This is a genomic window from Mesorhizobium sp. M0047 (assembly GCF_040323315.1).
Lineage (GTDB): Bacteria > Pseudomonadota > Alphaproteobacteria > Rhizobiales > Rhizobiaceae > Mesorhizobium.
Genome location: NZ_JAMYUW010000007.1, coordinates 57,672 through 112,501 on the forward strand (window position 1 = coordinate 57,672; position 54,830 = coordinate 112,501).

Annotated in this window: 58 protein-coding genes, 1 tRNA gene and 2 pseudogenes (2 of these 61 cut by a window edge); 40 read left to right on the forward strand and 21 right to left on the reverse strand. The window is 62.7% G+C overall.

Features of this window, described 5'->3' with window-relative positions; all coding sequences use genetic code 11:
- A protein-coding gene (locus NKJ89_RS08685) for a GNAT family N-acetyltransferase (RefSeq protein WP_352601613.1) crosses the window boundary here: on the forward strand, positions 1–103 show its final stretch. 440 nt of this gene lie to the left of the window's left edge; 103 of the gene's 543 nt are visible here — the last part of the coding sequence; the start codon falls outside the window, past its left edge; its stop codon occupies positions 101–103.
- Between the two features lie 268 nt (positions 104–371).
- On the opposite strand, the gene NKJ89_RS08690 is transcribed toward NKJ89_RS08685, so the two are convergent.
- Complete coding sequence (locus NKJ89_RS08690) at positions 372–641, reverse strand: DUF6916 family protein (protein ID WP_352601615.1); 270 nt, start codon at positions 639–641, stop codon at positions 372–374.
- Between the two features lie 390 nt (positions 642–1,031).
- Between NKJ89_RS08690 and NKJ89_RS08695 the strand changes: the two genes are divergently transcribed.
- Positions 1,032–1,826, forward strand: a complete 795-nt coding sequence (locus NKJ89_RS08695; RefSeq protein ID WP_023761870.1) for a SapC family protein — start codon at positions 1,032–1,034, stop codon at positions 1,824–1,826.
- Here the strand turns inward: NKJ89_RS08695 and NKJ89_RS08700 are convergent.
- From NKJ89_RS08700 to NKJ89_RS08710, 3 genes are all read right to left on the reverse strand, one after another.
- Positions 1,816–2,151 carry a hypothetical protein gene (locus NKJ89_RS08700; RefSeq protein WP_352601617.1) on the reverse strand — a complete coding sequence of 112 codons (336 nt, stop codon included), beginning with the start codon at positions 2,149–2,151 and terminating at the stop codon, positions 1,816–1,818. The genes NKJ89_RS08695 and NKJ89_RS08700 overlap by 11 nt on opposite strands.
- Complete coding sequence (locus NKJ89_RS08705; protein ID WP_352601619.1) at positions 2,096–2,554, reverse strand: DUF6772 family protein; 459 nt, start codon at positions 2,552–2,554, stop codon at positions 2,096–2,098. The genes NKJ89_RS08700 and NKJ89_RS08705 overlap by 56 nt, the downstream gene beginning before the upstream one ends.
- 267 nt (positions 2,555–2,821) lie before the next feature.
- Positions 2,822–4,579, reverse strand: coding sequence for an adenylate/guanylate cyclase domain-containing protein (locus tag NKJ89_RS08710; protein WP_352601621.1), 1,758 nt, complete (start codon positions 4,577–4,579; stop codon positions 2,822–2,824).
- Between the two features lie 714 nt (positions 4,580–5,293).
- Here NKJ89_RS08710 and NKJ89_RS08715 point away from each other — a divergent pair.
- Positions 5,294–5,968 carry a protein-L-isoaspartate(D-aspartate) O-methyltransferase gene (locus tag NKJ89_RS08715; RefSeq protein ID WP_352601623.1) on the forward strand — a complete coding sequence of 225 codons (675 nt, stop codon included), beginning with the start codon at positions 5,294–5,296 and terminating at the stop codon, positions 5,966–5,968.
- Between the two features lie 361 nt (positions 5,969–6,329).
- On the opposite strand, the gene NKJ89_RS08720 is transcribed toward NKJ89_RS08715, so the two are convergent.
- The 4 genes from NKJ89_RS08720 to NKJ89_RS08735 all read right to left on the reverse strand — a co-directional run bounded on the left by NKJ89_RS08720 (position 6,330) and on the right by NKJ89_RS08735 (position 10,084).
- Positions 6,330–6,406 (reverse strand) — tRNA-Arg (locus NKJ89_RS08720).
- Between the two features lie 141 nt (positions 6,407–6,547).
- Complete coding sequence (locus tag NKJ89_RS08725; RefSeq protein ID WP_352601625.1) at positions 6,548–7,510, reverse strand: DUF5655 domain-containing protein; 963 nt, start codon at positions 7,508–7,510, stop codon at positions 6,548–6,550.
- A gap of 158 nt (positions 7,511–7,668) precedes the next feature.
- Positions 7,669–8,592: a DUF1003 domain-containing protein gene (locus NKJ89_RS08730; protein WP_352601627.1), complete on the reverse strand. Its 924-nt coding sequence runs from the start codon at positions 8,590–8,592 to the stop codon at positions 7,669–7,671.
- A 601-nt stretch (positions 8,593–9,193) separates the two neighbouring features.
- Positions 9,194–10,084 carry a D-alanyl-D-alanine carboxypeptidase family protein gene (locus tag NKJ89_RS08735; RefSeq protein ID WP_352601629.1) on the reverse strand — a complete coding sequence of 297 codons (891 nt, stop codon included), beginning with the start codon at positions 10,082–10,084 and terminating at the stop codon, positions 9,194–9,196.
- 224 nt (positions 10,085–10,308) lie between these two features.
- On the opposite strand from NKJ89_RS08735, the gene NKJ89_RS08740 reads away from it, so the two are divergent.
- The 4 genes from NKJ89_RS08740 to NKJ89_RS08755 all read left to right on the forward strand — a co-directional run bounded on the left by NKJ89_RS08740 (position 10,309) and on the right by NKJ89_RS08755 (position 14,689).
- Entirely contained in the window at positions 10,309–12,123 is a 1,815-nt protein-coding gene (locus tag NKJ89_RS08740) for a methyl-accepting chemotaxis protein (protein WP_352601631.1), read from the forward strand.
- Positions 12,124–12,410: 287 nt separating this feature from the next.
- On the forward strand, positions 12,411–13,511 hold the full coding sequence (locus NKJ89_RS08745; RefSeq protein ID WP_352601633.1) for a hypothetical protein: 1,101 nt from the start codon (positions 12,411–12,413) through the stop codon (positions 13,509–13,511).
- A 130-nt stretch (positions 13,512–13,641) separates the two neighbouring features.
- Positions 13,642–14,262, forward strand: coding sequence for a nucleoside triphosphate hydrolase (locus tag NKJ89_RS08750; RefSeq protein WP_023760232.1), 621 nt, complete (start codon positions 13,642–13,644; stop codon positions 14,260–14,262).
- A gap of 85 nt (positions 14,263–14,347) precedes the next feature.
- A complete protein-coding gene (locus NKJ89_RS08755; RefSeq protein ID WP_023760233.1) occupies positions 14,348–14,689 on the forward strand; it encodes a hypothetical protein in 342 nt (113 codons plus the stop codon).
- 31 nt (positions 14,690–14,720) lie between these two features.
- Here the strand turns inward: NKJ89_RS08755 and NKJ89_RS08760 are convergent, their stop codons facing one another.
- The 3 genes from NKJ89_RS08760 to NKJ89_RS08770 all read right to left on the reverse strand — a co-directional run bounded on the left by NKJ89_RS08760 (position 14,721) and on the right by NKJ89_RS08770 (position 17,063).
- Positions 14,721–15,425 carry a glutathione S-transferase family protein gene (locus tag NKJ89_RS08760; RefSeq protein WP_023760234.1) on the reverse strand — a complete coding sequence of 235 codons (705 nt, stop codon included), beginning with the start codon at positions 15,423–15,425 and terminating at the stop codon, positions 14,721–14,723.
- 169 nt (positions 15,426–15,594) lie between these two features.
- Positions 15,595–16,803, reverse strand: a complete 1,209-nt coding sequence (locus NKJ89_RS08765; protein ID WP_352601635.1) for a beta-ketoacyl-[acyl-carrier-protein] synthase family protein — start codon at positions 16,801–16,803, stop codon at positions 15,595–15,597.
- Between the two features lie 5 nt (positions 16,804–16,808).
- Entirely contained in the window at positions 16,809–17,063 is a 255-nt protein-coding gene (locus NKJ89_RS08770; RefSeq protein WP_023760236.1) for an acyl carrier protein, read from the reverse strand.
- A 214-nt stretch (positions 17,064–17,277) separates the two neighbouring features.
- Between NKJ89_RS08770 and NKJ89_RS08775 the strand changes: the two genes are divergently transcribed.
- The 5 genes from NKJ89_RS08775 to NKJ89_RS08795 are packed head-to-tail and all read left to right on the forward strand — an operon-like array spanning position 17,278 to position 19,640.
- Positions 17,278–18,111, forward strand: coding sequence for an urease accessory protein UreD (locus NKJ89_RS08775; RefSeq protein ID WP_352601637.1), 834 nt, complete (start codon positions 17,278–17,280; stop codon positions 18,109–18,111).
- Between the two features lie 28 nt (positions 18,112–18,139).
- Positions 18,140–18,442: an urease subunit gamma gene (locus NKJ89_RS08780; protein WP_023760238.1), complete on the forward strand. Its 303-nt coding sequence runs from the start codon at positions 18,140–18,142 to the stop codon at positions 18,440–18,442.
- Positions 18,443–18,452: 10 nt separating this feature from the next.
- Positions 18,453–18,707: a DUF1272 domain-containing protein gene (locus NKJ89_RS08785; RefSeq protein ID WP_352601639.1), complete on the forward strand. Its 255-nt coding sequence runs from the start codon at positions 18,453–18,455 to the stop codon at positions 18,705–18,707.
- 31 nt (positions 18,708–18,738) lie between these two features.
- Positions 18,739–19,332 carry a HupE/UreJ family protein gene (locus NKJ89_RS08790; RefSeq protein ID WP_352601641.1) on the forward strand — a complete coding sequence of 198 codons (594 nt, stop codon included), beginning with the start codon at positions 18,739–18,741 and terminating at the stop codon, positions 19,330–19,332.
- A 2-nt stretch (positions 19,333–19,334) separates the two neighbouring features.
- A complete protein-coding gene (locus NKJ89_RS08795; protein ID WP_023760241.1) occupies positions 19,335–19,640 on the forward strand; it encodes an urease subunit beta in 306 nt (101 codons plus the stop codon).
- 20 nt (positions 19,641–19,660) lie between these two features.
- Here the strand turns inward: NKJ89_RS08795 and NKJ89_RS08800 are convergent, their stop codons facing one another.
- Together NKJ89_RS08800 and NKJ89_RS08805 are read right to left on the reverse strand one after the other, a co-directional pair.
- A complete protein-coding gene (locus tag NKJ89_RS08800; protein ID WP_023760242.1) occupies positions 19,661–20,155 on the reverse strand; it encodes a hypothetical protein in 495 nt (164 codons plus the stop codon).
- Positions 20,156–20,281: 126 nt separating this feature from the next.
- Positions 20,282–20,659, reverse strand: coding sequence for a hypothetical protein (locus NKJ89_RS08805; RefSeq protein WP_023760243.1), 378 nt, complete (start codon positions 20,657–20,659; stop codon positions 20,282–20,284).
- A 179-nt stretch (positions 20,660–20,838) separates the two neighbouring features.
- Here NKJ89_RS08805 and ureC point away from each other — a divergent pair, with 179 nt between their 5' ends.
- The 9 genes from ureC to NKJ89_RS08850 all read left to right on the forward strand — a co-directional run bounded on the left by ureC (position 20,839) and on the right by NKJ89_RS08850 (position 27,466).
- Complete coding sequence (gene ureC, locus NKJ89_RS08810) at positions 20,839–22,551, forward strand: urease subunit alpha (RefSeq protein WP_502904115.1); 1,713 nt, start codon at positions 20,839–20,841, stop codon at positions 22,549–22,551.
- 33 nt (positions 22,552–22,584) lie between these two features.
- Complete coding sequence (locus NKJ89_RS08815; protein WP_352601643.1) at positions 22,585–23,019, forward strand: YfbO family protein; 435 nt, start codon at positions 22,585–22,587, stop codon at positions 23,017–23,019.
- Between the two features lie 31 nt (positions 23,020–23,050).
- Positions 23,051–23,644 (forward strand): hypothetical protein, encoded by a 594-nt coding sequence (locus tag NKJ89_RS08820; protein ID WP_023760246.1) that lies wholly within the window; start codon positions 23,051–23,053, stop codon positions 23,642–23,644.
- A gap of 45 nt (positions 23,645–23,689) precedes the next feature.
- On the forward strand, positions 23,690–24,295 hold the full coding sequence (locus NKJ89_RS08825; RefSeq protein WP_023760247.1) for a glutathione S-transferase family protein: 606 nt from the start codon (positions 23,690–23,692) through the stop codon (positions 24,293–24,295).
- Positions 24,292–24,876 (forward strand): urease accessory protein UreE, encoded by a 585-nt coding sequence (gene ureE, locus NKJ89_RS08830; RefSeq protein ID WP_023760248.1) that lies wholly within the window; start codon positions 24,292–24,294, stop codon positions 24,874–24,876. Before NKJ89_RS08825 ends, ureE begins: the two co-directional genes overlap by 4 nt.
- Positions 24,869–25,540: an urease accessory protein UreF gene (locus NKJ89_RS08835; RefSeq protein WP_352601850.1), complete on the forward strand. Its 672-nt coding sequence runs from the start codon at positions 24,869–24,871 to the stop codon at positions 25,538–25,540. Before ureE ends, NKJ89_RS08835 begins: the two co-directional genes overlap by 8 nt.
- Positions 25,537–25,977: a DUF3995 domain-containing protein gene (locus tag NKJ89_RS08840; protein WP_352601645.1), complete on the forward strand. Its 441-nt coding sequence runs from the start codon at positions 25,537–25,539 to the stop codon at positions 25,975–25,977. Before NKJ89_RS08835 ends, NKJ89_RS08840 begins: the two co-directional genes overlap by 4 nt.
- The gene (gene ureG / locus NKJ89_RS08845) at positions 25,974–26,615 is read left to right on the forward strand and encodes an urease accessory protein UreG (RefSeq protein WP_352601647.1); all 642 of its coding nucleotides are present in this window, start codon (positions 25,974–25,976) and stop codon (positions 26,613–26,615) included. The genes NKJ89_RS08840 and ureG overlap by 4 nt, the downstream gene beginning before the upstream one ends.
- An 83-nt stretch (positions 26,616–26,698) precedes the next feature.
- Positions 26,699–27,466: a class II aldolase and adducin N-terminal domain-containing protein gene (locus tag NKJ89_RS08850; protein WP_352601649.1), complete on the forward strand. Its 768-nt coding sequence runs from the start codon at positions 26,699–26,701 to the stop codon at positions 27,464–27,466.
- A 4-nt stretch (positions 27,467–27,470) separates the two neighbouring features.
- On the opposite strand, the gene NKJ89_RS08855 is transcribed toward NKJ89_RS08850, so the two are convergent.
- The gene (locus tag NKJ89_RS08855; RefSeq protein WP_352601651.1) at positions 27,471–28,103 is read right to left on the reverse strand and encodes an HAD family hydrolase; all 633 of its coding nucleotides are present in this window, start codon (positions 28,101–28,103) and stop codon (positions 27,471–27,473) included.
- Between the two features lie 255 nt (positions 28,104–28,358).
- On the opposite strand from NKJ89_RS08855, the gene NKJ89_RS08860 reads away from it, so the two are divergent.
- Entirely contained in the window at positions 28,359–29,318 is a 960-nt protein-coding gene (locus NKJ89_RS08860; RefSeq protein ID WP_023760254.1) for a sugar-binding transcriptional regulator, read from the forward strand.
- Between the two features lie 41 nt (positions 29,319–29,359).
- On the opposite strand, the gene NKJ89_RS08865 is transcribed toward NKJ89_RS08860, so the two are convergent.
- Positions 29,360–29,545, reverse strand: coding sequence for a hypothetical protein (locus tag NKJ89_RS08865; RefSeq protein ID WP_352601653.1), 186 nt, complete (start codon positions 29,543–29,545; stop codon positions 29,360–29,362).
- 110 nt (positions 29,546–29,655) lie between these two features.
- On the opposite strand from NKJ89_RS08865, the gene gcvA reads away from it, so the two are divergent.
- The 9 genes from gcvA (at position 29,656) to NKJ89_RS08910 (ending at position 39,670) form a co-directional block, all read left to right on the forward strand.
- Positions 29,656–30,561: a transcriptional regulator GcvA gene (gcvA, locus tag NKJ89_RS08870; protein ID WP_352601655.1), complete on the forward strand. Its 906-nt coding sequence runs from the start codon at positions 29,656–29,658 to the stop codon at positions 30,559–30,561.
- Between the two features lie 225 nt (positions 30,562–30,786).
- On the forward strand, positions 30,787–32,097 hold the full coding sequence (locus NKJ89_RS08875; protein WP_023760257.1) for an ABC transporter substrate-binding protein: 1,311 nt from the start codon (positions 30,787–30,789) through the stop codon (positions 32,095–32,097).
- A gap of 125 nt (positions 32,098–32,222) precedes the next feature.
- On the forward strand, positions 32,223–33,095 hold the full coding sequence (locus tag NKJ89_RS08880; protein WP_023760258.1) for a carbohydrate ABC transporter permease: 873 nt from the start codon (positions 32,223–32,225) through the stop codon (positions 33,093–33,095).
- 11 nt (positions 33,096–33,106) lie between these two features.
- Positions 33,107–33,931 (forward strand): carbohydrate ABC transporter permease, encoded by an 825-nt coding sequence (locus tag NKJ89_RS08885; protein ID WP_023760259.1) that lies wholly within the window; start codon positions 33,107–33,109, stop codon positions 33,929–33,931.
- A gap of 49 nt (positions 33,932–33,980) precedes the next feature.
- Complete coding sequence (locus NKJ89_RS08890) at positions 33,981–34,979, forward strand: ABC transporter ATP-binding protein (protein ID WP_352601657.1); 999 nt, start codon at positions 33,981–33,983, stop codon at positions 34,977–34,979.
- A gap of 2 nt (positions 34,980–34,981) precedes the next feature.
- The gene (locus NKJ89_RS08895; protein ID WP_023760261.1) at positions 34,982–35,752 is read left to right on the forward strand and encodes an L-iditol 2-dehydrogenase; all 771 of its coding nucleotides are present in this window, start codon (positions 34,982–34,984) and stop codon (positions 35,750–35,752) included.
- A gap of 158 nt (positions 35,753–35,910) precedes the next feature.
- Positions 35,911–37,389, forward strand: a complete 1,479-nt coding sequence (locus tag NKJ89_RS08900; protein ID WP_352601660.1) for a mannitol dehydrogenase family protein — start codon at positions 35,911–35,913, stop codon at positions 37,387–37,389.
- A gap of 14 nt (positions 37,390–37,403) precedes the next feature.
- Positions 37,404–38,087: an HAD family hydrolase gene (locus NKJ89_RS08905; protein WP_023760263.1), complete on the forward strand. Its 684-nt coding sequence runs from the start codon at positions 37,404–37,406 to the stop codon at positions 38,085–38,087.
- A complete protein-coding gene (locus NKJ89_RS08910) occupies positions 38,084–39,670 on the forward strand; it encodes an FGGY-family carbohydrate kinase (RefSeq protein WP_023760264.1) in 1,587 nt (528 codons plus the stop codon). The genes NKJ89_RS08905 and NKJ89_RS08910 overlap by 4 nt, the downstream gene beginning before the upstream one ends.
- Before the next feature lie 10 nt (positions 39,671–39,680).
- Here the strand turns inward: NKJ89_RS08910 and NKJ89_RS08915 are convergent, their stop codons facing one another.
- The 6 genes from NKJ89_RS08915 to NKJ89_RS08940 form a co-directional block, all read right to left on the reverse strand.
- Positions 39,681–40,766 carry an ABC transporter ATP-binding protein gene (locus tag NKJ89_RS08915; protein ID WP_023760265.1) on the reverse strand — a complete coding sequence of 362 codons (1,086 nt, stop codon included), beginning with the start codon at positions 40,764–40,766 and terminating at the stop codon, positions 39,681–39,683.
- Positions 40,767–40,773: 7 nt separating this feature from the next.
- Positions 40,774–41,820, reverse strand: coding sequence for an NAD(P)-dependent alcohol dehydrogenase (locus NKJ89_RS08920; protein ID WP_352601662.1), 1,047 nt, complete (start codon positions 41,818–41,820; stop codon positions 40,774–40,776).
- A gap of 14 nt (positions 41,821–41,834) precedes the next feature.
- Complete coding sequence (locus NKJ89_RS08925; protein ID WP_352601664.1) at positions 41,835–42,647, reverse strand: carbohydrate ABC transporter permease; 813 nt, start codon at positions 42,645–42,647, stop codon at positions 41,835–41,837.
- A gap of 11 nt (positions 42,648–42,658) precedes the next feature.
- A complete protein-coding gene (locus NKJ89_RS08930; RefSeq protein ID WP_352601666.1) occupies positions 42,659–43,525 on the reverse strand; it encodes a carbohydrate ABC transporter permease in 867 nt (288 codons plus the stop codon).
- Positions 43,526–43,684: 159 nt separating this feature from the next.
- Positions 43,685–44,956 (reverse strand): ABC transporter substrate-binding protein, encoded by a 1,272-nt coding sequence (locus NKJ89_RS08935; protein WP_352601668.1) that lies wholly within the window; start codon positions 44,954–44,956, stop codon positions 43,685–43,687.
- Positions 44,957–45,197: 241 nt separating this feature from the next.
- Entirely contained in the window at positions 45,198–46,115 is a 918-nt protein-coding gene (locus tag NKJ89_RS08940; protein ID WP_352601670.1) for an AraC family transcriptional regulator, read from the reverse strand.
- 254 nt (positions 46,116–46,369) lie between these two features.
- On the opposite strand from NKJ89_RS08940, the gene NKJ89_RS08945 reads away from it, so the two are divergent.
- The 9 genes and pseudogenes from NKJ89_RS08945 to NKJ89_RS08980 form a co-directional block, all read left to right on the forward strand.
- Entirely contained in the window at positions 46,370–47,773 is a 1,404-nt protein-coding gene (locus tag NKJ89_RS08945; protein WP_352601672.1) for an MATE family efflux transporter, read from the forward strand.
- Positions 47,774–48,153: 380 nt separating this feature from the next.
- The gene (gene dgoD, locus NKJ89_RS08950) at positions 48,154–49,326 is read left to right on the forward strand and encodes a galactonate dehydratase (RefSeq protein WP_352601674.1); all 1,173 of its coding nucleotides are present in this window, start codon (positions 48,154–48,156) and stop codon (positions 49,324–49,326) included.
- 5 nt (positions 49,327–49,331) lie between these two features.
- Complete coding sequence (locus NKJ89_RS08955; protein WP_023760273.1) at positions 49,332–50,108, forward strand: SDR family oxidoreductase; 777 nt, start codon at positions 49,332–49,334, stop codon at positions 50,106–50,108.
- A gap of 25 nt (positions 50,109–50,133) precedes the next feature.
- Positions 50,134–51,117 carry a substrate-binding domain-containing protein gene (locus tag NKJ89_RS08960; RefSeq protein WP_031260540.1) on the forward strand — a complete coding sequence of 328 codons (984 nt, stop codon included), beginning with the start codon at positions 50,134–50,136 and terminating at the stop codon, positions 51,115–51,117.
- Between the two features lie 130 nt (positions 51,118–51,247).
- Positions 51,248–51,697 (forward strand): annotated as a pseudogene (locus NKJ89_RS35735) (ATP-binding cassette domain-containing protein); the annotation flags it as partial.
- Between the two features lie 318 nt (positions 51,698–52,015).
- Positions 52,016–52,711 (forward strand): annotated as a pseudogene (locus NKJ89_RS35740) (ATP-binding cassette domain-containing protein); the annotation flags it as partial.
- Positions 52,708–53,709: an ABC transporter permease gene (locus tag NKJ89_RS08970; protein WP_352601678.1), complete on the forward strand. Its 1,002-nt coding sequence runs from the start codon at positions 52,708–52,710 to the stop codon at positions 53,707–53,709. The pseudogene NKJ89_RS35740 and the gene NKJ89_RS08970, both read left to right, overlap by 4 nt.
- Positions 53,710–53,711: 2 nt before the next feature.
- Positions 53,712–54,512 (forward strand): FadR/GntR family transcriptional regulator, encoded by an 801-nt coding sequence (locus NKJ89_RS08975; protein WP_352601680.1) that lies wholly within the window; start codon positions 53,712–53,714, stop codon positions 54,510–54,512.
- Positions 54,513–54,830: the 5' end (the start) of an aldose 1-epimerase gene (locus NKJ89_RS08980; protein WP_352601682.1), read on the forward strand. It continues 576 nt past the right edge of the window; only the first 318 of its 894 coding nucleotides appear in the window; the start codon lies at positions 54,513–54,515; the stop codon falls past the right edge of the window.

Genomic DNA, 54,830 nt, shown 5'->3' on the forward strand with positions numbered 1-54,830 from the left:
CAGGCAGCTTTATGTCGCGCTGGGCTTCGCAGTGGTCGAGGACAAGGGCGTCCATGATCTGATGGCCTGTGCGCCGCCGGGGGGCTGGTATGTGACGGGCTGAAGGCATGCGGGGTTGCAGGATAAAAGGTTGGTTCTGCCGCGATCCTTCACACCCCCCTCTGGCCTGCCGGCCATCTCCCCCTCAAGGGGGGAGATCGCAGCTTCGGCGCCGAGTTCTTCCTGCTGCATTCGAGATTGGCGAAAGCGGCTGAGCGCTCAATCTCCCCCCTTGCGGGGGAGATGGCCGGCAGGCCAGAGGGGGGTACTGTCCCGCTGACGTCAAGGTTCAGCGCCGCAGCGCAAGCGTCGCCTCAGAAAGCTAGCGACGCCTAATTGAACACCGCCTCGTAAAGCCGCCCCGCAGCATCGGCCGCCACCGGCACGATGAAGATCTCGTGGGTGCTGCTTGCGCCTGTGAAAAGATAGGTCGCCTGCGGCAGGGCGATTTCGCGCGGGCCCCTGAACATCAGCGAGAAACCGCCGCCCGGGCGCGGGCTGGCGGCGATGGGGTTGACCGCGCTCAGTTCGAGCGGGATCTGCCGGCCGCCGGCTTCGATGGTGAAGGTTTGTCCCTGTTCGAAATCCGATACCGATGCCATGCTATCAGCCTCAATTGTCCGTTGGAGCGGTTCAGCGTTCGGATTGCCGATCAGCTCCCGCTTGTGTTTCTTCGCAATTCCCAAGGAAAAGCGCTATGCGCTTTCCCGGGAAAACCGCTACACACTTTTCCTGAAATTGCTCGAGCGGCGGCACTGTCGCCGCTTCGCCGCAAGCTGTCCAGAGGTGGGCAGGCGGCCGGGCCGGGCCCGCAAGACAATTCGCCGCCGCAAACCCAAAAATACAGCACCGCCTGTCCTTTTATGCGCGCAAGAGACGCTGTAGTACTTTGTTCGCGCGCGGGATTCTTTTCGATCCAAGATCAGCGCAAACAAGAACAGATCCCGGCTTCGGGACCATTGGCGGCCGGATCGGCTTGCGGGAGACGGACGATGGCGGATGCAAAGACGGAAGTGGCCGGCGATGCGATGCCGCTGTTCTATTCCACGCCGGAGGCGCTCAACCCGGTGCGGCACGGCTCGCTTGGCCTGACCGCGCGCAGCGACTTTTCGTTCGCCCGCTCGGCGCACGCCATTCCGGTGGTGGCGTCGGAAATGCCGGCGGCGATGCGCTCCTACCCGATCGTCTTCATCGGTGCCGCCAAGGCGCCGGTGATCATCACCGGCGTGCGCCAGAACGAAAACCTGTTCGTCGATGCCGACGGACGGTGGACCGGGCCGCACTATGTTCCCGCCTATGTCCGCCGCTATCCCTTCATTCTGGCCGACGACCCGAACGCGCCCGGCCGACTCACGCTGTGCGTCGACCGGGCAAGCGAGCGCGTCGTCGACCAGCTCATGGCGCCATTCCGCGACAACAAGATCGCGTCGTTCTTCAGCGGCGCCGAGGCGACCGAGGCGACGAAGCAGGCGCTCGCCTTCTGCGATCAGTTCCAGATCGATTTCAGAGCCACCCGCATCATGATCGACAGGATCGACGCGCATGGCCTGTTCGCGCCGCGCCAGAGCAAAGTGACGCTGGAGGGCGGCGAAGTGCTCAACCTCACCGATTTCCAGGTGATCGACGAGCCGGCCTTCAACAAGCTGAGCGACGAAGCCTTCCTCGACCTCAGAAGGTCAGGCGCGCTCGGCCTGCTCTACTGCCACCTCGCCTCGACCAACAGCTGGACGTCGCTGGTGCACCAGGCATCGCTGCGAACCACGAAATTGCCGCCCGTCAGGCCTTGAGGTGGAGTGTCACCAGCACGAAACATTCCCCACCTTCCTCGAAGCGGGCCGTTACACGCAGCCAGTTGCCGAAATGCGTCAAGCGCGCCATCGCCATGCCGTCGCGTCGGTTGGGCATGCGGAACTCGGTGCCCTCCGGCAACCACCGCATCCCGTCCGGCGAGATTTCGACTCGTGCCATCGGCACGGGACCGCTAGGCTCCTTCAAGGCCCGAACGAAGAAAATCGCCTCGCGCGCCCATCCCGCCTCATAAGGTTCACTGGCGACCTCACCGCTCCATCGCTCGTTGCGCGCGACAATGGCGGTAATGCTCTCGGGCAGCATCAGAAATCCCCCGAAAGAGGAACGCGCGCTTGGCGACGTCGGTCTCGGCGAACACGCAGAAATTGAGCATGCACCAGAGGTTCTTCATGGCCGGAATGTGAATCGACTCGAAACCAGACAAATCGAAGCTGCGGTCGTTGCACCGCAGGGCGAGCGCCCGCATCGACTCCAGGTCGAAGTCGAAACACAGATAGGTCCAGTTCACCTTCGTCGGGATCTCATTGTAGCAGAGGCGCTGCGCGCCGCCGGCAATGTCGATCCAGCCCTCCGGCGAGAGATGGTAGTGGCTGATCGTCTTGTTCTCGGTGCCGAGCGGGATAATGCGTTCCGTTTCACGCTTGTATTGCCATTTTTGCAGATGCTGGCCGTCGAGCGCATTGAGGAAGCGCAGATGCGGCATCACCCTGTCATCGCTGTTGTCCCGGTCTCCGCCTTAGAGATCGAACAGGAAGCCGACCGAACGCACTTCCGTTTCCGACAGCTTCAGTTCGGTGGCCTCCGGCTTGAAGGTCGTGGCAGCGCCAGGAGCGGAAGCTTAGCAGGGGTCACGCCAGCGCCCAATTAGCGCTACGAAGCAGACCTTCAGCCTGGAAGCTGGGCCCGGCTTGCCACGTGGCATATCCAGGAAGCGCGTCCCCCTCCTGAACTAGGCACCGTTTTCGGCTCTATGCTATGCTATACCTGCACGACGAGCCCCTTCCTTGATCGCAGCGAGGGCAAGAGGATTGGTGACAGGATAGGTTCGGATGAAGTTCTCGACGGTGAACCTTGGAAACTCGACGGCAATCCGCCTGGCGATCGACTGCGCCTGCGCCGGCTCTTCGAGCAGCGCGTGGCACAGGGCACGGAACATCAGAGTGACGGGAATATCCGGCGGACTTTGGCACAGCGACGACAGACTGTCGGCATAGCGACCGGCGACGAACCGCGCCCGGGCGAGCTGCGCGTAGTACCAACTCGGAGCCTGCGGATTGAGGCGAAGCGCCCGTTCGGCAAGAGCACAGCCTTCTTCCGGGTTTCCACACACGAGAGCTCGGCTTGAGGCAAGCATCGACAGCACATCGGCGTCATTGGGTGCCAGGGCCAGCGCCCGGTCGTATTCCTCTGCGGCCCCGCTGATATCGCCGTCAAGGGCGCGGAGAGCGCCCATGTAAAGGCGCGTCATCGGATCGGTAGGGTCGAGCGCCAAAGCCGTTTCCACGCATTCTCGCCAGCGCTCGACCGAAGCGGCTGAATCTGGCGTGAAGGCATTGAAGGCATCGACCGCATGTGCCAATCCCAACGTCATCCAGGCCCGCGCGAAGCCGGGGTCAAGTTCCACGGCGCGGGACAGCATGCGTATGGCTTCTGCCCTCGCCTCGGTCGTGAATCTGTCGTGCAGTTCCACCCCGAGTAGATAGCAGTCGTAAGCACCCAGGCTCGAGGGAGGCTTCCGCCGAGCCACCTCGCGCCCGAGATTGGCGAGCTTGCCGAAAGTACCTGCCAGGGCATTGATGACGTTCTGTGTGATGCTGTCCTGCATGAGAAAAAAATCATCGGTCGACTCGTCGAACCGCGCCGACCAAAGGTTGGCTCCGGTCCGGGTGTCCACCAACTGCACCGCGACGCGGACACGCTGTCCGATCGCCTGGAGGGTGCCTTCCAGCAGGTAATCGGCGTTCAGTTCCCGTCCAACCGAGCGTGTGTCGCTCGCCCGTCCCCGATAGGACTGCATGGTCTGGCGCGAAATGACCGCAAGGTCGGGATAGCGCGCCAGGTCGCCGATCATGTCGGCCGACAGGCCGTCTGCCAGCCGCGTCCAGCCGTCGTCGGCGCTCAGGTTTTCGAACGGCAAAACCGCAATTACCGGCGGCTTACTGTCGTCGCCGGAAGAAAGGCCTGGTTTGGCACCGACGATCTTGCCCGCAGTGGCGGGGTCGATCAAGACACGGTACACGCAAACCGGTTCGGCGATACTTTTCATTTTCTGCTCGCCGAGTGAGGCAAAGCCGATCGGCACCTTTCCCCTCACATGGTCGCAGGCGGTGGCGGAAATCGCGATTCCTCCAGGTTCCGCCAGCCCTTGCAGCCGATCGGCGATGTTCACGGCATCGCCGTGGATGTCGTCACCCTCAACGATAACATCGCCCAGATTGATGCCGATGCGGAAATCAAGCCGCCGTTCTGGCCGCGTGAGAACGTTCACCTCCGCCTTCTGTTGCTGGATTTCGACCGCGCAGCGTAGGGCGTCGACCACACTGTGGAACTCGACCAGCATCCCATCTCCCATGGTTTTCACCAGTCGACCATGGTGCGCAGTGATCCTTGGCTCGAATACTTCGTTCAGGTCGGTTCGGAAAAGTGCACGCGTACCCTCGTCGTCGATCTGGCTCAAGCGGCCATAGCCGACAACATCGGCAATCAGGACGGCTGCGAGATGACGTTCCATCCCCCATTCCTTCGCGGATTGTTACCCGCTTTCCAAGCTTACAGCAGGTCGCAGGTTGATGCCATTGCCGCCGCCCCTGAAAGACAGCTTTTCGGGTCTGTGTATCTTGCTGCATGAGAGCCCGAATGTCGGACAGGGTCATGATCTTCGATCACATGGCATGTCCGCTTCCGAGCCAGGATTCCACGCCGTGAACGACCGGTTAGGTGAGTTCACGTCGATTCATGTGAGCGCCTGAATGTCCGCTTCCCACATTCCAAGCGTCGAAGCCACAGGTCCGCTTTGGCTCCGCCAACGGACCGTCCACTTTCCTCTGACGGCCTGGCAGCAGCCCGGTCTGCCCATGGCGATCAACGATGCAGCCCTAGCCACTGTCGTGCGTTCCCCACGGAGACTGGCACTATTGTCGGGACAGCCCTTATGCTCCGCGCTGTTTGCCAGGGGAGATCTTCTGCACGACAGAAGAACCGGCTTTACTCTCAGCGACAAGAAACTTGCACCACATTCGCCAATCGGCCTGTGACATGTGGATTTAGTCGTCGGCGTCGAAGAACTCGATGTCCGCGCCGAGAATCTCGGCGGCGGCACTGGCCTCTGCGGAGCGTCAGCCTTCCTGCTTCGACCACTTCGAGCGCACACCGAGGATCGCCTTTCGATTCGCGACAGTGGTAGACTGTACCTGGCAGCAGACTGGTTGGAGAAAGCCCCACCGTCATGAAACCGATGACCGAAGAGCACCTTGCGATTTTACGCAGGCACATGGTCGAGATGATTGCGATCCATGCCGACCTTGCAAGCGAAGAACTCGGCAAAGCAACGCTCGATGAGCGGGTGATGGCATCGATGCGGCGGGTCCCGCGGCATCTCTTCGTGCCAGCCCCGGTCGCGCCTTATGCCTACCAGGACATGCCGCTGCCGATCGGCTTCGACAAGACCGTCTCGCAGCCCTTCATTGTCGCTCTGATGACCGATCTCCTTGCTCCCCAACCGCACCAGGCAGTGCTCGAGATCGGAACTGGCCTGGGCTACCAAGCCGCAATCCTCGCGGAACTCGCCGGACAAGTTTGGAGCGTCGAAATCATCGAGGAATTCGCAAGCCATGCCGAGACTCTGCTGCAGGGCCTTGGCTTCTCGAATGTCGCCATTCGTGTCGGAGACGGGTCTCGCGGTTGGCTCGAGCACGCCCCATTCGACAAGATCCTGGTTAGCGTAGCGGCTGAGCGGACGCCGCCGGCTTTGCTGGAGCAGCTCAAGCCAGGGGGACGTCTGGTTCTGCCTTTGGTGTCTGAAGACGTACAGTTTCTGACTGTTATCGACAAGGATGTGGCAGGGCAACTCAAGACTCGGAAGCTCATCCCCGTTCGGTTCAGCCGGCTCGAAACCGTCTAATGAGGACCGCGCAACTGGCGCAAGCGCGCTTTCCGACCGTCAACCGGATATCAGCCTTTCGCATTTCTTCGCCCGTGGTGAACGCCAAGAAACGATCCGTCTCGGCCAGCGGCGACAGGCAGCTGATTGGGCGCCAGGGTGTGACATGGCGGGTCAATTGCAAACTTTCTGGTTACCGGCCCTGTGGCAAAGAACGCTCGACCATTTTCGGAGGGGTGCTTTGCCATTTGCCGGTGACGCTGTGATTGCTGCGCGGCGGAAGCCGAACGCGCTAAAGCGAAATGGTCTACTGATACCGAGTAGGCGTTGAGACACTCGCCAAAACCATTCTCACCTAACTACCTGATATTTATGTTGAAACTGGCGCACCCGACAGGATTCGAACCTGTGACCTCTGCCTTCGGAGGGCAGCGCTCTATCCAGCTGAGCTACGGGTGCTTCCCGGAATCCGGAAAACGTACCAGCCGGTGAACCGGCAAGTCACGGCTTCTTAGCGGAAGCCGCGGCGGGCTTCAACGGGCAAGTGAGTTGTGCGAAATCAAAAACGCTGGTGCACCGAATCAAAGACGAGGGCGCCAATCACGATCCTTCATACGCTCTCAGGAACAACGACTGCGCCTTCTGGAAGTCAGCCATTGACCTGATTGAAACTTGTAGATTACCGGTTCCGTAGTGGCCAATTTTCGTTACATCACGGGTAAAGCCCTCCTCAAGCTCGATTGTCCGTGGGTCTAGCTTGACGTAGACAACGGCAACCTTCGGCTGTGGATAGACCTCAAGGCAGGCGAAGTTCTTTATGCGCTTGAACGCCGTATACAGCTTTAGTTCCTTGACCTGAACGTCGTCTCCAAGGCCGATGAGAAAGTCGCGAATGGCATCATGGAGATCGCGCAAAGCCGGGCTCGCTTGCGATAGGCGGTACGCCATACGGTATGTGGCATAAGGGTCTTCCGGATCTTCGTTCGAGGTGGCCACAGTGGTCTCGCCAGGAGTACTCTTTATGTCGGGTACGGCTGAAAATGTGTTTACCTTGGCCAGTTTCGGTGCGTGAACGAGTTCCAACATGAGCATAGATTCACCAAACTGCCGGTATCTTATCAACTCGATGTTCCGGGCGATCTGCTTTACGGCATGCTGGTCATAGCGGGTGAAATCCCCGGCGACGCAGAGCAGCCTTGGGGCCGAGAAATCGACATTCTTCGCAGCTTCAGGACCAAGCTTTTCCATGGCCAACCATTGAAATTCCTTTCGATGGTCGAGAAGCCAATCAAGGTAAAATAGACCTTGATTGATGACGTTCTCGTTCACCGCGCGCTTATACTCAATGATAACGGGACAATTGTCTTCATCGAGCCCCAACGTGTCGATGCGCCCGCCGTGGACCGGTCCCGTTGAGTGTTCCGTCGCTAGGAATCGAACACCTAACAGGGCTTCAAGGTTCGCCTCAAAGATATGTTGAAGCGATTTTTCGACCTGTATGGCAGAGCCGGCTAGTTCGTGAATCTGCCCTTGGGTGAATTGAAATAGTTTAATATCGCTCAAAAAAGTACCCGCCCAATAATTACTTGAAACAGACTGTCTTGAATTTCCAGCTCAATGTCCAGTTGTGGCAACCGCTAGCGAAACATTAGAGTCCCCTGTCGTCGACCGCTGGCCGTCATGCCTGACCGGCCGTCCTCGACCTCGCACCGCGCCCATCCTCACTGCGCCGCCTCGCTCTTCACCGCCCTCTTTCTCCGCACCGCCCGCTTCGGCTTCCTGGCACCCGTCAGTTCGTGCATCGCGTCCAGCTGCATCTGCTGCATTTCGGCCAGGCGGGTCCATTGGCGCGAGATGAGGTAGTCGAGTTTTTCGTGCAGATGGCGCACTTCGAGCTCGGCCTTGAGGTTGACGCGGTAGTCGTTGAAGGAGCGCAGGCGGTCCTTGGATTCCTGCCGCCTCTGGCTCATCATGATGATCGGCGCCTGGACGGCGGCAATGCAGGAGAGCAGCAGGTTCAAGAGGATGAAGGGGTAGGGATCGAAGGCGCCCGCCATGCCGGCGAACAGGTTGATGCCGATCCACACCAGAAGCACGCTGGCAAACGAGATCAGGAACCACCAGCTGCCGCCGAAGGAAGCCATGTTGTCGGAGACGCGGTCGGCGAACGTCCGGTGCTCCTCGAACTCTTCCTCCGAGTTTTCGGAAATCGTGTCCTGCCTGGCGATCGATTCGACCACCTGGCGGTCGAGTTCGGAGAATTCGCCGTGTTCCTGCTGGAGCAGCTCCTCCATGTAGCGCATGCGGTAGCGGCCGAGCTCGGCGCGGGTGATGCGGGCGCCGGCCGGCAGGTCCGGATGATCGGATCGAATGCGGTCGGCGAGGCTCGGGCGCAGCGTGTCGATGCGCACCAGATCGCGCTTGCGGAATTTGCGGCCTGATATCGCCGATGGTTTTTTCTTCGGCTTGCCGCGGTGGGCGCCCGGAACGGACGGCTCCGAATCTGGCACGTCGGGCGTTTCGAGGTGCTCGTCCGAAGTCTGGTCGGCCTCGAGCTCCCCTGTGGTCGGCGCCTCGAAATATTCGCCGCCGCTGTCGTTCTGATTGTCTGGCGGCTGCTCGGGTGTTTTCGGGACGGTGCTCATGGTGGGGGCTCCTGCTGCGGTGCTGGGCGGGACGATAAACAGAGGTGGCGGCGCATAGCCAGCGCGGGGCACGGATTTCGCGGGCCGGACAAGTGGTTTTGATCGATCGGAGGGGTCGGTGTGGCTGGCTGCGGCCCGCTCTTCGCGGCCTCAGGGCGGGTGGGGACATTCGAGATTGGCCGAAGCCTCACCAACTTCGTCATCCACGGGCGAAGCGGACGCGTAGACCCGTGGATGACGAAGCGATCAGGGTTTGCGCTGATCGCCTACCTTGCTCGAACGGCATTGCGAACCAGGGCGTACATGGCTGCGGGAGGGTGACGGCAACAAAAAACCGCCTTGCGGCGGGTCACTGGCGCGACTCAGCACCATGCTTGGATATGTAGCATAGTTGCCCTCACCGGGCAATGCGCCACGCGCAGCCGAGCGCGATGCTTGCTACCGGCAGCTCGCCCTTCGCAGGCTCCCTGCCCTTCGGGCGTTCAGCCCCTTCAAAAGGTCCACTGGACCTTTCGATCCGCCCGAAGGCGGACCGGGGCTTCACCGTTCGTCGTTCAAAAAGCCAAGCAATTGGCTTTTTGTCCGCTGCGCGGACCACTCCTCACTGCTCGGCGAACATCAGCCTGGTCTTGGTGTCGGCCATCGCGGGCGACAGACTGCGCTGGATTAGCGCTTCGACATGATCGTTGCGCTGGCGGGCGCTGTCGGCGCCCATCACCACCACGATCAGATTGCGGCCGTCGGCATTGTAGGAGGTGACGATGTTGAAGCCCGAGGCCCTGATGTAGCCGGTCTTGATGCCGTCGACGCCGTGCACGCGGCCGAGCATGTCGTTGTGGCCGCGCACCAACCTGCCGCGGAACATGAAGTCGCTTTCGGAGAAATAGTGGAACTGCTGGGGAAACCGCCGATGCAGCGCCATGCCGAGCACCGCCATGTCGCGCGCGGTCGTCATCTGGCCATTGTCGGGCAGGCCGGACGCGTTGCGGAAACTGGTGCTGGTCATGCCGAGCTGGCGCGCCTTGGACGTCATCATGGCGGCGAATTGATCCTCCGAGCCGCCGAGATATTCGCCGACGGCGACCGCCACGTCGTTGGCCGATTTAACGACGATGGCGCGGATCGCGGAATCGACGTCGATGGTCTCGCCGCGCCGGAAGCGCATCTTGGTCGGCGGCTGCGAGGCGGCATGGTCCGAAACCGGGATCTGCGTTTCCTTGGTGAGGCGGCCGGCGTCCAGCGCCTCGAACAGCAGGTAAAGCGTCATCATCTTGGTCAGCGAGGCCGGATAGCGCTGCGCCGTCGAGTTGACCTCGAACAGCTGCTTGCCGGTCCCGGCGTCGACGACGATGGCGGCATATTTCTGCGGCGGCGCCGGTACCGCCAATACGGCGTCCGGCGGCGTCACGGTCGTGCAGCCGCCGAGCAGCAGCAACAGGCTAAGGACCGCAAAAACGCGCTGGATGAGCGGAAGGGGACGCTGGTGGGGCAAGGGCAAGTCTGTTCGGTCAAGCTGTTGCTGAGATAAGGCGAAGCTAACGTAACGCGTCAGCTGCGTCCATTTGGTTAATGGAGGTTAGCCCCAGGATTGTCGAGGCCGCGCAGGACCTGGTTCCTCCGAAAAGCGCCCCGAAACGGCCTGCTCCCCGTGTCTTTCCTTGCCAAAACCACGTTTCCTGTGGGAAGTCGTGGTATCTGGCGGCTTGGGGGCTTGGCATGATTGACATCGGGGCCGGGGGCGCGGCGCCCTCGCTTATCAGGGCATCGCTCAGCCGCACCGGCAAATGGGCCGGCAGCGTCGCCTTTATCGGAGGTGCGGCTTCCGATATCCTCAATCCGCTGGCGCCGTTCGCCGCCTATATCGCGCTGGTCGCCTCGGTGGCTGCCGTCATCATCGCCATTGCCATCGTGCTCAGACTGGTGCTGGCGGCCAAGGCGCTGCCCGCCTTGATCTTCGCCACCAGCGCTGCCGCCGTCGCCGGCGGCGTCTACGGCCTGCAACAGCAGACCAACGCCCAGAACGGGGTGATTGCCAGCCTGGTGCCGGCCATCGCCGGGCTGCAGCAGTCGCTGGGCGTCGTTTCGGCCAAGGTGGCCAAGATCGAGCAGACGGTCACGCAGTCGCAGAAGACGGTCGAAGCGGTCAAGCAGTCGACCGACACGGTGGTGAAGAAGACCGACGAGATCGCCAACGCCCAGCAGCAGCAGGCGCAGCAGACGGCGCAGGTGCAGAAGACCACTGATGAGGTGAAGAAGCAGACCAAGACGCTGGCCGCCGGCCAGGCGCAGCAGCAGGCCCAGGCCGAGAAGCTGCAGGCGACGACGCAGCAGATCGCCGCCTCGATCGACACCATCGCCAAGGGCTTTGCCGCCCTTGCCGCGCAAGGTGGGGCGATCGCCGAGCCGAAGCGGCCGGACGAGTTCTACCACAATGCGCGCGTCTACGAGCTTTCCGGCGACATGCTCAATGCGCGGCGCTCGTATCTCGCCTTTGCCGGCTTCGATGTCGACGCCATCGACCCCTATACGCGCTTTGCCACGCTGCTTCGGGTCCAGGACGGCAAGGCCGGCGCCCGCGAGGTGTTCGGCGCGCTTGCCGACAAGGGCAAGGCGCTGTCGATCAAACTGGTGCATATATTGCAATTCGACGACGCCCAGCGCCTCGACAAGCTCAACGCCTTCCTCACGGCCAATGCGGATTTCGCGCCGGCCTATTTCCTATTGGCGCAGGAGTTCTCGGAAGACCGCCTCGGCGCCCAGACGCTGGCCGACAAGCGCAACGAGGCCAAGGCGCTGACCAAATTCGTTTCCTACGAAAAGGATGGCGGGCTGCTCAAATATTTCGTCGACCAGACGCAGTTGGCCGACTGGCTGGACCGCAGCCGCAGCCGGCTGGCAGCCCTCGGCGACGTGCTCGACCCTGCCCGCTTCGTGCCTTCGCTGACGCCGATGCGCTCCAACCAGGGCTGGTCGATGACCATCTCGCTGCCGGAGCCGGCGACCGCCATCTCCTGGCGCATGGGCGACAGCGGTCCGTTCACCGACACCGGTTTTCTGGCGATGAACGACCAGACCACGGGCAAGCCGATGGCCAATCCGAGCTTCGAGATGCCCGACAGCACCGCGGCCGGGACCATCGCCATCAAGTATCTCGACATCAGGGGCCGCGAAACCGGCCCGTTCGACATCCGTTTCGACCCGGACACAGCGCTGCAGCAAGGCAACAAGCAGATCCTCGACCAGTTCTGGACGTCGTGGATCGCCTTCGATGCCGGCGGCAACCACGGCCTGGTCTATTTCACCCAGATGCTGTCCTACCGCTGCGCCATCAAGGAGGTGCACTACAGCCTGAACGGTGCCGCGCTCGACAAGTCGCTCGAGATACCGCCTTGCGACAAGAAAGACCCTTACGCCATCCCTTACGACGCCAAGGGCTATTTCAAGGTCGCCGACAGCGTGAAGTCGATGTCGGTGCAGGTCACCTACACCGACGACACCAAGTCGCCGGTGCGGGAGTACAAGCGGCAGTAGAGGGGGCGGTGCCATTCCCCTCTCCGTCTCGGCTTCTCCGAGCCACCTCTCCCCACTTTCGTGGGGCGAGGAACCGCCAACTTCGAAAGGCCAGTCTTGCAGAACTTGGGTTCCTCGCCCCCGCAAAGCGGGGGAGAGGTGCCTCGCGCAGCGAGGCGGAGCGGGAGCAGCGCCGACGTTCGGCGATCAGTCGCCACCCTCCTATTGATACGAAATGCCCGACATCAAGCTTGCGCAACCGGCGCCGAAGGGGTTCTGTTTGCGCCTTCAGAATCGGTGAGAGCGCAATGACCGTCAGCACCATCAAGGCCAGGGATATTTCGGTTTCGCTCGACCTCACCGTCGGCCACATCGCCGACATGGTCGTCGAGGGCGGCGGGCGGCAATTAAGGCCGCTGCACCGCGCACCTTGGGTCGACGCTGGCGAGACGCTGCCGGATGATCTGCCGAAAGGCACCGTTCGGCTGTCCGGCGATTTTCTCTGCGCGCCATTTTCACGCAGCGATGTAGAGGAGGCGCCGCTGCATGGCTGGCCGGCCAACAGCGCCTGGGACGTCGTCGAGAGTGCCGCAACGGAAGATGGCTGGCGTGCGGTCTATCGCTTGCGGCACAAGGTGATGGGCGCTTCAGTCGACAAGACCCTGACGCTGCGCGACGGCCATCCCTTCCTCTACCAGGAGCATGCGTTTTCCGGCGGCCATGGCGCGATCTCGGTCGCCCATCACCCGATGACGACGATGACGGGCGGCGGCAGGCTGGCCTTTTCGCCGAAGCGGTTCGCCGCGACGCCGGACGATCCGCTGGAGCCGGATCCAGCACGCGGCCGCTTCATGCTGGCTTACCCGGGTCGATCCGCCGATCTCACCCATTTTCCCGCCGCCGGCGGCGGCACGTTCGACCTGACGGAATATCGTATGGGCGACCGCCGCGAGGATTTCCTGACGCTGGTCGAGGCCGATCATGGCGGGCCGGGCTGGACCGCCCTGGCGCGTGAGGCCGAACAGGACCTGGTGCTGGTGCTGAAGAACCCCTCCGAGCTGCCGATCACCATGCTGTGGTTCAGCAATGGCGGACGCGACTACGCGCCCTGGAGCGGCCGCCACCGCGGCGTGCTCGGCATCGAGGACGGCCGCACGGCGATAGGCCATGCCGCCTCTATCGGCGACAACTGGCTGACGCGCGAAGGCGTGGCGACCGCCTTTGCGCTTGGCGCAGGCCGCAGCGTTTCCTTTCGCCATGTGATCGGCGCCATGCCGCTGTCCGGCGGCGGGCCGCCGCAGGAGGTCACGACCAAGGATGGCCGACTGCGGCTGGCAGCCGGCAGCTCGTCCTGGGAGGTTCCTTTCGACAGCGATTTCCTGCGCATTGGGCGAACGGCGGCAGCTTGAGCGGATGGCTTCCTGTTTGTTCTCAAGGAACGTTGGCGCACAAATTCCGATTTGAAATTTCCGCTTGCTGCCGACAAGATGCCGCGATTGTGGTTATCCTGGCGATCATGCAGGCCAGAGAGAGGCTCCAATGTCCGAAATCGCCCATCTCGCCGCCACCATCTTCAAGCGTGCCGGCAAGGCAAGCCGCTTCATCGTCGCCATTGCCGGGCCGCCTGGCGCCGGCAAGTCGACGCTGTCGGCGAGGCTGCGTGAGCTGTTGCCCGAAGGCACTTCGGAGGTCGTGCCGATGGACGGCTTCCACTATGACGACGCCGTGCTCGAGCAGCGCGGCCTGCGCGCGCGAAAGGGTGCGCCGGAAACCTTTGACTTTGCCGGTTTTGAGGCCCTGCTGAAGCGCATCCGGGCCGGCGAACCCGATATCGCCATACCGGTCTTCGACCGGAGCCTTGAACTGTCGCGCGCCGCCGCCTCGATCGTCGCCACCGAGACCAAGTTCATCCTGGTCGAGGGCAATTACCTGCTGCTCGACGAGGAACCGTGGTCGCGGCTGGCGCCGCTGTTCGATTTCTCGATCTTCGTCGACGTGCCGCGTGACGAGCTCGAGCGCCGCCTGCTGGAGCGCTGGCATGGGCACGGCCGCTCCGATGAGGATGCGCGCGCCTGGATCGCTTCAAACGACATGCCCAACATCGACCGGGTTATCGCTCGCCGCCGCGCTGCCGACCTGGTGATCGGCCTTTCCGCTTGATTCTACGGATTGCGCAAGGGGAACCTTAAGACTTTCAGGCCGTTATCGCGGACAAGGCAATTCTGCCAAGAAGGGAGTCCGTCCGATGGCACAGAAGGCAAGAAAGCCCGCGCCCTCCAAGGGCAAGGCAACCCAATCCAAGGCAGGCGCCGGCCCGGCAACCACGGCGCGTTCCAAGGATACCAAGCCGGCCTTCGGCAAGGCAGCGCCGAAGAAAGTGGTGCCGGCGGCCGCGAAAGCCGCGCCGAAAACCGCAAAGCCCAAGAAACCAGCAGGCGCTGACGGTTCTATTTCGAGCAGCGCATTGCGTACGGTCAAGGCTGCGGCCAATGTGGCTGCAGGCGCCGTCGTCGCCGCCGCCAGGAGTACTGCATCGCTTGCAGCATCCGTGGTGGGCAAGGGCGATTCGAAAGCCAAGGCGAAGTAGAGCCTTCTCAAAGCTCGCAGGTTTGGGGGGGTCAGGCTCTGGCCGGGATGGTCAGGCCCTTCTGCACGGCAGGCCGCGCCAGGCCGCGTTCCAGCCACGCCGCCACATTGGTGAAATCGTCGAAACCGACGAGGTCGCGCGCTTCGTAGAAGCCGATCAGGTTTCGTACCCAGCCGAGCAGCGAGATATCGGCAATAGTGTAGTCATTGCTCATGATCCATTTGCGGCCCTTCAGCCTGCTATCGAGGACGCCGAGCAGCCGCCGCGATTCATCGCGATAGCGCTCCAGCGGGCGCTTGTCGGCGATCTCGCGGCCGGCGAATTTGTGGAAGAAACCGACCTGGCCGAACATCGGCCCGACCGAGGCCATCTGGAAGAACACCCACTGGATGGTCTCGTAGCGGCGCGCCGCGTCCACGGGCATGAGCAGGCCGGTCTTTTCGGCGAGGTAGAGCAGGATGGCGCCGGATTCGAACAGGCCGATCGGCTTGCCGTCCGGACCGTTCGGGTCGATGATCGCCGGTATCTTGCCATTGGGATTGAGCGACAGGAATTCCGGCGTCCAGCTTTCGTTCTTGCTGATGTTGACCAGATGCGGCTCGTAGGGCAGGCCGATTTCTTCCAGGGCGATCGATATCTTCACGCCGTTCGGCGTTGTCGCCGAGTAGAGCTGGATCCGGTCCGGGTGTTTGGCTGGCCAGCGCGTTGCGATCGGGAAGGCGGACAGGTCGGCCATGGGAAACTGAAGGGGATTTGCGCCGAGCGGCACGATTTGGCGGGGGCGGCCAAGAATTAGATGCGCCAAACGTCACGATCAATATGGCGGTGAACGTTTCATCGTGCACGGACGGTCAACTCTGGGACGACCGGGATCGCCCCGGGTAGCTGTAACGGCCGATGCAGGATCAGACGGCCTTGAAGGCCAGCACCGCATTGGTGCCGCCAAACGCGAAGCCGTTGCTGATCGCGGTGCGCACCTTGCGCTCGCGCGCCACATTCGGCGTGACGTCGAGATCGCAATCGGGATCGGCCTCGCGAAAATTGGCCGTCGGCGGCACGATGCCTTCGCGGATCGCCATCACGCAGGCAATCAACTCGAGCGCGCCCGATGCGCCGAGGCAATGGGCATGCATCGACTTGGTCGACGACATCGAGAGCTTGTAGGCATGCTCGCCGAAGACGCGCTTGATCGCCGCCGTCTCGATCTGGTCGTTGGCCTTGGTGCCGGTGCCGTGGGCATTGAGGTAGTCGACATCCTCGGGATTGAACCCGGCGTCGGCCAGGCAGGCGCGCATGGCGGCCGTCGGCCCTTCGATGGTCGGCGCGACAATGTCGGACGCGTCGGCGGAAAGACCGGCGCCGGCAATCTCGGCAAGAATCGTGGCGCCGCGCGCCATGGCGTGTTCGTAGCTCTCCAGCACCGCCATGCCGGCACCTTCGCCAAGCGACAGGCCCTGGCGATCGGCCGAAAATGGCCGGCAGGTGTCCGGTGCCAGCACCCGCAGCGCCTCCCAGCCCTTCAGGACGCCCCAGACCAGCGGCGCATCGGTGCCGCCGGCAACCATCACGTCGGCGCGGCCAAGCCTGATCTGGTCGACGGCCGAGGTAATGGCGTGATTGGACGACGAGCAGGCCGACGTGACGCCGAAGACCGGCCCGCGCAGGCCGAGATTCATGCTGACATGACCGGAGGCGGCACTTGGCATCACCTTTGGCACGGTGAAGATGCCGGCGCGATTCCTGCCCTCGATCAGGATGGCGCGATAGTTCTCCTCGATCGCTTCCCAGCCGCAGACGCCGACACCGACGACGGTGCCCATCCGATAGGTGGTGGCCTCATTCGAAACCAGTCCGGACTGCTGCATGGCTTCCCTGGCCGCGATCGTCGCCAGCAGGCTGAAGCGGTCCATCGATACGGTCTGCTTGCGGTCGATGCCGTGATCGGGAAGCGTCTTGATTTCGCAGCCGACCTTGACCTTCAAATTATGCAGTTGCGGACTTGTGATCTGGCCTATGGCCGAGCGGCCGGCGCGCATCTCGTTCCAGATCGCAGGCGCGCTGGTGCCGAGCCCGCAAATGCCGCCCATGCCGGTAATGACGACGCGCTGCCGCATTCAGTTCAGGCTTTTTTCGCGATCAGCGCGCGGACAGCTTCGACCATATCGCCGACATTCTTCAGATTGCTCCAGGCGTCGACCGTGTTCATCTCGATCTCGATGCCATACTCTTCCTCAAGATCGAAGATGATCTCGGTCAGCTCGAGCGAATGGATACCAAGCGAGGTCAATTCGGTGTTGGTGGTGATTTCCTCGCCACCCGGCTCGGCATGAGCCTTGATCTTCGCGATGATATCCGTTGCCAGCTGGTCGGCCATTCGGTTTCTTCCCCACTGTGTCGCGTTTCCCGACGCCAACTGAGCAGCGCCCCTATTCTCCTGGTATCAAGCCGCCGTCGTCGTTTTATACCCCCGCCAAGCGCTCTGTGACCGTACCAAGGTGGTTCCCTCTATAGAAACCGAAACGTTGTCAAGCAACAAGCTATATCGAACTCCATATCGACAAAGCCGCCGGAGTGCTTAACGTGCAGGCATGGATACGGCTGAACATGGCGGGATTTCGACGCAGCGCGTTGCGGGCGTGGCGCGGCTTTCCTGCGCACTCAGTGACGGTCGCACGCGCCTGCGGCTCCTCTATCAGGACGGTGCCGCCAAAATAAGGATGCCGGCCGTCGCGGCCGATCCGCTCGAAGCGGTGCTGATCAACACCGCCGGCGGGATGACCGGCGGCGACCGGATCGCCTGGGACGTGGATGTCGGCGCGGCCGCATCGGCATCGATCACGACCCAGGCTTGCGAGAAGATCTATCGGGCGGCATCCGATCGTGCCGAGGTGCGGGTCAATTTGTCGGTCGGTGAAAACGGCCGCATCACCTGGCTGCCGCAGGAAACGATCGTCTTCGACCGGGCGGCCTTTGTCCGTAAGCTGGACGTCGAGCTTGCCGCTGGCGCCGAGGCGCTGGTGCTGGAAGCCACCGTCTTCGGCCGCCTGGCGATGGGCGAACGTGCCAAGCACGGCAATTTTCAAGACCGCTGGCGTGTGCGCCAGGAGGGATCCCTCATTCATGCCGAGGATTTCCGCATCGGACCCGATATCGCCGCAACGCTTGACCGCCCGGCGGTTGCCGGTGGCGCGATCGCGATGGCGACGCTGCTGCTGGTTTCGCCGCGGGCCGAAGCACTGCTCGAACCGGTTCTGGAGATCGTCGGCGACCAAGGCAGCGCCAGCGTCTGGAGCGTCAAGAAATCTGGCAAGCTTCTTGCGAGGCTCTACGCCGGGGATAGCTACCGGCTGCGCCAGCGGCTGGTTCCACTCGTCGAATTGCTCAACGGAAGGGCGGGGTTGCCCAAATTATGGTCACTGTAGGCCTGTCGCTACCAGCCTGGGAAAACGCATGAACCTGACGCCGAGGGAAAAGGACAAGCTGCTGATCGCCATGGCGGCGATCGTGGCGCGCAAACGGCTCGAACGCGGCGTGAAGCTCAACCATCCGGAAGCAATCGCGCTGATCACCGACTTCGTCGTCGAGGGTGCCCGCGACGGCCGCCCGGTCGCCGACCTGATGGAGGCCGGCGCCCATGTCGTCACCCGCGCGCAAGTCATGGAAGGCATCGCCGAGATGATCCACGACGTGCAGGTTGAGGCGACATTTCCCGACGGCACCAAGCTGGTGACCGTGCACGAACCGATACGGTGAGGAGGAAAAGATGCTTGAGCTGCGCCCCAATTGCGAATGCTGCGACAAGGACTTGCCGCCAGAGGCAACCGATGTGTTGATCTGCACCTTCGAGTGCACCTTTTGCGCCGACTGCGTGGAGCATGTGCTGGGCGGCATCTGCCCCAATTGCGGGGGCAATTTTTCGGCACGGCCGATCCGCCCGGCGGCGATGCTGAAGAAATACCCCGCCTCGACCAAACGCGTTCTCAAGGCCGAAGGCTGCGGCCCTCGCAAGGCTGCGTGAACACCGCGCCCCTTAACCAGAAGGCAATTCGATGATCCCCGCTCCGATGAAACGCGCTTCGCTTTCCGCAATTCTACTTCTGGCGGCTTCCATGCCGGCCTATGCCCATGTCGGCATCGGCACGACCTCCTCCTTCACGGCCGGTTTCATGCACCCGCTCACCGGCCTCGATCACATGACCGTGATGATCGCGGTCGGACTGTGGGCAGCGCTCAAGGGCGGCAAGGCGGTTCTTGCCTGGCCGGCGGCCTTTGTCGGCGTCACGCTGGCCGGCGGTGCGCTCGGCATGCTGCATATGCCCCTGCCCTTCGTCGAACCGGGCATTCTGGCATCGGTCGTGGTGCTCGGGCTGCTGGTGACCCTGGCGGTCGATCTCCCGGTCTCGGCAGGCATTGCCATCATCGGCCTGTTCGCGCTGTTGCATGGCCACGCCCATGGCACCGAAATACCGGAGAATGCCGGCGGGCTCGAATACATGGCTGGCTTTGCCATCGCCACCGCGCTCCTGAATGCCACCGGCATCGCCGCCGGGCTCGGTCTCGGCAGCCGGTCCCGTGGCCTGTCCCGCGCTGCCGGTGCCGCTTGCGCGGCGATCGGTATCGGCCTCGTTTTCGGTGTGCTGTGAAGATGATCCCGGGCGAAATCATCACAGCGGGTGGCGACATCGAACTGAACAAGGGCCTGCCGACGATCACCTTGAAAGTGGCCAATAGCGGCGACCGGCCGATCCAAATCGGCAGCCACTATCATTTCTTCGAGACCAATGAGGGTCTGAAGTTCGACCGCGAGCGTGCCAGAGGCATGCGCCTCGACATCGCCGCCGGCACGGCCATGCGCTTCGAGCCGGGACAGGAGCGCGACGTGACGCTGGTGCCGCTTGGCGGCAAGCGCGAGGTCTACGGATTTCAGCAGAAGGTGATGGGCAAGCTGTGAGATCTGCCAGCGCGGTCAGCTCAGTTCGACGGCTTGGCCGCGGCATAGATGACGACCTTTCCGGGATCGTCGAATTCGACGGCGAGGACATCCTGCACAAGCACGCGCCGCGACTCGATTGCATTGAACAAGAGCGCGTTGGCCTCGATCTCCTTGCGCAGTTCGGTAATGTCGTCCTGATGCTGCTTGATCTTGCTCTCGATTACCGCCGGTGGGCCGCCTTCGGTGCGCGCGGCGTCGGTCAGGAATACGATATCGACCTTGTCGAGCTTGGAGGTCTTGCGCACCAGGCCGATGTTTTCACGCGTCCGGTCGATGGCCGTGTTGACGTTTCCGGCTTCGGCCGTGGTCTTGGCCTCTTCCTGCTTGACCTCCGAGCCGACAATGCGGTTGACGGTCTCCGTGCTTTCAAGACCCTGCGCCTTCAGGCCGGCAACAGGATCGGCCGCCGCCAGCAACGCCATTGCGGCGACGGCCTGCAACCGTCTTTGGGCGGGAAAAGGAGTGATCGCCATCGCTCGCTCCTGAGGGAATTCGTTTCGGGACGCGGTCTAGCGCGAGAACAAAACGAATCCCGCCCGGCGAAGGTTCCCGTCCCGATGCGGCCGGCGGACCGAATACCGGCCCACCCAGCCCGTCTGTCAGCTGGCCTTCTTGGTAATCAGGGTCAGCGCGCCATTGGGTTCCATGCTGGCGGCGACGACCTGCGCCGAGCTGAGCCCTTTGGCCTCCAGCGCGGACTTCACCTTGGGCGTGGCGTCGATCGAGCTGCGCAGTTTCTTCAAGCCGGCGTCACCACGCTGGGCGATGACCTGATTGACCTGCGTCTGGGTGTCCTTTGGCAGTTCCGTGATGTCGACGATGTTGACGCTCTGGATCGTCGGTACGGCCGGCTGGGGGGTGGCCGGAGCAGGCGTGGTCGGCGCCGGAGCTGGCTGCTGCGCGGGTTGCTGCTGGGCACTGGCGGCGCCCGCCAGCATCAGAGTAGCGGCAGCGGCAAGAACTATGGTTTTGCGCATGGATTTTCCTTTCCATCGATTGGCAAACGGTCGTTTTGGGGTGACCCCCTAACCTCAAACGCCAAATGGGATCAGAAGGTGTCGCCCAGTGGGTCATTGCGTGACCATTGGATGGCAGCAATGTGCCGGACTTCAATCAAACCGCATTTCGGCAAACCGCATTTTGGGAGCAATCGCTGATGGCCAGAATTACCCGCGCCGCCTATGCGCAGATGTACGGCCCGACGGTGGGCGACAAAGTGCGGCTTGCCGACACGGAACTGTTCATCGAGGTCGAGAAGGACCTCACCATCCATGGCGAAGAAGTGAAATTCGGCGGCGGCAAGGTGATCCGCGACGGCATGGGCCAGAGCCAGGTTTCGCGGGCGCAAGGCGCCGTCGACACCGTCATCACCAACGCACTGGTGGTCGATGCCGGCGCCGGCATCTTCAAGGCCGATATTGGGCTCAGGGACGGGCGGATTGCGGCAATAGGAAAGGCCGGCAATCCGGACACGCAGGACGGCGTCACCATCATCATCGGCCCCGGCACCGAGATCATCGCCGGCGAAGGCAAGATCCTGACCGCCGGCGGCTTCGACGCGCATATCCACTTCATCTGCCCTCAGCAGATCGAGGAAGCGCTGATGAGCGGCATCACCACCATGCTCGGCGGCGGCACGGGCCCCGCGCATGGCACGCTCGCTACAACCTGCACGCCGGGCCCATGGCACATGGCCCGCATGATCCAGTCCTTCGATGCCTTCCCGATGAACATCGGCCTGTCAGGCAAGGGCAATGCGTCCTTGCCCGCGGCACTCGAGGAAATGGTGCTGGGCGGCGCCTGTTCGCTGAAGCTGCATGAGGACTGGGGGACGACGCCGGCGGCCATCGACTGCTGCCTGTCGGTTGCGGACGCGTACGACGTGCAGGTGATGATCCACACCGACACGCTGAACGAATCCGGCTTTGTCGAAAACACCGTCGCCGCCATCAAGGGCCGCACCATCCACGCCTTCCACACCGAGGGTGCCGGCGGCGGCCATGCGCCCGACATCATCAAGGTCTGCGGCTTGCCCAACGTCATCCCGTCCTCGACCAATCCGACGCGACCGTACACGGTCAACACGCTGGCCGAGCATCTCGACATGCTGATGGTTTGCCATCATCTGTCGCCGTCGATCCCCGAAGACATCGCCTTTGCCGAAAGCCGCATCCGCAAGGAGACCATCGCGGCGGAGGACATCCTGCACGACATCGGCGCCTTCTCGATCATCTCTTCCGACAGCCAGGCCATGGGCCGTGTCGGCGAAGTGGCGATCCGCACCTGGCAGACCGCCGACAAGATGAAGCGGCAACGCGGGTCGCTGCCGCAGGAAACCGGCAGCAACGACAATTTCCGCGTCCGCCGCTACATCGCCAAATACACGATCAATCCGGCCATCGCGCATGGGCTGTCGAAGGATATCGGCTCGATCGCGGTCGGAAAACGCGCCGACCTGGTGTTGTGGAACCCGGCCTTCTTCGGCGTCAAACCGGATATGGTGCTGATCGGCGGCATGATCGCCGCCGCCCCGATGGGCGACCCCAACGCCTCGATCCCGACACCGCAGCCGATGCACTACAGGCCAATGTTCGGTGCCTATGGCAAGGCCAGGACCAACTCGTCGGTGACTTTCGTTTCGAAGGCAGCGCTCGAATCCGGCCTGCACGGCAGGCTTGACGTCGACAAGCAGTTCGTCGCCGTCGAAAACACCCGTGGCGGCATCGGCAAGCACTCGATGGTGCTCAACGACGCCACGCCGCATATCGAGGTCGACCCGGAAACCTACGAGGTCCGCGCCGACGGCGAATTGCTGACTTGCGAGCCGGCAACGGTGCTGCCGATGGCGCAGAGGTATTTTCTGTTTTAGGATTGGTGCGCCTGCGAAGTATCGGACCCCATCATGGATGAGCAAAAGAAACTTGCCTTGATTTCGAGAATGGGCGCGCTGCAAAAATACAATGGCGGCGTTGCTCCCCTCACTATGCCACTTGTTACATTGGAAGAATATTTCGATGGGGCTCAAGGCGAAGCCGGATTGCTGTGCAACAGCCCGGAGACACCGGACAATGATACGGTTCTGGCCACATTTCAGTCGATACGGAAAAGGTCTGAAGTTCACGACGTCCGGATAGCCATCGTGCAGTGTGATGATGGAGAATGGCCGTTCTCTGACAAGGTCGTCATCACAACGCGCGCCAGCGAAGAACATGCGATTGGCTGGCTGCCGTCAGGCTTTGAGCCGGACGAAACCTGGGAGGGAGATGTCGATCACCTACCCGCCGAGCAGGTTGAAATTCCAGCCGGTTACCGAAAGCTATGGCTTTGGTATGATTAGCCGCAACTTTCCAAGCTTCTAGAACAGACAAATGGCCACCGAAATCGCCTCCGCTCACGACATCTTCCCGCACATCCGCATCGTCATGGGCATGGTGATCGGGCTTGGTGTCGCCCGCCTGCTGTCGGGTGTGGCGCGCATCGTCCAGCATCCCGGCCAGTACCGGCTCTATCCAGTGCATCTGGCCTGGGTCGCCTCGGTGCTTTTGATGCTGGTGCATTTTTGGTGGTGGGAGTTCGGTCTCTACGCCATTGAGACGTGGACCTTCGGCAAGTACCTGTTCATCATCTTCTATGCGATCACGCTGTTCCTGCTCTGCGCCCTGCTGTTCCCGGATTCGATGCTGGATTACACCAGCTACGAGGATTTCTTCTATTCGCGTCGGGCCTGGTTCTTCGGCCTGCTGGCGGCGACGTACCTGCTCGATGTGATCGACACGCTGCTGAAAGGGCCGGAGCATTTCGCCCGCTTCGGCAACGAGTACCTGTTCCGCACGCCGGTCTTCGTCGCGCTCTGCATTGTCGCGATCCTGGTGCGCGACAGCCGCTTCCACATCGCCTTTGTCGCGGCGGCGCTCATCTATCAGATATCGTTCATCCTGCGGCTCTTCGACACCATCGTCTGAGCGGACGCGATGGTCTAGGTTGCTCGGGAAAGGCAGGTTTCAACCATGTACAAGGCCATCGGATCGCGTGGGTCCCGGGTCAGCCGCGTTCTCTGGATGCTCGAGGAACTCGGGCAGGCCTATGAATTCGTCGAGGTCAAGCTGCGCTCGCCGGAAGCCTATGCGCTCAACCCGTCGGGCAAGGTGCCGATCCTGATCGATGGCGAGCTGACAGTGACCGATTCGGCGGCGATCTGCGTCTATCTCTCAGACAAACACGCCGATATGGGCATGGGGACCAACCCGGGCCTAGCCGGTCGTGCCGAGATGGATTCCTGGATGCATTTTGCCCAAAGCGAGCTGGAGGCGCCACTGTGGAACAAGCTGCGCCACCGCTTCCTGCTGCCGAAGGACATGCGCGTCGATGTCGGCCCAGCGGCGGTCTACGATTTTGCCTCGGAGCTCAGGGCGCTGGAGCGGCGGCTGGGTGACAGGCCCTTCGCGCTGGGCGACCGGTTCTCGGCTGTCGACGTGCTGCTCGGCGACATTGGCGGCTGGGCCCGCGCCGGCCGGTTCCCGATCGAATCCGACCGCATCAACGCCTATTTCGACCGCGTGCTGGCGCGGCCTGCCCGCGCAAGGGCGCAAGCAAATGGGGGATCCATGAAATGAAGCTCAACCTCAACACCGACTTCACCAAATTCCCGCGTGCCGTCTCGGTGCTGTCCGCCGACAAAGCCGGAACCATCACGCCATCCGGGCAGGCTGTGCTCGCCCATGACGAGCGGCATCTGCGCCGTCGAGCCATCCAACTTGCCGACGGCAGCAAGGTGCTGGTCGACCTGCCTGAGCCCGTCGCCCTGAACGATGGCGACCGGCTGGTGCTGGAGGATGGCGGCCATATCGAGATCATCGCGGCGCCGGAAGAAGTCTACGACATCCGGGCTCGCGACACCGTGCATCTGGCCGAACTGGCCTGGCATATCGGCAACCGTCATCTCGCGGCCAGCATCGAGGCCGGGCGCATCCTCATCCTGCGCGACCATGTCATCAAGGCGATGCTGGAAGGGCTCGGCGCCACGGTGACCGACGTGTCCGAGCCGTTCAAGCCGGTGCGCGGCGCCTATTCCGGGCAAAGCCACGATCACGGCCATGCGCATGCCCATAGCCACGCGGAAGCGCATTCCCACTCACATGGCGAATCGCATTCCCATTCGCACGGTCACGCCGGCCACCACCACGACCATGACTGAACAGCCTTCGAACATCGCCCTGCTGCGGCTGATGGCGTGGTTGTCGCCGGCCTTTCCGGTCGGCGGCTTTTCCTACAGCCATGGCCTCGAGCGTGCGGTGCATGACGGGCTGATCGTCGACAGCGAAAGCCTTGCCGTCTGGCTGGAAACGCTGGTCGAGATGGGCTCCGGCTGGAACGACGCCGTGCTGTTCGCCGAGAGCTGGCGCCGGGCGCGCAACGCCGGTGATCTCGATGACATAGCCGCACTCGCCGAAGCGCTCGCCGGCTCGCGCGAACGCCACACCGAGACCATGCTGCAAGGTGCGGCCTTCCTCAAGGCGGCAGCGGCCTGGCCAAATCCCGTTCTCCAGCGTTTGCCGGCCGAATGCGCCTATTGTGTCACTGTCGGCGCCATTGCCGGCGGCAATTCAATTGCACTTCGGGATGCGCTGTCCGCGTTCCTGCAGACCTTCTTCTCCAACCTCGTCCAGGCCGCGATACGGCTCGGCGTCGTTGGCCAAAACAGGGCAACCACCCTGCTTGCCGGTTTCGAGCCGCTGGCCGTTGCGACCGCCGCCCGCGCCGCGCGCTCGACATTGGACGATCTCGGCGGCTGCGCCTTCGTCTCCGACGTCATGGCGATGAAGCACGAAACCCAGTACTCGCGATTGTTCCGCTCATGATCATCCTCGCCTTCGCGCTTTCGACCGTTCTGCTGCTGATCACCGCACTGCATGTCTATTGGGGCATTGGCGGCATCTGGCCGGGCAAGGATGCGGCCTCCTGCGCACGTGCTGTCGTCGGCTTTCGCGGCGTCGACGAGATGCCGACGCCGTTTGCCAGTTTCGCCGTTGCCGCTTGCCTGTGCCTGGCGACGCTGTGGCCGCTGGCACTTGAAGGCGTCTTTGCCTCGCCGTTTCCCAGGGAAGGCCTCGCCGCCACGTCGCTGCTCATCGGGCTGGTCTTCCTTGGACGCGGCATTGCCGGCTTCACGCCGTGGTGGCGGCGCTTGACGCCGGAACAGCCTTTCGCGCGGCTCGATGTCCGTTATTATTCGCCGCTGTGCCTGCTGATCGGGCTCGGCTTTGCCATCCTCGCCATCACGGAGTTTCCCGCATGACACAGACAAATGGCCCGCTGCGCGTCGGCATTGGTGGTCCGGTCGGTTCGGGCAAGACGACGCTGACGGAGAAGCTGTGCAAGGCGCTGCGCGACGAATTCTCGATCGCCGTCGTCACCAACGACATCTACACCAAGGAAGATGCCATGATGCTGGCGCGGCTGCAGGCGCTGCCCGAGGATCGCATCATGGGCGTCGAGACCGGCGGTTGCCCGCATACCGCGATCCGCGAGGATGCCTCGATCAATCTGCAGGCGATCGCCGAGATGAGCCGGAAATTTCCGGATCTCGATATCGTGTTCATCGAATCCGGCGGTGACAATCTCGCCGCCACCTTCTCGCCGGATCTCGCCGACCTGACGCTCTATGTCATCTCGGTCTGCCAGGGCGAGGAGATCCCGCGCAAGGGCGGGCCGGCGATCACTCGCTCCGATTTCCTGGTGATCAACAAGAGCGATCTCGCACCCTACGTGAACGTCAACCTCGATGTCATGGAGAGCGACGCCGGCCGCATGCGCGGCAAGCGGCCGTTCGGCTTCACTGACCTGTCGCGCGGCAAGGGGCTGCAGGAGGTGATCGATTTCATCGTCGAGCATGGCGGCTTGCGGGCCGGCGCTGCTGCCAGCACGGCAGCGTGAGATAGCCATCCCTGCACCAACCAAAACTGGTTGCGGGCATGGGCTGGCCACGGCATTCTTGGCAAAACCGGAGGATTTTTTCGATGAGCATCGCCCGCCTGCAGAAGGAAACGCTGACCAACCTGCCCTTCTATGAGGAGCGCGTCGATCTCGCCTGTGCCTTTCGCTGGACGGCGCGGCTCAACATGAACGAGGCGGTGGCCAATCATTTCTCGCTGGCCGTCAACGATGCCGGCACGCAGTTCCTGATGAACCCCAACCAGGTGCATTTCTCGCGCATCAAGGCGAGCGACCTTTTGATGATCGATGCCAACGATCCCGAAACGCTCTCCGGCCCCAACGCGCCCGATCCGACGGCGTGGGGCCTGCACGGCGCCATCCATCGCAATGTGCGCCACGCGCGCTGCGTCATGCATGTGCACTCGATCCACGCCACGGTGCTGGCGTCGCTGGCCGATTCCCGCCTGCCGCCGATCGACCAGAATTCGGCGATGTTCTTCAACCGCCATGTCGTCGACGCTCATTACGGCGGGCTGGCCTTCGAGGAAGAGGGCGAGCGCTGCTCGCAGCTTCTCGTCGATCCCAAGGTCAAGGTGATGGTGATGGGCAATCACGGCGTGCTGGTCATCGGCGATACGGTCGCCGATGCCTTCAACCGCATGTTCTATTTCGAGCGCGCCGCCGAAACCTACATCAAGGCGCTGTGGACCGGCCGGCCGCTGCGCACGCTGTCTGACGCGGTCGCCGAGAAGCCGGCTCGCGAGATGGACGACTATCCCGGCCAGGCGGAACGCCATCTCAGCGAGCTGAAGGCGATCCTGGACGAGCAGGAACCGGTCTACCGGAATTGATCGCCTACAGGTCCAGTTCTGCCCGCAATTCCTCGGCGCTGTTGATGACGACGGCGCCGGGCGGTCCGTGCATCGGCTTTTCCGGCCAGAAAATCGTCTTCATGCCCGCCGCCAGCCCCGCCATGGCGCCCGGCCAGCTGTCGTCGATCGCCATTGCGTGCGCGGGATCGACATCGGCCAGATAGGCGGCGCGCAGGAACGGTTCGGCCTGCGGTTTGCCTTCGCGCACATCGTTGCGGCTGATCGTCTTCATGCCGGGATAAATGAGGCCGACCATGCTCAGATTGGCGTCGACGATCATTCGGTCCGAATTGGACACCACGGCCTGCGCCACGCCTTTTTCGCGCAATTCGGTGAAAATCTCGATCGCGCCGGGGCGTGGCTTCAAGCCCTCCACCAGCGGCAGATAGTGCTCGTATTTGCGCATGATCCAATCGTCGAAAGGCAGAGCAAGGCCGAACTCGTCGCGCATCATCTCGTAGACCGGCCAGGCGGCGACGCCGAGCACACGCTCATGCAGATTTTCAGGCGGCACAAGGCCGGCACTGCGCATTGCTGCCACAAGGGCTGCTTCGTGCAGCGGCTCGCTGTCGACCAGCGTGCCGTCCATATCCCAGAAAACCGCTTTCGGTGTCATGCAGCGCTCCTTTTTGCGATCCATTAAAGCCTTTGCGCCGGGAGATAAACCTTCGGGACCGAAGAACGTGCCGCAGGTCGGGACGGCAACCGCCCTTCTTTGCCTGATGCGGGCATTGCCGGAAGCGCAAAATCCGGCTGTGTGCGCCGGAAGTTGGCAAGCAATTGCCCTTGCGATTGACAATTGCGCAGCAGGCCGTTCCCTGCGAAACTAGGCGCGGACCGCTCTGGAACCGGCGGTCCTGGGAGGCAGGACGTGAATACCCGGCAGGATGGTAGCAGCAACAGGCTGGACGACGCGGCGCGTGCCGGCTGGCTTTATTATGTTGCCGGCAACACGCAAGACCAGATCGCCGCCACGCTCGGCATTTCGCGGCAGACGGCGCAGCGGCTGGTGTCGCTGGCCGTGTCGGGAGGATTGATCAAGGTTCGCGTCGACCATCCGATCGCCAACTGCCTCGATCTGGCGGCACGGTTGAGGTCCCGCTTCGCGCTCGATCTGGTCGAAGTGGTGCCGAGCGATCCCAATTCATCCTCCACCACGATCGGCATCGCCGAGGCGGCTGCCGCCGAGATCGAGCGGCGGCTGCGGTCACCGACGCCGATCGTCATGGCGATCGGCACCGGCCGCACGCTGAAAGCGGCGATCGAGCAATTGCCGCCGATGGAATGCCCGCAGCACAAGGTGGTGTCGTTGACGGGCAACATCTCGCCGGACGGCTCGGCCGCCTTCTACAACGTCATCTTCACCATGGCCGACAGAGTGAAGGCGCGATCCTTCCCGATGCCGCTGCCGGTCATCGCCTCTTCGCCGGAGGAGCGCGAGATGCTGCTCAACCAGCCGATGATCCAGCCGACGCTGGCGCTGGCGGCCGAAGCCGACGTCACCTTCATCGGCATTGGCGACCTCGGTCCCAAGGCGCCGCTCTACGAGGATGGCTTCATCTCGGAAAGCGAGTTGAAGGCGCTGCAGAAGGCCGGCGGTATCGCCGAGATCGTCGGCTGGGTGTTCGATCGCGAAGGCCGCATGATCGAGGGCATCACCAACGACCGCGTGTCATCGGCTTCGCTGCCGTCGCGCGAAAAATCGCTGGTCATCGCATTGGCCATGGGCGAACGAAAGTTGCCGGGCATCCTGGCGGCCGCCAACCGGCGGCTGATCAACGGCCTCATCACCGATGAACGGACGGCTGCCGCGCTGCTGGCCAGCATCTGACGGAAGGTAGCGACGCCTGATTTGCAATAAAGCGGGCCACGCTACCCGTGCCGCCCGAAAGGGTCGTTGCCATCGAGGAAACCGAGGTCGCGCTGCAGATGCGGCGACAGGTCCCTGATGTCGAGATATGCCTTCTTTTTTATCGCGAACCAGCCAAATCCGTCCGTGAGCCACGAAATCCAGCGGTGATCCGGAGCGGGAGTGCATCTTTGCTGCGCCATGGTCATGATCGTCAACCTTCGCTATCCTGAACCCGAATGACGGGTTGATCAGGAATGTCGGTCTTACCGGCCGCCTTTGCCAATCGAACGTCTGTTATGACCCATAAGGAGGCCTTATGCCGGACCTCAGCTCGCGACAGGTTTCGCAACTCCCGCCGCTGCAGGCGATCAGGGTGTTCGACGCGGTGGCGCGCCATCTTTCGTTCACCAGGGCCGCCGGCGAACTGGCCATGACGCAGGCCGCGGTCAGCTATCAGATCAAGGTGCTGGAGGAACGTATCGGCGCGCCGCTGTTCCTGCGCCGGCCACGCCAGATCGTATTGACCGAGGCCGGACAGCGTCTGGCGCCCGCCGTCAGCGAGGCCTTCGCCATTCTTGGCCAGGCCTATGCCGCGGTGCGTGGCGGGGCCGACGGGTTGCTGTGCGTCACCACCGTGCTGACCTTTGCCTCGAACTGGCTGGCGCACCGGCTAGGGTCGTTCCAGATCGCCCATCCGGCACTTGCCGTTCGGCTTGAGACGTCGAGCCGCCTGACGGACTTTGCCCGCGAGGAAGCCGATATCGCCATCCGCTCGGGCGCCGGCAAATGGCCGGGCCTGGAAGTGCACAAGCTGTTCGATGCCGATTTCACGCCGATGCTGAGCCCCAAGCTCGCGGCAAGCATCGGTGGCGTCAAGGAACCGGCCGATCTCTTGCGGTTGCCGATCCTCGATCCTGGCGACATCTGGTGGAACGAGTGGTTTTCGGCTGCCGGCGTGCACTCGCACGATCTTGCCAGACGACCCGGCAGCAGCATGGGTGCTCAGGCCTATGAGGCCAATGCGGCAATCGCCGGCCATGGCGTGGCGATCCTGACCAGGGCGCTGTTCAAGGCGGAATTGGCGGACGGCCGCCTGATCCAGCCCTTCGACTTGGTCGGCGACGACGGTCATGCCTATTGGCTGGTCTATCCGGAGGCACGCCGCAACGTGCCGAAGATCCGTGCCTTCCGCGACTGGCTGCTGGCCGAGATCGCCTGCTGACAGGCAAGCCTCCAGCAACTGCATTCAATTCCGCAAGCCGTTCTGTCCGGTCGTCTGACGTCCGGCGGGGCGCGGTTTGCCTTCGCAATTTCCACCCACCCGGTATCCGTCAGCCGCGCCGAGTGCTGCGCTGCAGCATCGAATCCGACTTGACATAATTAACGCTAAGTGAGTAATTGCTCAAAGCCAAGGCAAATGCTCATCTTGGTTCAAGGGAGGAATTTCATGAAACTTCGCACGCTCACCCTGGGCTTGTTGTCGGCCAGCGCGCTCGCGTTCGCCGCACACGCCGAATCCATCACCATCGCCACCGTCAACAATGGCGATATGGTCCGCATGCAAAAGCTGACCGATGACTTCACCAAGGCGAATCCCGACATCCAGCTCAACTGGGTTACGCTTGAAGAGAACGTGCTGCGCGAGCGCGTCACCACCGACATCGCCACCAAGGGTGGACAATATGACGTGATGACCATCGGCACCTATGAAGTTCCGATCTGGGCCAAGCAGAACTGGCTTCTGCCGCTCGACAAGCTCGGCGACGACTACGATGTCAAGGACATCATCCCGGCCATCGCCGGCGGCCTTTCGGTCGACGGCAAGCTCTACGCAGCGCCCTTCTACGGCGAAAGCTCCTTCGTCATGTACCGCAAGGACCTGATGGACAAGGCCGGGCTGAAGATGCCCGATGCACCGACCTGGGACTTCATCAAGCAGGCCGCCGACAAGATGACCGACCGCGCCAATGGCGTGAACGGTGTGTGCCTGCGCGGCAAGGCCGGCTGGGGCGAGAACATGGCGTTCCTGACCGCGATGTCGAACTCCTTCGGCGCACGCTGGTTCGACGAGAACTGGAAGCCCCAGTTCGACCAGCCCGAATGGAAGAACACGCTGCAGTTCTATGTCGACCTGATGAAGGCCGACGGCCCCGAGGGCGCCTCCTCCAACGGCTTCAACGAAAACCTGGCGCTGTTCCAGCAGGGCAAGTGCGGCATGTGGATCGACGCCACCGTCGCCGCGTCTTTCGTCTCCGACCCGAAGGCATCCCAGGTCGCCGACAAGGTCGGCTATGCACTGGCGCCCGACAATGGCCTGGGCAAGCGCGGCAACTGGCTGTGGGCCTGGTCGCTGGCCATCCCGGCCGGTACGCAGAAAGCTGATGCCGCCGAGAAGTTCGTCTCGTGGGCGACCAGCAAGCACTATGCCGAACTGGTCGCTTCGAAGGAGGGCTGGGCTAACGTTCCTCCGGGTACGCGCTCCTCGCTCTATGCCAATGCCGAGTACCAGAAGGCGGCTCCGTTCGCCAAGATGACGCTCGACTCCATCAACGCAGCCGATCCGACGCATCCGACCGTCAAGCCGGTGCCCTATGTCGGCGTCCAGTTCGTCGCCATCCCGGAGTTCCAAGGTCTTGGCACAACCGTCGGCCAGCTCTTCTCGGCGGCTCTTGCCGGCCAGTCGAGCGTCGACGATGCGCTGAAGCAGGCCCAGGACGCTGCCACCGCGACAATGACCGAAGGCGGATACATGAAGTAAGGCTCCTCCCGGTGCCGAATGCCGGTCGCCTTCTTGACCGGCAACGGCCGCCCGAGTTCCCAGTTCGGGCGGCCGCCTTTAACGCCTTTTTGTAAATTCAGCCTGACCAGTGAAGGGTGACCGTCATGGCTACTCAGCAGACCCGTTCGCTTGCCCGTTTCATGATGGCGCCATCCGTGGTGCTGCTGTTCGTCTGGATGATCGTGCCGCTGGTCATCACCATCTGGTTCTCCTTCCAGCAGTACAATCCGCTCAATCCGATCCGCGACGGATTCGTCGGCTTTTCCAACTACGCGCTGTTCTACTCCAACCCGGCTTTCCTGCAGTCGATCCTCAACACGCTCACCCTGGTGATCAGCGTGCTTTTGATCACGGTGATCGGTGGCATCCTGCTGGCGCTTCTGATCGACCAGCCGATGTGGGGCCAGGGGATTGTGCGCATCCTCGTCATCTCACCCTTCTTCGTCATGCCGCCAGTGGCCGCATTGGTTTGGAAGAACATGATCATGCACCCGCAATACGGAGTGTTCGCCGACATGGCGCGCTTCTTCGGAGCGCAGCCGATCGACTGGTTCGGGCAGCATCCGATGCTGGCGATCATCATCATCGTCGCCTGGCAATGGCTGCCCTTCGCGACGCTCATTCTCTTGACCGCGCTGCAGTCGCTCGATGGTGAGCAGAAGGAAGCCGCCGAAATGGACGGCGCCGGCTTCATCAGCCGCTTCATCTATCTGACGCTGCCGCACATGTCGCGCGCCATCACCGTCGTCATCCTGATCCAGACGATCTTCCTCCTCTCCGTCTATGCCGAGATCCTCGTCACCACCAATGGCGGCCCGGGATACGCCTCCACCAACCTGCCCTTCCTCGTCTACCAGAAGGCGTTGCTGGAGTTCAAAATCGGCCAGGCGTCCGCCGGAGGCGTGATCGCCGTCATTCTCGCCAACATCGTCGCCTTCTTCGCCATGCGCGCGGTCGGCAAGAACCTGGACAAGTAAGGGAGGATACGATGGCACGCTCAGTCACCACCCGGCACAAGACGATCGCGACAATTGCCGCCTGGATCGTCGCGCTGCTGATCTTCTTCCCGATCCTCTATACGATCATCACCTCGTTCAAGTCGGAGCAGGAAGCCATCCAGGGTTTCAGCATCATCCCGTCAGGGACGTTCGAGAGTTATTCCGAGGTCCAGGCGCAGAACGGATACTTCAAGTTCTTCTTCAACTCGGTGCTGCTCTCGGTCGGCTCGACCATCCTGGCCCTGCTGGTCGCCATACCGGCCGCCTGGTCGATGGCCTTCTCGCCGACCAAGCGAACCAAGGACATCCTGATGTGGATGCTGTCCACGAAGATGATGCCCGCGGTTGCCGTGCTGTTTCCGATCTACCTGATCTTCCGCGATACAGGACTGCTCGACAGCCGTATCGGCCTGATGGTCATGCTGATGCTGATCAACCTGCCGATCGTGGTGTGGATGCTGTACACCTACTTCCGCGAAATACCGGGCGAGATCCTGGAAGCGGCGCGGATGGACGGCGCATCGCTATGGAACGAGATCATTTATGTACTCACACCGATGGCTGTGCCTGGCATCGCGTCGACCATGCTGCTCAACATCATCCTGGCCTGGAACGAGGCGTTCTGGACAATCCGGCTGACGACCACGGAAGCAGCACCCTTGACCGCCTTCATCAGCTCGTTCTCAAGCCCGCAAGGCCTGTTCTGGGCCAAGCTTTCGGCGGCCTCGACACTAGCCATCGCGCCGATCCTGATCATGGGCTGGTTCAGCCAAAAGCAGCTGGTGCGCGGCCTGACCTTTGGCGCCGTCAAGTAAGACCGCCGCAAGCAACAGACGCCGGACATAACCCCTCGGGGAGGAAACCATGGGAAACATAACGCTCAAGAACGTCTCCAAATCCTTCGGAGCGACCTCCATCATCCCCGGCCTCGACCTGGTGATCGAAAATGGCGAGTTCGTCGTCTTCGTCGGCCCGTCCGGTTGCGGCAAGTCAACGCTGCTGCGGCTGATCGCCGGGCTGGAAGACACCAGCGGCGGCTCCATCAACATCGACGGCCGCGATGTCACCGGCGAGGCACCGGCCAAGCGCAAGCTGGCCATGGTGTTCCAGTCCTACGCGCTCTATCCGCACATGACGGTGGCCAAGAACATCGGCTTCCCGCTGAAGATGGCCGGCGAAGACAAGGCGACCATCGAAAAGAAGGTGGGGGACGCGGCGCGCGTGCTCAACCTGACCAACTACCTCGAACGCCGGCCGGGCCAGCTTTCCGGCGGCCAGCGCCAGCGCGTCGCCATCGGCCGTGCCATCGTGCGCCAGCCGACCGCCTTCCTGTTCGATGAACCGCTATCCAACCTCGACGCAGCACTCCGCGGCACGATGCGGCTGGAGATCAGCGAGCTGCACCATCAGCTCAAGACGACCATGATCTATGTCACCCACGACCAGGTCGAAGCCATGACCATGGCCGACAAGATCGTCGTGCTGAACGCCGGCAACATCGAGCAGGTCGGCTCGCCGATGGAACTTTACAAGACGCCGAAGAACCTGTTCGTCGCCGGCTTCATCGGCTCGCCGAAGATGAACCTGATCGAAGGCGCGCCGGCTGCCAAATACAGCGCCAAGACCATCGGCATCCGCCCCGAGCATCTGGAAATCTCGACCACGAAGGGCGACTGGAAGGCCACCGTGGGCGTCGCCGAACATCTCGGCTCCGACACGTTCTTGCACGTTCAAGCTGATGGCGTCGGGCCGCTGACGGTGCGTGCCGACGGCGAACTGGCCGTCCATCACGGCGACACCATCTATCTGACGCCCGACAAGACCAAGCTGCATCGCTTCGGCGCCGACGGGAAGGCAATCTGAGCATGCGACTGGCCGGCAAATCCGCGTTGATCACGGGCTCGGCGCGCGGCATCGGCAGGGCCTTCGCCGAAGCCTATGTCGGCGAAGGCGCCACCGTCGCCATTGCCGACATCAATCTCGAGGCTGCGCGCAAGACGGCCGCCGAGATCGGCAGCAAGGCTTATGCGGTCAAGCTCGACGTCACCGACCTCGCCTCCATCGAAGCGGCGGTGAAAGCCGTCGAGGCGAAGACCGGCGGCCTCGATATATTGATCAACAACGCCGCCCTGTTCGACCTGGCGCCGATCGTCGAGATCACCAAGGCCAGCTACGACAAATTGTTTTCGGTCAACGTCGCCGGCACGCTGTTCATGCTGCAGGCAGCCGCCCGCTCGATGATCGCACGCGGCAAGGGCGGCAGGATCATCAACATGGCGAGCCAGGCCGGGCGGCGCGGCGAGGCGCTGGTCGGTGTCTATTGCGCCACCAAGGCCGCCGTCATCTCACTGACCCAGTCGGCGGGGCTCGACCTGATCAAGCATCGCATCAACGTCAACGCGATTGCCCCTGGCGTCGTCGACGGCGAGCACTGGGATCACGTTGATGCGCTGTTCGCCAAGTATGAAAACCGGCCGAAGGGCGAGAAGAAGAAACTGGTCGGCGAGGCAGTACCGTATGGCCGCATGGGCACGGCGCAGGACCTCACCGGCATGGCGGTCTTTCTCGCCAGCGCCGACGCCGAATACATCGTCGCCCAGACCTACAATGTCGATGGCGGCCAGTGGATGAGTTGAGGCGGGGACGGCCTCTGCTCCTCGTACCTCCGCGGGGGGCAGAGGCCGACATCGCAGGGCGCATCGACCTTGGAATACGTGCCGCCCCTTATCCTCTCCACGTGAGAAACGGGGAGAGGGAGTAACGAAGGCCGCAGCCCGGCCAAAGGGTAAAACAGATGACCGTAAAACTCTCGTCCGCAAACCTCTCCAATCTACCCGTCAAGGTCGCCGGTCCGAAATACGACCGCTCGGGGCTCAAGGCCGGCATCGTGCATTTCGGCGTCGGCAATTTCCATCGCTCGCACCAGGCCGTCTATCTCGACGATTTGTTCAACTCGGGCATCGGCCATGACTGGGCGCTGGTCGGCGCCGGGGTGTTCGAGGGCGAGAAGATCGGCCGCGCCAAGCTGGAAGAGCAGGATTGGCTGACCACGGTGGTCGAGCAGGACTCTGGGCATATGAGCGCCCGCGTGTCCGGCGCCATGGTCGACTTCCTGATGCCGGGCGACGCGGCCGGCATCGTCGAACGGCTTGCCGACCCGGCGATCAAGATCGTTTCGCTGACCATCACCGAAGGAGGTTATTTCATCGACCCGGCCTCCGGTGTTTTCAACCCGACCCATCCCGACATCGTGGCGGACGCGCAGGCAGGCGCGACGCCGAAGACGGTGTTCGGCATCATTCTCGCCGGCCTGGTCCGCCGCCGCGACGAGGGCACTGTGCCGTTCACGGTGATGTCCTGCGACAACATTCCCCACAATGGCCATGTCACCTCCGACGGCGTCATTGGCCTGGCCCGTCTGATCGACGAGGATCTGGCGAACTGGGTCGGTGAAAAGGTTGCCTTTCCGAACGGCATGGTCGATCGCATCACACCGGCCACCACAGACCGCGAGCGCGGCATCCTGGCCAAGGATTTTGGCCTCGAGGACAACTGGCCAGTGTTCTGCGAGCCGTTCCGGCAATGGGTGCTGGAGGATCATTTCACCGATGGCCGTCCGCCGCTGGAAAAGGTCGGCGTGCAGTTCGTGAGGGATGTTGCCCCTTACGAGCTGATGAAGATCCGCATCCTCAATGGCGGCCATGCCACCATCGCCTATCCGGCCGGCCTGATGGACATTCATTTCGTCCATGAGGCGATGCAGGAGCCGCTGGTGAGCGGTTTTCTGGCCAAGCTCGAACGGGACGAAATCATCCCGACCGTGCCGCCGGTGCCGGACACGGTTCTGGAAGAATATTACCAGCTCATCGAGAGCCGCTTCTCCAATCCCAAGATCGGCGACACGGTGCGCCGGCTCTGCCTCGACGGTTCCAACCGTCAGCCGAAGTTCATCATCCCGACCATTGCCGACCGGCTGAAGGCCGGCAAAAGCGTCGACGGCCTGGCGCTGGAATCGGCGCTGTGGTGCCGCTACTGCTTCGGCACGACGGACAGCGGCGCCGTCATCGAACCCAACGACCCGAGCTGGGACCGGTTGCAGGCGACGGCAAAGGCGGCAAAGGATGCGCCTGCTGCCTGGCTTGCCATGGAGGACATCTATGGCGATGTCGGCCGCGCGACGGCGTTTGTCGAGGCCTTCGCCCATGCGCTCAACGTGCTGTGGGCGAATGGCGCGCGCGCGACGCTGACGCGCTATCTCGCCGGCGAGCTCTGAGACCATTCGACGTCATGACGCCTGAACTGGTTATCTTCGACTGCGATGGCGTGCTGGTCGACAGCGAGGCACTCTCCGTCTCGGCGCTGCTCGGCGTGATCAAGCTGGCCGGCGGCAATTTCAGCGAGGATGCCGCCTACGAGCATTTCCTCGGCAAGAGCATGAAGAGCGTGCGCGAGATCCTTGGCCGCGACTTCGGGCTGGATATCACCGACAGCCACCTGACCGAGATGCGTGTCGAACTGATGCGCAGGTTTCGCGAAGAGCTGAAGCCGATTGCCGGCGTCAAGGAGATGCTGCCGAGGCTAGGGCTGCCGTTCTGCGTCGCGTCCTCGGGCACGCTCGACCGGATCCGCTACGCGCTCGAAGTCACCGGATTGCTGGGGCTGATGGAACCGCATCTGTTCAGCGCCTCCATGGTGGCCAAGGGAAAGCCGGCGCCCGACCTGTTCCTCCATGCCGCCGCCAGCATGCGAGCCCAACCACGCAAATGCCTTGTCGTCGAGGACAGCCCGGCAGGCATCGCTGCGGCGCGGGCGGCAGGTATGCGCGTGTTTGCCTTCAGCGGCGGATCGCATGCCGGCAACCCAACATTGAAAGCGCGGCTTGCGTCGAGTGAACCGGACTTTATATTCGCTGACATGCTGCAATTGCCCGATCTGATTGCAGGCCTGGGAGCGAGAGTTAGAGCATCTTGACGAAACAGTTCGTTTGCGCGGTCGATGTCGGCACCGGGAGCGCCCGCGCGGGCATTCTCGACGCCAGTGGCACCTTGCTCGGCCGCGCCGAGCGGCCGATCGTCATGAACCAGCCGAAGCCCGACCACGCCGAGCATGATTCGCGCGATATCTGGTCGGCGGTCTGCACCGCCGTGCGCACTGCCCGCGAAAAGGCCGGCGTCGCCGCCGAGGACGTCGTCGGCATCTCCTTCGACGCCACCTGTTCGCTGGTGGTGCGGGATCGGCAAGGCGGCCAGCTCAGCGTCTCGACCACCGGCGACAGGCGCTGGGACACAATTGTCTGGCTCGACCATCGCGCCATTGCCGAGGCCGACGAATGCACGGCAAGCGGCCATGCCGTGCTCGACTATGTCGGCGGCGTCATGTCACCGGAAATGGAGACGCCAAAGCTGATGTGGCTGAAGCGGAACCTGCCCAAGACCTGGAATGAAGCCGGCTATCTATTCGATCTCACCGATTTCCTGACCTGGCAAGCGACAGGCTCGACGGCCCGTTCGCAATGCACGCTGACCGCCAAATGGACCTATCTGGCGCATGAGGAGATGGGTTGGCGCCGCGATTTCTTCGAGCTCGTCGGCCTCGACGATCTTTTCGAGCACGGCAATTTGCCCGAAAGGGCCAGTCCGATCGGAACCGATATTGGTCAGCTGACGGCGCAAGCGGCGGCAGAGCTTGGCCTGAGCGAAAAATGCCGGGTCGGAGCCGGCGTCATAGATGCCTATGCCGGCGCGCTTGGCGTGCTCGGCGGCTTTGCCGGCGACGAACAGAATATCGGCCGGCACCTGGCTCTGATTGCCGGCACGTCGAGCTGCGTCATGGCGATGTCGCCCGATCCGCAACCCTTCGCCGGCGTCTGGGGCCCATATTACGGCGCAGCCTTGCCGAAGCTGTGGCTGTCGGAAGGCGGCCAGTCGGCAACCGGCGCCCTGCTCGACCACATCATTCGCTGGCATGGAGCCGGCGGCGAGCCGGATGCCGCCATGCATGCAAAGATCGCCAGGCGCGTCGCCGAGCTGCGCGCCACCGAGGGTGAAAACCTTGCCGCAAGGCTGCATGTGCTGCCCGATTTCCACGGCAACCGTTCGCCGCTCGCCGATCCGCATGCCGTCGGCGTCGTCAGCGGGCTGACGCTGGACTCCTCCTTCGACAGCCTGTGCAAGCTCTACTGGCGCACCGCCGTCGGCATCGCACTCGGCGTGCGCCACGTACTGGAGGCGCTGAACGAGAACGGCTACCTGATCGATACGCTGCATGTCACCGGCGGCCATACCAAGAACCCGCTATTGATGGAGCTCTATGCCGACGCCACCGGCTGCGCGGTCATCGAGCCGTTGGCCGACGAGGCGGTGCTGCTCGGCACCGGCATGGTCGCGGCAACCGCGGCCGGGCTGTTTCCCGACCTCAACGCGGCCTGTCTGGCCATGCAGCAAGGCGGCAGGATGCGTGCCTCGAACCCTAAATCAGCCGGGCGTTTCGACCGCGATTACAAGGTTTTCCTCGAGATGCACCGCCAGCGGCAGATGCTGGACGCGATCCGGTAGGTAAAGCGGGCTACTGCCTCAGCAGGGACACGCCAGACTTCGCATCGAACAGGTGAAGGCTCGTTTCGTCGACCGCATAGCGGACATGGCTGTTGACGGCAGGGCATTCGCGGGTCGGCACCAGCGCGCTGATCTCCTTGCCGCCGGAACCGAAGATCACCAGCGCGTCGTTGCCATGAAACTCGATGAGATCGGCTGTGCCTTCAAGAAGGTTGCCAGCATCAGCGGCAGCGGTCTTTAGATCCGGAGGCCTGATACCAAGCACCGCGCGCTCAACCCCTTGCAGATTGAAACGCAAGCCTTCGATCGAAAAGACTGCACCGGCGCTCGTCAGAATCCAGCGGTTGTCTTTGCGCCCCACGGCTACGTCGATGAAATTCATGTTCGGCGTCCCTATGAACCCGGCGACGAACAGATTGCCCGGCCGCTCGTAGATTTCGGCCGGCGAGCCGATCTGCTCGATCCGGCCGTCGCGCAAAAGCACGATGCGGTCGGCGAGCGTCATTGCTTCCAGCTGGTCGTGGGTAACGTAGACGGTGGTCGTCTCCAGCGACTGGTGCAGCCGGGCGATCTCGATGCGCATGTGATTGCGCAGCTTGGCATCGAGATTGGACAGCGGCTCGTCGAACAGGAACACTTTTGGAGTCTTGATCATGGCGCGGGCAATCGCCACGCGCTGCTGCTGGCCGCCGGACAGCTCCGCCGGCTTGCGGCCGAGATAGGGATCCAGCCCCAACGTCTTCGAGACCGCCTCGACGCGCTGCTGGATTTCCGCCTTCGGCACCTTCTGCCGCTTCAGGCCGAAGGCGATGTTGTCGAAGATCGTCATGTGCGGATAAAGCGCGTAGTTCTGGAACACCATGGCGATGCCGCGGTCGCCAGGGTCGAGGTCGTTGACCACCTTGCCGCCGATCGAGACCTCGCCGCCGCTGATGTCCTCCAGCCCCGCCAGCATGCGCAGCAAGGTCGACTTGCCGCAGCCGGAAGGGCCGAGGAAGACGACGAACTCGTGTTCCTCGATGGCGAGGTTCAGGTCGCGGATGACGGTCGTCGCGCCGTAGGACTTCTCGATATTGGAGCAGGTGATCGCGGACATGGTTCGGTCAGCCCTTCTCGCTCGAAATCAGGATCTGCAGCTTGACGTCTTCCGGATGCGCCGCGGCCGCGCGCTCGAAGGCCTCGATGCTGTCGTCGAAGGGATAGGTGCCGGTGATCAGCGGGTTGAGGTCGACCTTGCCGGAGGCGATGAGCTGCAAAGCACGGTCGAAGATGTTGGCGTAGCGGAACACCGTCTCGATGCGCACTTCCTTCGATATGGCCGCAGGCACATTGAGCGCCACCGGCTCGACCGGCAATCCGACGAGGACCACCGCGCCGCCAGGGCGCACGACCTCGAACAGATCGGCGAACGCCTTCGGGCTGCCGCTGGCCTCGAAGACGATATCGGCGCCCCAATGGTCGGTCGCCACAGCCACCGCTTCGACCAGCGACTGCTCGCCGATATTGACCGGGACGATACCCGGATAGCGCGCCGCGATCTCGAGCTTCGGGGCGGAGAAGTCCGAAATCAGCACTTTCGAACAGCCGCCGGCAAGGGCTGCCAGCGCGATCATGATGCCGATCGGGCCGCAGCCGACGACGACCGCCACGTCGCCCGGAACGATGCGAGCGCGGGCAGCAGCCTGCATGCCGATGGCAAAGGGCTCGACCATCGCCCCTTCGGCGAAGGAGACGTTGTCCGGCAGCCGGTAGGTGAACGCCGCCGGATGCACGGCTTGCGGCGCAAGAATGCCATGCACCGGCGGCGTCGCCCAGAAGCTTACGTCGGGGTCGACATTGTAGATGCCGAGTTTTGTTGCCCGCGATGACAGGTTCGGCACGCCCGGTTCCATGCAGACGCGATCCCCGACCTTCAGCGTCCTGACATTCGCGCCAATTTCGACGATCGTTCCAGACGCTTCGTGGCCAAGCACCATCGGCGCGCGCACGACGTAACTGCCGATGGCGCCATGGGTGTAATAGTGCACGTCGCTGCCGCAGACACCGACTGTGTGGATGGCGATCCTGACGTCGTCCGGCCCGACGTCGAGCGGCAACGCAATCTCGCGCAGAGCCAGCTCGCCCTTTTTCTCAAGCACCAAAGCCCGCATGTCTCGTCCTCGCTTCAAGTCTTTTTTTGCCGGAAAACGGAATTCAGGAAGCCGCTGAGCACGCCGAGGAATAGAAGCGGCGGCAGCGACAGAAGCACGACCGAGGCATTGAGGATGCCCCACGGCACGTTCATGCCTTGCTGGGACAGTTCCGAGGCGACGATCGGCAAGGTCTTGGCATTGGAGCTGGACAGCATCAGCGCGATCAGGAACTCGTTCCAGACCAGCACGAAGCTGAAGGCGACCGCACCGATCAGCGAGCGCGCGGCGACCGGCAGTGCGATCCGCCAGAACACGGAATAGGCGCCGTAGCCATCGACGAAGGCGGCTTCCTCGACCTCCTTCGGCACGCTCTGGAAGGCGGGAATGGCCAGCCACATGATCACCGAGATGGTGAGCAGCGAATAGGTGACGATCAGCGCAGCGAGCGTGTCGTAGAGGCCGAGCTGCAGCCAGATCACCATCAGCGGGATGGCCACAGCCACCGGCGGCAGAAAGCGCAGCGACAGCACGAAGAACTGGATGTCGCCGGCCCAGCGGTTGGGGTAGCGCGCCACAGCATAGGCGGCAGGCAGGCCAAGCGCCACGCCGATCAGCACCGCGACGCCGCAGGCGATGACCGAGTTGTAGAGGCCGGTCATGACGCTCTCGCGGCCGATGATGTAGCTGATGTTGGCCAGCGTCGGCGTGAACACCAGGCGCGGAACGCGGGTGATGATATCGACATTGTTCTTCAGCGAATTGAGCGCCGTCCACAGCAGCGGAAACACGGCCATGAAGCCGGCGAAGGCCAGCACGGCCTTGCCGATAAGGCGGCCCGGTCTCATGCGATATGGTCTCATGCCTGCACCCGCTTCCACAGCATGGTGAAGGTGATGACGGTGGCGATCATCATCAGAACTGCCATCGCGGAGGCATAGGACACCTTGCCAGACTCGATGAAGCCCTGCGAGAACGCGTACATGTCGAGCGTTTCGGTCGCCACGCCCGGTCCGCCGCGGGTCATCACATAGATCAGGTCGAAGGAGCGCAGCGACTCGATCATCTTGACGAACATCAGGCTGATCAGCGGCGCCTTCAGCATCGGCAAGGTGACATAAGCGTGAATCTGCCAGCGCCTGGCGTGGTCGAGGCGCGCCGCCTCGATCGGCTGCGGCGGCAAGGTCTCCAGCAGCTTCAGCACGATGACGGCGAAGAACAGGCCCCATTGCCAGACATCGACGGAGGCTACGGCGAACAGTGCCGTCGCCGGCTTGGACAGTGGGTCGAAGATCAACCCGCCGGTCAGCAGCCGATACGGGTAGGTGGCGATGCCATAGAGCGGATGGTAGGCGAATTTCCAGACGAAGGCGGCCGAAACACGCGGCAACAGGACCGGGACAATGAACAGCAGGCAGTAGATGTTGCGCAGGCGCGGCGAGGCGACCTCGAACATCAGCACGCCCAGTCCGATCGCCACGGCCATGGTGGCGACAACGGTGACGACCTCCCACTTCACCGAAACCCAGACCGCATTGAGAAAGCGGCGGTCGAAGAACAGGTCATAGAAGTTCGACAACCAGACATAGGAATAGGCGGTCGAGGAGAGCTCGCGGTTCTGCAGGGCGATGACGATCGCGTAGAGCGTCGGCACCATCGACAGGATCAGGAGAATGACGAGCGTCGGCACGACGAAGGTGACCGGCAAGGATGAGCGTCGCGGCATCTGTCTATCCTTGGCTGCGTCTCGGGCGATTGAACACGCTGAATCCTTTCGCGCGATGGCCGGCTCAAACGGCAGCGGAAGAGAAAAGGGGACCTGCGGCGCACAGGTCCCGACATTCGGTCGAATGCCGCGGATCGCGCGCCGCAGGGGGAGGATGGCTTATTTCTTCACCAGCTCGTTGGCATAGGCTTCAAGTTCGTTGAGGCCGCCCTTGACGTCGGTGCGGGTGCCGGTGACCAGTTCCTCGAGGATGATGCCCCAGCGATCGCCGAGATCCGGCCAGCGCGGATCCTGCCAGAAGTTGACCGCCGTGACCTTGCCGGTCTCGGCCAGCGCCTGACCGAGATCGGCGCCGTAGATGTCGGCGAATTCCTTGCTGGACAGGATGCTGGTGCGATTCAGCTCACCGAACTGGTGGGCGTCGAGCCGGCGCTTCTCGTTTTCCTTCGACGTTGCCCAGGCGATGAACAGGCCGGCGCATTTCTTCGAGGCATCGTCGGCATTGGCCTTTGCCGCGATGGCAAGGCCATGACCGTAGCCACCACCGGTAAGCGGCGCCGGCGGCGGCAGGAAGCCGATCTTGCCGACCACTTGCGAGGTCTTCGGATCGACCGCCATTCCCGACAGCGGCGTCGATTCGACGAGGATGGCGACTTGGCCAGACAGGAAGGCGCCGGTCGATTCATCCCAGCTCCCGGTCTGCGTGCCGGGTGCCGAATCCTTGAAGAGCTTCAGATAGGTTTCGGTCGCCTTGACGGCGGCATCCGAGTTGAATGCTGGCTTGTCGCCGTCGAACCACTGGCCGCCATAGGCCTTGAACAACGGCATCCAGCGCCAGACATTGGCGCCCGAACCGCGTGCGCCGCGCAGCGCGATGCCATATATGCCCTTGTCCGGATTGGTCAGCTTCGGCACGTCGGCGATCAGTTCGTCCAGCGTCTTCGGCGGCTGGATGCCGGCGGCCTCCAGAATATCCTTGCGGTAGACCATCAGGTCGCCGCCGCCGGTCAGCGGCGCGAACCAGACCTTGCCGTCATAGGTGGCGACCTTCTGGCGGCCCGGATCGAAATCGGCATAGTCGTAGTCCGCCGGATAATAGTCGGTGAGCGGCACGATCCATTTCGATGAGGCAAACAGCGCCACGTTGGCTTCGTCGACATAGTAGACGTTGTAGTTGCCGACGGTGGACGCATCGGCGCGCGATTTCGCACGGCGGTCGTTCTCGTTCAGATAGTCGATCTGGAAGCTGGCACCGGCTAGCTTCTGGAACTCGTCCTTGGAGTCCTCCAGAAGCGTCAGGCCGTCGCGTGGCTGCGCCAGCACCTTGACCGGCGCCGAGCAGACCGGCGCCTGCGCCAAGGCAATGGTGGAAACGGTAGCGGAAAGCATAAAAGCTGCGCCAAGGCTGGCAGCAAGCCGAACTGGTTTCATGATCTTTTCTCCTCCAGGAACATTTCGCAGGAAGCGGAAGTCCTCGGCTTGCGCGATCCTCACCATCGCCCGAGTGACATGCCACCCATCGCTAAAATGCGGAGTTGCGACGAGGCTTGCTAGAAGCCTCGTTGCAGCAGACCTGTACTTTTATGCATTGTGCGGTGCAAAAACCGGCGCCGGGATACGACGCCTGTCACATGAGTATCGATTTGGTCTGAAACGGTATTTCAGGATGCGCTTATGCACGCATTGTCAGCCGCTGCCGTGACAGCCGGCGATAAGATGACGGCGTCATCTTGTGCTTGCGCATGAAGGCGCGGTTGAAGTTCGAGATGTTCATGTAGCCGACCTGAAAACAGATATCGGTGATCGCGATATCGGTGTCCGCCAAAAGCTTGCAAGCCTGCCAGAGCCTGAGCTTGGCTAGGTGGTCGCTGAAGCTGTTGCCGGTGTTCTTCTGGAAGAACCGCGAGAACGTGCTCTCCGTCATTCCGGCCAGTTCCGCCACCTCCGGCAGCTTCAGATCCTCGGCAAAATGCTGGAACAGATAGGTCAGCGTGCGCTGGATGATGTCGAGCGAGGCGGCATCGAGAACCGGCGAAAAATCAGGCGACGACAGCAATTCGTACTCGTCGGTGCGTGCGAGAAGGTCGACGAGATCCAGGAAAAGACAGAACCTGCTTAGCCCGCTAACCTCGCCCATCCGCTCCATGATGTCGGCACCATCCAGCGCGGTGCGGCCGTAAAAGACCATGCCGCGCAGCGACCGTTCGAGGAACGGTTCCAGTTCGCGCAATTCCGGCAACAGGCCTGCCGATCCGCGCAACCTCTGCGCATCGAACTGCAGGACGATGTCGCGGCCTTCGATCAGTTCTCCCGGTTGCACCGAAGTCACCCAGTCATGCGGCAGCCCGCCACCGACGATGGTCAGGTAGCCCGGCCCGAATTCGCCGATATGATCGCCGACCAGGACCACGCCGGAGGATTTTCGCAACAGGTGGATCTCGTATTCCGGATGGAAGTTCCAGACGTTGCGCTCCCAGGGATAGTCGTCGAGCCGCCACAGGAAGCTTTCGCTCGCCTCGGTGACGATGTGCTCGAAGGACGGCGCTGTCCGCGGGATCGAGACCGGGTTCTTCCTGCGCCTGAACTGCATCCTGCCTCCTCCGGAATCTGTCGCCCCTCATGCAATCAGTAGCAGCCGATTGCCCACTGTGAAATGCACCTCGGCGGCAACCAGTGGTGGTCCTGGTGTTCCGGCTGGCTCAATCTGTTCCCGCTCCTCCTCTCTTGCCTTCATGTCGCGTTTCGTCCAAAAGCTGGCGCAAACGCCGCGAAACCGAAGGTTTTGCCGTTTGAAATGCGGCTTCCGGCTCGTGCCGATGTGCCGCAACTGGAAAGAGCAGGACAATGTCTGCGATCGAAGCCGGCGCTCGCGCGCCGGAAAATCTTTGGCGCCAGGAAATCATGGCGACGCTGGCGCTCGCCTGGCCGATGGTGCTGACCAATCTCGGTCAGACCGCGATGACGGCCACCGACGTCATGATGATGGGCCGTCTGGGGCCGGATACGCTGGCCAGCGGCGCGCTTGGCGCCAATCTTTATTTCATGCCGCTGATCTTCGGGCTCGGCCTGATGCTGGCGACCTCGCCGATGATCGCGACCGAGCTCGGCCGCCGCCGCCATTCGGTGCGCGACTTGCGCCGCACCGTGCGCCAGGGCCTGTGGCTTGCGATCCTGATCTCGATCCCGATCTGGCTCGTGCTGTGGCACGGCGAGGCTATCCTGCTGGCCATGGGCCAGGATCCGGCACTCGCCCATCAGGCCGGCATCTATCTGCGATGGCTCGAATGGGCGGTGCTGCCCTTCTACGGCTATATCGTGCTGCGCTCGTTCATCTCGGCGCTGGAGCGGCCGGGCTGGGCGCTGGTCATCGTCTTCGTCGCCGTCGCCTGCAATGCCTTCTTCAATTGGCTGTTCATGTTCGGCAATCTTGGCATCCCGTCGATGGGCATCGCCGGCTCGGGCCTTGCCACCTCGTTGTCCAGCACGCTGATGTTCGTCGGCATGGCCGTCGTGGTGATGCTGGAGAAGAAGTTCCGGCGCTATCGTCTGTTCGGGCGCTTCTGGCGCGCTGACTGGCCGCGCTTCAGGGGCCTTCTGCGGCTCGGCCTGCCGATTGCGGGCCTCCTCGCCTTCGAGGTGACGATCTTCAACGCGGCGGCGCTGTTGATGGGCCTGATCGACGCGGATTCGCTCGCCGCGCACGCCATCGCCATCCAGATTGCCTCGATCAGCTTCATGGTGCCGCTCGGCCTCAACCAGGCGGTAACGGTGCGCGTCGGGCTTGCCCACGGCGCCGGCAATCCGGAAGGCGTTTCGCGCGCCGGCTGGACCGCCTTCGTCATCGGCGTCTCGTTCATGGCACTGATGGGGCTGGTGATGATCCTGTGGCCGCATCCGCTGATCAGCGCCTTCATCGACCTGAGCAATCCGGCCAATGCCAGGGTGATCGCGCTTGCCGTGTCGTTCCTCGCCTTCGCAGCACTGTTCCAGGTCTTCGATGGCGCGCAGGCGGTGGCCGCCGGCATGCTGCGCGGCCTGCACGACACCAAGGTGCCGATGATCTATGCCGCGATCGGATATTGGGGCATCGGCCTGCCGCTCGGTGTGCTACTCGCCTTCCATTTCGGCTTCCGTGGCGTCGGCATCTGGATCGGCCTGTCGTCGGGGCTGGCCGTGGTGGCGGCGCTGCTTCTGGCGCGCTGGCTGCGGCGGGATCGCCTGGCGCCGCCGCTGGTGTTCGGGCACTGAGAGTAACCGGGCGCCCGTTGCAGGTGGCCGTTAGGTCCCAACTTTGAGGCCCATCCAACGGCGCCTTCAGAACTGACGCGAAACGTCAGCTAAGCGCCATGAGCCGGCGATTAGCCGACGCAATGAACGTCTCGGCACGGGCCGTGGCGGACTGGCGGCTTCGAGGCTCGCAAGGCCAGGAGCGGGCCTTCTAACACCCTGCGTGCACAGACGTGAACTGCCGACGTTGAAGGGCTCAGGCCCTGATGACGCTTTGCGCCTGCTGCCGGCACTGCCAGCAAAATACGACATGAACCCGGCCATGCTGCACTTGACTTGCACATGTTAACCGTAATAAATCATACATAATGTCGTAAAAAAAGACGACACGGGGAGGATCAATGAAAATTACGGCCATCAAGGCGCTGGTCTGCAATGCGGAAATGCGTAACTGGGTTTTCGTTCGGGTCGAAACCGACGAGCCCGGTCTGTTTGGCTGGGGTGAGGCGACGCTGGAATGGAAGACGCGTGCCGTTGTCGGCGCGTTGCAGGATCTTGAGGCGCTGCTCATCGGGCAGGACCCGCGCAATGTCGAACAGTGCTACCAGATCCTGACGCGGCATGGCTTCTGGCGTCTCGGCGTCGAGGGAATGTCAGCCGTCAGCGGCATCGAGATCGCACTTTGGGATATCCTGGGCAAATCGCTGGGCGTCCCGGTCTGGCGGCTTCTCGGCGGCCAGGTTCGCAACTATCTGCGCACCTACACGCATCTCGGCCTGGGCGACATGAAGGCGGTCTATGAGAGCGGGTCGGCGGACATGATCGTCGAACGCGGACGCATCGTCACGCAGGCTGGCTATGATGCGGTCAAGGTCGTCTGCATTCCCTACACCCACTATGTCTCGCCGGCGAAGGCGGTGGACGCCGTCGCCAACATGGTTGGCGCGCTGCGCGAAGCCGTCGGTCCCGATATCGACATCATGGTCGACTTTCACGGACGCCCGGCCTCCGTCAACGCGGCGATGGACTACCTCAAGGCGATCGAGCCGGCCCGCATCATGTTCGCCGAGGAACCGGTGCCGCCTGAAGATGTCGCCGGCCTGGCGCATATCACCGCGCGATCGGCGGTACCGATCGCGTCCGGCGAACGGCTGATCGGGCGCCGCGAGTTCACCCACTCGATCGCGGCGCGCGCCTTCAACATTGCCCAGCCGGATATCTGCCACACCGGCGGCCTGCTCGAGACCAAGAAGATCGCGGCCTTGGCGGAAACGGCCGGCGTCGGCCTTGCGCCGCACAACCCGCTCGGCCCGATCGCCGGCGTTGCAGCACTTCACTTCGGCATATCGACGCCGAACGTCATCATCCAGGAGGAGATGTCCGGCGCGGTCGCCTGGTACGACGACGTCGTTTCCTGGCCGATCCAACGCAAACCAGGCCGCTGGGACGTGCCTGAACTGCCGGGACTAGGCGTCACCGTCAATGAGGATGTCATAGCGCGCCACCCCTTCAAGCAGGAAGTGTTGCATGCCCGCAACGCGATCATGCCCGACGGCACCGTGGTCGATTGGTGAGCGCCATGACAGGCAGGCTTCAGGGAAAGATCGCAATCGTCACCGGCGCCGGACAGGGCATTGGTGCCGCCACGGCCCGGGCCTTCGCCATGCAGGGGGCAAAGACCGTTATCGCCGAGCTGAATGCGGCAAGCGGCAAGGCAATCGCCGACGCATTGCGTGCCCAGGGTGCCGACGCGCTTTTCGTCGAAATCGACGTCACGGACCAATCGGCGGTAGCCGACATGGTAGCCCACACGATAGCGGCTTATGGCGGCATCGACGTTCTCGTCAACAATGCCGGCGCTAACGTCTTCCACGAACCCCTGCTGATGCCGGACGAGGAATGGGACCGTTGCCTGAAGCTCGACCTCCAGGCCGCATGGTTCTGCGCCAAGGCGGTTCTGCCGACGATGTTGGCGAACGGTTCGGGATCGATCGTCAACATAGCCAGTTGCCACGCTTTCAAGATCATTCCTCACACTTTTCCCTATCCGGTTGCCAAGCATGCGCTTGTCGGCCTGACCCGCTCGCTCGCCATCGAATATGCGGCGCGCGGCATCCGCGTGAACGCGATCGCCCCCGGTTATATCGAGACGCCGATCGCGGAAGCCTACTGGAACACATTTCCAAACCCCGCCGAGGAGAAGCGGCGGGCCTATGACCTCCATCCGCCCAAGCGCATTGGCCGACCGGACGAGGTTGCAATGACGGCCGTTTTCCTCGCTTCCGACGAAGCGCCGTTCATCAATGCCGAAACGATCACCATCGATGGTGGCCGCTCGGTTCTCTACCACGACTGACAACCATCAAGCAGGGAGGATCCACATGAAATCGACGACCAAGACAGTGGCAGCACTGGCGATACTGGCTGGCGGATTGATGGCCGGCGCGGCAAGCGCCGACGACATCAAGATCGGCTACATCAACAAGATGGGTGACCATCCATGGTTCGTCGCCGAAGTCGGCGGCGCCAAGAAAGCGGCAGAGGCGGGCGGAGCCACCTTCGTATCGCAGGACGTCCAGTTCGACGCCAATTTGACGATCACCACTTTCGATACAATGGTCGGTGACGGCGTCAAGGGCATCGCCATCGTCGTTCCCGACAAGGCGCTGGGACCGGTCATCGCCGAGAAAGCCAAGGCAGCGAAAATTCCTTTGGTGGCGGTCGACGACGACATCTACTACCAGGACGGCTCCCAGGTCCCCTATGTCGGGATGAATGCGTACAATATCGGCGCGCGGGTGGGCGAAGAGCTGGCCAAGCTCTACAAGACCGGCGGCTGGGCCGGAAAAGAGGTGCGCATCGCCTCGATCGAGGACCGCAAGGCGGATACCTGCATGCAGCGCAACAAGGGCGCCGAAGAGGCGTTTCTGAAGGCGGTGCCCGACTTCAAGCCTGCCAACATCGTTCGCGTCCCCTACGACAACACGATGGTCAATGCCATCGACGTGATGACCACCACCTTGACCGCCAACCCCAGTGTCACCAACTGGATATTCTATTCCTGCAATGACGACGGCGTGCTGGGTGGGGCGCGTGCCCTGGAAAACGCCGGCTATACCCCGGACCAGGGCATGGGCATCGGCATTGACGGCAGTCGCGCCTGTGAGGCCTTCGGATCCGGAAAGCCTTCGGCATTCCGTGGTACGATGTGGCTGAACTCTGCAAACCATGGCGCGCTGGCGGTAAAGATCCTGTTGGCCTCGATCAAGGATGGAACGCAGCTGCCGGTTCAATCCTTCACCGACCCGGAATACATCACCGCCGACAATTTTGCCTCGGACTACAAGGCCAAGCTCTGCAAGTGAACCGGCTACGCGTCATGCGCCGTAAGGCGCATGACGCTGTACGGTTGCACGTATTCCCAAGGAGTGAGCTTTGACCCAACCGGAATTCTTCTCGCTCGACAAGGTATCGAAGCGCTTTGGCGTCGTGCAGGCGCTCGACAGCGTCTCGATCGCCTTCCGGCCGGGCGAGGTGCTCGCTTTGGTCGGCGAGAACGGCGCCGGCAAATCAACGATGATGCGCATTCTCGAAGGTGTGTTCGGCCCCGACGGCGGCACCGTGCGGCACGGTTCCACGCCGATTGTTTTCGGCGAGCCGCGCGACAGCCATCGGGCCGGAATTCGCGTCATCCATCAAGAGCCGGAGATCGTGCCGAACCTGACGGTTGCCGAAAATATCTTCGTCGGTGAATTGCCGCGACTGGCGGGCGTGCTGCTGGACTGGCGCAAGCTGGAGGAACAGACCGACCGGGTGCTTGCGACCTTCGGCATGCAGCAGGACATGCGGCCGCGGCAACTGTGCAGCACACTCGGCCCGGCGCAACGGCAGATGATCGAGATCATGCGCGCCATCCGCGCCGGCGGCCGCCTGATCGCCTTCGACGAGCCGACTTCGTCGCTGACCGATGACGAGGCGCGCCGCCTGTTTTCAGTCATCCGCCGACTGCGCGAAGAGGGAACATCGATCGTCTACATCTCGCACCGGCTGAACGAGATCATCGACCTTGCCGACCGCATCGTCGTTTTGCGCGACGGTCGGCTGGTCGACGATTCGCCGGCAGCCGGTGCCAGCGAACAGACCATTGCCAAGCTCATGGTCGGCCGCGACATAGCCGACCTGTTCACGCGCGAGACGTGGCGGGCGGGACAACTGTTGCTGGACGTGGCGGGCCTGAGCACCGACCGCGTCAGCGATGTCAGCCTCAGGGTTCGCCGAGGCGAGGTGCTCGGCATCGCCGGCCTCATGGGTGCGGGCCGATCCGAACTGGCAAAGGCGATTGTCGGCTATGACCGCCGCCTCGCTGGAACCATAGTCATGAATGGCGTGTCGGTTCTCGCCAACAGTCCGCATGCGGCAATCGTCGCCGGCATTGGCTTTGCTCCGGAAGGCCGCAAGCACGAGGCGCTGCTCCTTTTTAGAAGCATTCTCGACAACGCGGCACTTTGCGTGCCCGACAAGACGTCGAGCTTCGGCTTCTTCAACCGGCGCAAGGCGCTGGAGATTGTCTCGCCGCTGGCAGCCAAGATGTCGATCAAGGCTCCCAATCTCGACGAAGAGGTTTCAAAGCTGTCGGGCGGCAACCAGCAGAAAGTCGTTCTGGCGCGCTGGCTTGCCCGGCAGCCGATGCTGCTCATCCTGGACGAACCGACCCGCGGCATCGACATCGGCGCCAAGGCGGAAATCTATCGGCTGATCGATGAACTCGCGGCAAGCGGGATCGGCATCATCCTGATCTCTTCGGAAATGCCGGAACTCATCGGCCTCGCCGACAGGGTTCTGGTCATGGCGGGAGGCCGCATCACCGCCGAATTGTCCCGGCCCGACATCGACGAGGCGACGATCCTCAAACACGCCATGCCGCAATCGGCACCAGCGCTCGGAGACCACATCCAATGAACAGCCTCGAGCTTCGCGCCTCGAAAGCGCAGACCGGCGCCAGGGGGGCTTCCTCGCGCCTAGTGGAGCGCCTCGGCGTTCACAACATCAGCCTGCTGGTCGCGCTCGCCATTCTCGTCGTCATCTTCGGTTCGCTGCGCGGCGATGTGTTTTTCTCCAGCCGAAACCTGCTCAACATCGGTCTCGGCATCACCATCCTCGGCGTGTTGGCGATGAGCCAGACCGTTGTCATTGTCGCCGGCGGCCTCGATATCGCCGTCGGCGCCACTGTCGGCCTGACCACCGTATCGACTGCAATGGCCATCCAGGCGACCGGGTCGCCCTCGGCGGGCATCGTTGCCGGCCTGGTGCTTGGCGGTCTTGCCGGTCTCGTCAACGGCATCATCATCACCTACGGACGGGTCAATGCGGTCATTGCCACGCTCGGCACCATGGCTATTTTTCGGGGTATCGCCTTCATCATGTCCGATGGCCAGTCGATCGCCATCTTCAGCGACACGTTCCGGTTCATAGGCATCGGGCGGATCCTCGGCCTGCCGCTGCTGATCTGGATTCTTGTTCTGACTGCGATCGTGTTCCATCTCTTCCTGGCGCGCTCGATCGTCGGCCGCAACATCTATGCGCTCGGCGGCAATCCCGTTGTCGCCCGCTTCTCCGGCATCAACATCAACCGCTACCGCGTCGGCATCTACATCATGAGTGGCGTTGCCGCCGGTCTGGCCGGGATCCTGCTGGCTGCCCGCACCGGCTCGGGGCAGCCTGTATCCGGATCGCAGGGCCTGGAACTCGAGGCCATTACAGCGGCGGTGCTGGGTGGCTGCGCCTTGCAGGGCGGCAAGGGAACGATTGTCGGCGCGCTGCTCGGCGTCGCCATCATTGGCGTGCTCAACAACGGAATGATACTGACGTCGGTACCAACCTTTTATCAATTGCTTGCAAAAGGCTCGCTGCTGATCCTTGCTGTGGTGATTGCCGAGTACCACTTGAACAGGACATGACGATGGACGCGGCGACCGCTTCGACTGGTCAAGGCAAGCAGGATCCGTCCGCCGGGGATGGCGCCACGTCATCCCTGAAGGATCGTATCGCCCGCGATCTCGGACAGCGCATTCTCGCCGGCACCTATGCACAGCACGCGCTGCTGCCGACCGAGGCTGAACTGTGTGTCATCTACGGCGCCAGCCGCACAGCGCTTCGCGATGCGCTGCTGACGCTTTCGGCCAAGGGATTGATCGAGGCGCGCAAGCGGGCAGGCACCCGCGTGCGTGTGTCGAGCGAATGGAACAGGCTGGATGCGCAGGTTCTCGAATGGATGCGCGATATCGAGCCCGATCTCGATTTTGTTCGCGGCTTGATCGAGGCGCGGCTGGTCATCGAGCCAGCTGCCGCGCAGCTTGCGGCAAAGATGGCGACCTCGGGCGATCTCGCTGTGATCGAAGCCGCCTATGAGGCCATGCGGATAGCGCCGGAGGATGACCTCGCCGCCTGTCTCGACGCCGACGTCCGCTTTCATACCGCCATCCTGCGCGCCAGCCGCAACCCGGTTTTCGCCAATCTCGGCAACATGCTTGCCGCGGCGCTGAGCTTCTCCTTCCGATTGACCACATCGGGCACCGCCAATTACCAGCAGACGCTGAGCGCGCATGGCGACGTGCTGGAGGCCATCCGCATGCGTAGGGTCGACGACGCGCATGACCAGATGAAAGCGCTGATCGGCATCGCGTCGAATGACCTTCTCGCTGTCGCCCGCAAGGGTCGCCATCAACAGCCGGCCGCCGCTGCCAAGGCCGATACCTCCTGAATGATCGAGACCATTGAAATTCGAAGCGGCGACCTGTCCGCCGAGATTGTTCCTTCGCTTGGGGCAGGTCTGGCGCGGTTCGACCATGGCCGCGTGCCGCTGTTCAGGCCATGGCCGGAGCACGGGAGTTCGAACCCCTTCGATCTCGCCTGCAATTTGCTCCTGCCATGGTCAAATCGCATCTCGAGCGGTGGCTTCACCTTCGACGCCAATTTTCACGAACTGCTTCCCAACCTTGCCGGCGAGCCGTTTCCCATTCACGGCAATGGATTTTCAAAAGCATGGGATGTCGACAGCCTGACGCCGGACCATGCCAGG

What these genes read in the sequence shown, in the direction of transcription:
- NKJ89_RS08690 (WP_352601615.1), bottom strand. Translation starts at nt 641, where the DNA reads ATGGCATCGGTATCGGATTTCGAACAGGGACAAACCTTCACCATCGAA.
- NKJ89_RS08695 (WP_023761870.1), top strand. Translation starts at nt 1,032, where the DNA reads ATGGCGGATGCAAAGACGGAAGTGGCCGGCGATGCGATGCCGCTGTTC.
- NKJ89_RS08700 (WP_352601617.1), bottom strand. Translation starts at nt 2,151, where the DNA reads ATGCTGCCCGAGAGCATTACCGCCATTGTCGCGCGCAACGAGCGATGG.
- NKJ89_RS08710 (WP_352601621.1), bottom strand. Translation starts at nt 4,579, where the DNA reads ATGGAACGTCATCTCGCAGCCGTCCTGATTGCCGATGTTGTCGGCTAT.
- NKJ89_RS08715 (WP_352601623.1), top strand. Translation starts at nt 5,294, where the DNA reads ATGAAACCGATGACCGAAGAGCACCTTGCGATTTTACGCAGGCACATG.
- NKJ89_RS08730 (WP_352601627.1), bottom strand. Translation starts at nt 8,592, where the DNA reads ATGAGCACCGTCCCGAAAACACCCGAGCAGCCGCCAGACAATCAGAAC.
- NKJ89_RS08740 (WP_352601631.1), top strand. Translation starts at nt 10,309, where the DNA reads ATGATTGACATCGGGGCCGGGGGCGCGGCGCCCTCGCTTATCAGGGCA.
- NKJ89_RS08745 (WP_352601633.1), top strand. Translation starts at nt 12,411, where the DNA reads ATGACCGTCAGCACCATCAAGGCCAGGGATATTTCGGTTTCGCTCGAC.
- NKJ89_RS08750 (WP_023760232.1), top strand. Translation starts at nt 13,642, where the DNA reads ATGTCCGAAATCGCCCATCTCGCCGCCACCATCTTCAAGCGTGCCGGC.
- NKJ89_RS08755 (WP_023760233.1), top strand. Translation starts at nt 14,348, where the DNA reads ATGGCACAGAAGGCAAGAAAGCCCGCGCCCTCCAAGGGCAAGGCAACC.
- NKJ89_RS08760 (WP_023760234.1), bottom strand. Translation starts at nt 15,425, where the DNA reads ATGGCCGACCTGTCCGCCTTCCCGATCGCAACGCGCTGGCCAGCCAAA.
- NKJ89_RS08765 (WP_352601635.1), bottom strand. Translation starts at nt 16,803, where the DNA reads ATGCGGCAGCGCGTCGTCATTACCGGCATGGGCGGCATTTGCGGGCTC.
- NKJ89_RS08770 (WP_023760236.1), bottom strand. Translation starts at nt 17,063, where the DNA reads ATGGCCGACCAGCTGGCAACGGATATCATCGCGAAGATCAAGGCTCAT.
- NKJ89_RS08775 (WP_352601637.1), top strand. Translation starts at nt 17,278, where the DNA reads ATGGATACGGCTGAACATGGCGGGATTTCGACGCAGCGCGTTGCGGGC.
- NKJ89_RS08780 (WP_023760238.1), top strand. Translation starts at nt 18,140, where the DNA reads ATGAACCTGACGCCGAGGGAAAAGGACAAGCTGCTGATCGCCATGGCG.
- NKJ89_RS08785 (WP_352601639.1), top strand. Translation starts at nt 18,453, where the DNA reads ATGCTTGAGCTGCGCCCCAATTGCGAATGCTGCGACAAGGACTTGCCG.
- NKJ89_RS08790 (WP_352601641.1), top strand. Translation starts at nt 18,739, where the DNA reads ATGATCCCCGCTCCGATGAAACGCGCTTCGCTTTCCGCAATTCTACTT.
- NKJ89_RS08795 (WP_023760241.1), top strand. Translation starts at nt 19,335, where the DNA reads ATGATCCCGGGCGAAATCATCACAGCGGGTGGCGACATCGAACTGAAC.
- NKJ89_RS08800 (WP_023760242.1), bottom strand. Translation starts at nt 20,155, where the DNA reads ATGGCGATCACTCCTTTTCCCGCCCAAAGACGGTTGCAGGCCGTCGCC.
- NKJ89_RS08805 (WP_023760243.1), bottom strand. Translation starts at nt 20,659, where the DNA reads ATGCGCAAAACCATAGTTCTTGCCGCTGCCGCTACTCTGATGCTGGCG.
- ureC (WP_502904115.1), top strand. Translation starts at nt 20,839, where the DNA reads ATGGCCAGAATTACCCGCGCCGCCTATGCGCAGATGTACGGCCCGACG.
- NKJ89_RS08815 (WP_352601643.1), top strand. Translation starts at nt 22,585, where the DNA reads ATGGATGAGCAAAAGAAACTTGCCTTGATTTCGAGAATGGGCGCGCTG.
- NKJ89_RS08820 (WP_023760246.1), top strand. Translation starts at nt 23,051, where the DNA reads ATGGCCACCGAAATCGCCTCCGCTCACGACATCTTCCCGCACATCCGC.
- NKJ89_RS08825 (WP_023760247.1), top strand. Translation starts at nt 23,690, where the DNA reads ATGTACAAGGCCATCGGATCGCGTGGGTCCCGGGTCAGCCGCGTTCTC.
- ureE (WP_023760248.1), top strand. Translation starts at nt 24,292, where the DNA reads ATGAAGCTCAACCTCAACACCGACTTCACCAAATTCCCGCGTGCCGTC.
- NKJ89_RS08835 (WP_352601850.1), top strand. Translation starts at nt 24,869, where the DNA reads ATGACTGAACAGCCTTCGAACATCGCCCTGCTGCGGCTGATGGCGTGG.
- NKJ89_RS08840 (WP_352601645.1), top strand. Translation starts at nt 25,537, where the DNA reads ATGATCATCCTCGCCTTCGCGCTTTCGACCGTTCTGCTGCTGATCACC.
- ureG (WP_352601647.1), top strand. Translation starts at nt 25,974, where the DNA reads ATGACACAGACAAATGGCCCGCTGCGCGTCGGCATTGGTGGTCCGGTC.
- NKJ89_RS08850 (WP_352601649.1), top strand. Translation starts at nt 26,699, where the DNA reads ATGAGCATCGCCCGCCTGCAGAAGGAAACGCTGACCAACCTGCCCTTC.
- NKJ89_RS08855 (WP_352601651.1), bottom strand. Translation starts at nt 28,103, where the DNA reads ATGACACCGAAAGCGGTTTTCTGGGATATGGACGGCACGCTGGTCGAC.
- NKJ89_RS08865 (WP_352601653.1), bottom strand. Translation starts at nt 29,545, where the DNA reads ATGACCATGGCGCAGCAAAGATGCACTCCCGCTCCGGATCACCGCTGG.
- gcvA (WP_352601655.1), top strand. Translation starts at nt 29,656, where the DNA reads ATGCCGGACCTCAGCTCGCGACAGGTTTCGCAACTCCCGCCGCTGCAG.
- NKJ89_RS08875 (WP_023760257.1), top strand. Translation starts at nt 30,787, where the DNA reads ATGAAACTTCGCACGCTCACCCTGGGCTTGTTGTCGGCCAGCGCGCTC.
- NKJ89_RS08880 (WP_023760258.1), top strand. Translation starts at nt 32,223, where the DNA reads ATGGCTACTCAGCAGACCCGTTCGCTTGCCCGTTTCATGATGGCGCCA.
- NKJ89_RS08885 (WP_023760259.1), top strand. Translation starts at nt 33,107, where the DNA reads ATGGCACGCTCAGTCACCACCCGGCACAAGACGATCGCGACAATTGCC.
- NKJ89_RS08890 (WP_352601657.1), top strand. Translation starts at nt 33,981, where the DNA reads ATGGGAAACATAACGCTCAAGAACGTCTCCAAATCCTTCGGAGCGACC.
- NKJ89_RS08895 (WP_023760261.1), top strand. Translation starts at nt 34,982, where the DNA reads ATGCGACTGGCCGGCAAATCCGCGTTGATCACGGGCTCGGCGCGCGGC.
- NKJ89_RS08900 (WP_352601660.1), top strand. Translation starts at nt 35,911, where the DNA reads ATGACCGTAAAACTCTCGTCCGCAAACCTCTCCAATCTACCCGTCAAG.
- NKJ89_RS08905 (WP_023760263.1), top strand. Translation starts at nt 37,404, where the DNA reads ATGACGCCTGAACTGGTTATCTTCGACTGCGATGGCGTGCTGGTCGAC.
- NKJ89_RS08915 (WP_023760265.1), bottom strand. Translation starts at nt 40,766, where the DNA reads ATGTCCGCGATCACCTGCTCCAATATCGAGAAGTCCTACGGCGCGACG.
- NKJ89_RS08920 (WP_352601662.1), bottom strand. Translation starts at nt 41,820, where the DNA reads ATGCGGGCTTTGGTGCTTGAGAAAAAGGGCGAGCTGGCTCTGCGCGAG.
- NKJ89_RS08925 (WP_352601664.1), bottom strand. Translation starts at nt 42,647, where the DNA reads ATGAGACCGGGCCGCCTTATCGGCAAGGCCGTGCTGGCCTTCGCCGGC.
- NKJ89_RS08930 (WP_352601666.1), bottom strand. Translation starts at nt 43,525, where the DNA reads ATGCCGCGACGCTCATCCTTGCCGGTCACCTTCGTCGTGCCGACGCTC.
- NKJ89_RS08935 (WP_352601668.1), bottom strand. Translation starts at nt 44,956, where the DNA reads ATGAAACCAGTTCGGCTTGCTGCCAGCCTTGGCGCAGCTTTTATGCTT.
- NKJ89_RS08940 (WP_352601670.1), bottom strand. Translation starts at nt 46,115, where the DNA reads ATGCAGTTCAGGCGCAGGAAGAACCCGGTCTCGATCCCGCGGACAGCG.
- NKJ89_RS08945 (WP_352601672.1), top strand. Translation starts at nt 46,370, where the DNA reads ATGTCTGCGATCGAAGCCGGCGCTCGCGCGCCGGAAAATCTTTGGCGC.
- dgoD (WP_352601674.1), top strand. Translation starts at nt 48,154, where the DNA reads ATGAAAATTACGGCCATCAAGGCGCTGGTCTGCAATGCGGAAATGCGT.
- NKJ89_RS08955 (WP_023760273.1), top strand. Translation starts at nt 49,332, where the DNA reads ATGACAGGCAGGCTTCAGGGAAAGATCGCAATCGTCACCGGCGCCGGA.
- NKJ89_RS08960 (WP_031260540.1), top strand. Translation starts at nt 50,134, where the DNA reads ATGAAATCGACGACCAAGACAGTGGCAGCACTGGCGATACTGGCTGGC.
- NKJ89_RS08970 (WP_352601678.1), top strand. Translation starts at nt 52,708, where the DNA reads ATGAACAGCCTCGAGCTTCGCGCCTCGAAAGCGCAGACCGGCGCCAGG.
- NKJ89_RS08975 (WP_352601680.1), top strand. Translation starts at nt 53,712, where the DNA reads ATGGACGCGGCGACCGCTTCGACTGGTCAAGGCAAGCAGGATCCGTCC.